This window comes from Stieleria sedimenti (genome assembly GCF_025060895.1).
GTDB classification, from domain to species: Bacteria; Planctomycetota; Planctomycetia; order Pirellulales; family Pirellulaceae; genus Stieleria; species Stieleria sedimenti.
Genome location: NZ_JANZKV010000208.1, coordinates 1 through 52,474, shown reverse-complemented (window position 1 = coordinate 52,474; position 52,474 = coordinate 1). Strand labels below are relative to the sequence as shown.

The following is a 52,474-nucleotide window of genomic DNA, read 5'->3' as shown; positions in this document are numbered from 1 at the left end:
CGTCACTTCCGATCACAGTAAGAACATCCACTACGTCGGCATGCGTAAACTCTTTAGACTATTGAACATGGCTATCCTACTTGACTTTCCCGGATTGAATGGCTGATGCACACCCCCGATCTCTCTGAATTCAATTTCACCATCACAGTCGACGATGTTGCCACGGCGATCAAAAAGGTGAATGCATATTCGACCGAACAAAGAATCCGTCGCTTTGATGATGTTGCGGCCAAGCAAGGCAATGTAATGGGCGCTGCGGTCCAGCTTGGCTCGCTGAAAGTACCAATGGAATTGGTCGAGGAGAGTCTATACGTCTTGTTGGTTCTCTTTGAACTATTTGAAGCTGTTGCCCCAACCATGCCACCGGTAAGCCAAGAGACGGTGCAGGATTCATTTGACAAATACGCTGCGATGATTCGATTCTACGACGAAGAGTCTCCCCGTGAGACCCAGCGACTGTCGCAGGCTCAGTGGAAGAAATTCCCGGAGCATGCAGTCCTCGCCTTTGTCGTTAACCACTTGAAGGAAAAACTGATCGGCATCAATCGCGAAACCGAATTGGTACGTCAGTGCTGCATGGTGATGACGCAGTCATTCGTTTCAACTTACGTTAAATCGCGAGGGACTTAGAAATTTCAGCACGGTCAAATGCGTTGTAATTCGCTTTTTTGAAGAGGATTGTAGGTGGGGACAACTGAGTGAATCGCGATGCAATCGTTGGATGCATCCTGGGGACTGCGGTCGGGGATGACCGCTCCGAAAGATTTTCGCTCGGCGGTCACGAGCATCATTGAGTGCGGTGGCGACGCGGACACGACGGCCGCGATCGTTGGTGGCATCGTGGGCGCTGGTGCCGGGCAAGCAGGTATCCCCAGTGGTCCGAGATGGGCTATAGTCATTCGCGGGAATGCTACGACGCCATGGGCGACGAGGCGACCAACCTGATCGTCGAGTGCCCAGGAACCAAGCGAGCTGATGAGATCGTTTTGCTCGGCGCCCATTACGACACTGTTTTTAATACACCCGGTGCCGATGACAACGCGTCCGCCGTTGCCGTGTTGATCGAAGTCAGCCGTTTGCTGCGCGAGCACAGTGGAAAACGAACCGCCCGATTCGTCGCATTCGCTTGCGAAGAGCCGCCGTACTTCAACATGGACTCGATGGGCAGCCAACACCACGCCCGCCTTTCGCGACAGCGCGGCGACAACATCATTGGCATGCTGTGCCTGGAGATGGTTGGTTACTACAGTCTGACGAAAGGCTCGCAGACGGTTCCGCCGGGCATTCCGAAATGGAGGCACCGATTCTTTCCCGGGCGGGGCAACTTTCTGGCAGCCGTCGGCAACATGTCATCCTGGAAGTTGTGCTGGAGATTCCGGCGAGGATTCAAACGCGGCACGCGCCGCATGCCCCTTTTCTCGATCTGCCTACCCGAAAAGATCCACGAGATCCGCCTGAGCGACAACAGCTCATTCTGGGACCAAGGCTATCCCGCACTGATGCTCACCGACACCAGCTTCTTACGCAACCCGAACTACCACCAGGCGACCGACACACCAGACACGCTCGACTATCCCAGGATGACCGAAGTCACTCTAGGCGTCGCATCCGCAATGCGCAAACTGCTCGGCTAGGCTTAATCGTGTGCCGAGGGGCATTCCCTTGCCTTCGTCGCGTTCAGTTCAATGAACCGATGCCATTGCTCCGGAACGTCGTCTTCATAGAAAATCGCCTCGGTTGGGCATTCGGGAACGCAGGCACCACAATCGATGCATTCATCCGCTACCTCGGATACGGCGAGTCACCGCATGGAGGTCCATACGTTCTGAGCGAATGGATTGATGGCAGCCCAATGCACGCGATCGACCGCCCCAGCGAGCAACGAACATCCCGTAGTTGCTGATTCCTTTCTCGTCGTGAAGATGCGGTCACGATCATCTCTGCGAGCCGGTCGGACTTGAATCGCGTTGGTATTCATCGCTGGTGTCAATCTTCAGGTGGTTCGCCCATAATGTGCTTCGAAAGATCCAAATTCTACGGAGATGCCGAAGACAGATGAGTGACCTCCGTCAATTGCAGTTCAACAATCTCGAAGCCGCCGTCGATGACGCTCGGCAATTGTTGGCTAGCGGCTATGTCCGGCACGGAAACTGGTCGCTCGGGCAGATCTGTCGGCACTTGGTTTTGGTCCAAGACCCCAGCGTCGATGGCTATCCCGTTTGGATGTCGCTCTTTGCGCCACTGCGACCTCTGGTGCGAAGACTGCTGTTGCCCAAGGTGCTTAGCGGCGATTCTCCTCGTGGGATACGAACGGCTCCGATGTTTGTTCCGTCAGATGATTTAGAAGATGCAACCGAAGTGGAGGCATTTGCAGCCAGTGTTAGACGTCTGCTGGATCACTCCGGCAGCTTCGCACCTCATCCGGGATTCGGCCGATTGCCACGCGAGAAGATTCTTGAAATCCACACCGCACATGCCGCTCACCATCTCCGACATCTTCGCGCGCAAGGTGAGTCTTCGTAATTGGCCAGTGAAAACGATCACTTAGCCAATACGTTCCAGCCCGATAGGCGTCCTGGCCGATCAAGCCCAACGATGTTCCCGGAGTCCAAAAGGACGCGGATGACATGCTCACGGCTTTGGCCGAAAAGTGGTATGGCCTGCATCATGAATTGATCAGGAAATGCGATCCGACCCGTTTCCTTACCTCCATCACGATGGATCAACAATGGGGAGCATTCCCCTATTTGCACGCGGCAATGATTTCTGAGTAAAATAATTGTCGTTGTCAACAACAGGAAGAAGACGGGGACCACAGTGCTCACCTTGCCGACGGCGAAAATCGCCAACGAAGATCGCTCAATTCGATCCAGTACCGGGTACTGGGTGACGCGTCTTGCCAGAACGATGGAAAGCGACTTTGAGAACCGACTGAGCGTCCATGGCGTGTCACGAGCCGCATGTGCAATCCTGAGTGCGATCGCGAATGACAAGAAAACCACGCCCGCTTCGCTCGCGTCATTCATCGGGATTGACGCGGCTGCAATGACCCGGCACTTGGATCGTCTTGAAGAACAAGGGCTGCTCGTTCGGGAGCGAAGCACGACAGACCGGCGCGTCGTGAAGCTCAAGTTGACTCGCAAGGGTTCCCGGCTCGTCCCCAAGCTCGTTGCCGATTCAAAAGCGACCAATGCGAAGTTTCTTGCCGGTCTGACTTCGGCTGAGAAGAAGGGTCTCCAGGAGATTGTTCAAAAGATGTTGGCCAACAGCGATCTTGTGCCGGAGGATATCTAGAGATGGGTACGTGGCGACGTGAGATGCAAATGGTCCCGACCTCAAATGGAGAAATGCAGTGATGAAACACATCTTAATGCCGCTGATCTTGGCGTGTCTTTCCGTTGTCAATGGGATAGCACAAGACGCGGGGGAGTTGCAAAAGACCAGCGCCGAACCGGACCAAGGTTCGATTTTGGCTGAGCCATTGGACGCGCTGGAATGGATGGTGGGCGAGTGGGTTGATAAAGGCGACGATACCACGATCGTCACCAAATGCTCATGGACGAAGAATCGGAAGTTTCTGAAGCGGTCGTTCGAGTTGAAGACGGACGGGAAAGTCACTCTTCACGGGGACCAAATTGTCGGGTTCGATCCTCGGTCCAATCAAATCCGGTCTTGGACATTCGATTCGGAGGGTGGAATTGGTGAAGGAGTCTGGATTCAGGACGGAAACCGCTGGCTGGTGAAGTCATCCTTCGTGCTCGCCGATGGTTCGCGGGCCTCATCGCTGAATGTTTACACCTATGTCGACGACGACACGTTCCGTTGGCAGTCAACCAACCGCGAAATTGCGGGCGAACTTCAGCCCAGCATTCCGGAAGTCAGCGTCGTTCGATTAGCAGAGGACGACAACGCAGCAGCAAATTCGCAGGAGGAATCGAAATGAAGATTCGCAATGTTTCAACGTGTCTTTCAGTGTCGTTCGTCGCGATCTTCCTGATTGGCGGAGACGCGATCGCACAGCGCGGCGGTCGCGGTGGTGGAGGTCGGGTTGGAGGTGGAAGTCGTCCTTCGATCAATCGATCGCCCTCGATGAGTCGCCCGAGTTTACCGGCGGCAGGTCGTCCGGCGATGCCGAGCGGTCCGGCCACGCGTCCCAGTCTTCCCGCCACTGGCCAACGTCCCTCCAATCCACGTCCCTCCAATCCACGTCCCGCCTCGCCCAATCGGCCTCCGACGGGAACACGACCTACGCCCGGCATTTCTCCCGGAACACGACCAGCAGTTCCGGGCACTCGGCCAGCAGTACCCGGTGCAGGGAATCGTCCGAGCATTGATCCCGGCAAGATTCAGGGTGGGATTCGACCGGGTGCCGGCACGCGTCCCTCGATGCCCGACTGGTTCAAACCGGGGGCATCGCCCAACCCTTCTACTCGCCCGGCTCCCTCGATCCCGAGTCAACTTCCAGCTCGGCCAGGCGGAGGCGGCAAGCCCGGGACACCTGGCTTCAAGCCTCCGGGCCTGACCAAGCCGGGTCCGGGCGATCGGCCCGGAACGCGACCACCAGCGACGACACTACCGGCTCGTCCCGATCGCCCTGGAACCCGACCACCGGCGACAACGCTACCGGCGCGACCCGATCGCCCCGGAACGAAGCCGCCCGTCTCGACGTTACCGGTTCGGCCGGAACGACCGGGGACACGACCGCCGGGGTTTCGACCGCCAACGATGCCTCCAGTCGCCCGACCGTTGCCTTGGTATCCATCGCATCCGAACTATCCCAATTACCGCCCCGGCTATTGGTGGCGGTGGGCATCCGCTGGGGCGATCACGGGATGGGTCACTTACCGCTGGTCACAGCCGGTCTACTACCAGTACGGGACGGGTGGCAACGTCTACTACCAAGACAACACCGTCTACGTGAACGGCGAGGAGTATGGATCCGCTGAACAGTACTACTCCGACACTTCACAGGTCGCCGAGTCGGTTCCCGAAATGACCGACGAGCAGGCTGAGGAGCTGGAATGGATGCCCTTGGGCGTCTTTGCCATCACCGAAGAAGGCGTCAACGCCAGCAGCATGTTCCTGCAGCTCGCCGTCAGCAAAGAAGGAATCATCGCGGGCACGTTTTACAACGAGTTGACCGATGTCATGCACCCGGTCGAAGGCATGGTCGACGAAAAGACGCAGCGCGCCGTCTGGAGAGCGGCCGACGGTTCCAATGATGACCTGATCATGGAAACTGGGATTTACAACCTCACGAAAGAATCGGCGGAAGTTCTGGTGCACTTTGGTCCGGAACAAACGCAAGAGGCATTGCTCGTCCGCATGGAAGAGCTAGAAGGAGCGTCCGATCAAGAAGCCTCAGCGCAGTGACTTCAACCTCCTTCCTCAAAGCGACAGTACCATGACAAAGAAGCAAACTTCTTTCTGCCTGACGCTTGTTTGCCTGGCACTGTCAGCGGGCGAGGCAGCTTCAGCCCAGGGGCTTCCCGGTGAGTTAATCGCGCCTGAGGAAGCCCGCGCCATCGCCAAGGAAGCCTACATCTACGCAAACCCCGTGGTGGATAGTTACCGCGTGATCCATGGGTACTTCTTGGACTCGGAAAATTCTGAATTCAAGGCACCCTTGAACGAGATCAAAAACATCCCCCGCGTCTACACGCACGAAGACAAGGCGGTTCAGACGCCCAATTCCGATACGCCTTACAGTTGGCTGGGATTGGATCTGCGCGCCGAGCCGATCGTGCTGACCGTTCCCCAGATCGAAAAGGATCGCTACTTCAGCATCCAGCTGATCGACCTCTACACCCACAACTTCGCCTACATCGGCAGCCGCACCACCGGAAACGAAGGTGGCAACTTCCTCATCGCCGGACCGGGGTGGGACGGCGACGTTCCCGAAGGCATCACGAAGGTTTACCACTCGGAAACGGAACTGATGCTGGCGGTCTACCGGACGCAGCTCTTTAACCCCGATGACCTGGAAAAGGTGAAAGCCATCCAGGCCCGCTACAAGGTGGAAAAACTTTCCGCCTTCCTCGGCAAGCCGGCCCCCGAGGCGGCACCGGCGATCGATTTCGTCGAACCGCTTTCTCAGGAGGAACTCCGCAAGTCCCCCAAGGTCTTCGAGCAACTCAACTTCGTGCTGCAGTTTTGCCCGACTCACCCTTCCGAAGTGGAGTTGATGGAGCGTTTCGCCAAGCTGAATATCGGTGCGGCTAAGAACTTCGAATGGGATGCGTTTTCCCCTGCGATCCAGGAAGCGATTGGTCAGGGAATCGCGGATGCCTGGGCTGACTTCGGAGAGCTGAAAAAGAAATCGGACGCCGGGGAGCTCGGTTCCGGCGATGCCTTTGGTACGCGGGAGCACCTCAACAATAACTATCTCTACCGCATGGCGGCCGCGGTGCTCGGGATCTGGGGCAACAGCGAGGAAGAAGCCATCTACCCGGCGTACTATGTCGATGCCGACGGGGAGAAACTCGACGGCTCCCAACGTTACACGCTGCGTTTCGCGCCGGATCAGTTGCCGCCCGTCGAGGCGTTCTGGTCGCTGACGATGTATGAACTGCCAGCCAGCCTGCTGACGAAGAACCCGCTCAACCGTTACCTACTCAATTCGCCCATGCTGGAGGATTTTGTGCGCGACGAAGACGGGGGAATCAAGCTCTATCTGCAGCACGAATCGCCGGGCAACGACAAGGAGGCCAACTGGCTTCCGGCTCCCTCGGGGCCTTTTTCCGCGATCCTGCGTCTCTACTGGCCGCAGGCGGAAGCCCTCGACGGCACCTGGACGATGCCGCCGCTGCAACGGGTCGAATAACCAAACAGGACTACTTCCCATGAAGGCCATAACATGAACACCAAGGTCATCTCCACCCTCATCCTGATTGCCTCCCTTTCGTTCCTCATGCCGATCATCGCCTCTGCGGAAGAGAATGCGAAGGCAGTCACCGTCGCCAACTTCGTGCGGGCCGAATCGGATCACATGATCCGCTCCAACAGGAAAATGGTGGGCGCCGGCATTGGCGAGTTCGCCCACTTGCGCGAGCCCACCACGCCGGACAACCAGCCGGTGATCCGGATGAACCAGGACACTCTCTATTCAGGGACCGTGCTGGATCTATCCAAGCCTGCCACGATCACGCTGCCGGAAGTCGGTGGACGCTATATGTCCATGCACGTGGTCAACCAGGACCACTACATGTTCGTGGAGTCGAAACCGGGCACCTACGACCTGACGGAAGAGAAGGTCGGCACACGCTTCGCGCTTGTGACGATCCGAACCTTTTACGACGCCGGCGATCCCGACGACCTTGCTAAAGCCCATGCGGCTCAGGACAAGCTGAAGTTCAGCGGCGGAGGCCCCGGACCGTTCGAGGCACCAAACTGGGACCTCGACGCCCTCGCTAAGGCACGCAAGTCGCTCAGCGATCTTGCCACCCTCGGCTTTGATTCCACTTACGCCTTCGGGAGCAAGGAGGAGGTCCTTCCGATCGACCACCTCGTCGGCGCCGCGGCCGGGTGGGGCGGTTTGCCGGTCAAGGCTGCCTACTACGAGATAGGCACCGTCGATGAGAACGACGGCAAGACCCCGCACGCAGTGACGGTCAAGGACGTGCCCGTTGATGCCTTCTGGTCCATCACCGTCTACAACGCCGACGGCTATCTCGAAAAGAACGACCTGGGCCGAAACAGCTTCAACAACTTCTCCGCGGAATCCAACGTGGATGGTTCCTACACGATCCACTTCGGCGGCGATCCGAAAAGCGAGAACTATCTGCCCATTACCGAGGGCTGGAACTACGTCGTTCGCATGTATCAGCCACGGAAGGAAATCCTGGAGGGCGAATGGACGTTCCCGAGCATTGAGCCAGTGAAGTAAACGCAACCGAGAATTCGAAACTCAATCGGTGATACCAACCATGACAATGAAAAGAACAATCACACGCACTGCGATGATCGCCGCGCTGGTGGTCGGTACTGCCAATCAACTCCACGCACAAGCACCGGAGCTTCCTCCGACACCTTACATGGGAGGAGAGGTGGAGCTGGTAGAAGCTCCCAACGGTGCCATCGCCAACAAACGCATCCTCGACGGCATCGAGAAGGTGGCCTGGCTCAAGCCCACCATCGAGAAGCCCGCCGAGGGCATCTGGGTTTTCGGCGGCTATGGGCTGGCGCCGATCTCCATCATCGATACCGACGAGGGCCTGATCGCCTTTGATACCGGCGACACCAAACACGATGGCGAGAGCGCTCAAGGCCGAGGCGCTCCGTCAGATGGCCTATGTCTCGACCGGTGCCAACAATCGGGCTCACCTGCTGTCCCAAGCTCTGGCCCTGGAAGGAAAGATCAAGCTGCCCCGGATCGTGCCACCCGCGCCCGAGACGATCACGGCCTTTCCCACTACCTTCGTCGACTACTTCCGGGTGCGCATCAATCCCGTCAAGAGCGGTGGAACCGACTGCGTGATGCGTTTTGACTTCCCGGATGACACCAGTGCCGGTCTTCACGTACGCCGCGCCGTGGCGGAGTTCATCCAGGATCCCAAAACCTATCCCCGCGACCCGGATATCGTCGTGAAGCTCTCGCCCGAGGCTTGGGCGAAGGTCTACCTCAGTTCGGAGACGGTGGGAAAGCTGATCGAGGACAAAGAGCTTGAAGTGACCCAGGGCGATGCCGCTGAGGCGGCCCGGGTGATCAATCTGTTCGACCGCTACGACCCGGCTGAGGCCATGGTCATCCCTTCATCCGTGGTCCATGACCATTAAGAGAACGAGAATCCCAATGAAACCAACCACGAAAATGAAACCAACCATCACCCGCATCGCAGTGCTCATCGGGCTGGCCGTGTTTGTGGCCGTGCCCGCATCGGCGCAGGACGTCCTGCCGTTTCCCGATCCGCCGATGGGCGGCAAGGTCGGGCTCATTTGTAGGGCATGCTGTGCATGCCCAAGAAGTCGTCAGGCACAGCCTGACCTACAGATTGCTGGGCCAATCGCTCAACAAAAGATATTACGTCCCCTGGGAATCGTAGCGGTTCTTCCTAGGACCGCAGCGAGCGTCGGAGCGGTCCTAGAAGAACTCCTGGAGGATCAGCGGTGAAGACCATTCAGGAAAGCGACTTACAGATGAGGGCGAACGCCCGCGGCGTTGTCATGGATGCACAAGGACGAAGGGTAATTAGAATGGAGCAAATGGAGACGACGCATGAGTTTTTCCTTCGACCACCAGATCCCGCTTTGGCTTGATTTCGCGATCTTTATCGCCGTCCTGCTGATCTCCCTTGAGTTGGGGTACCGCATTGGTTTGAGACGGAAGCCCCGCCAGCATTGAGGACGTCATCACGCAGATCGAAGAGGTCTTGGCTGGGGATCAAACAAGCTTCGCCAAGTGGCGTGGCCGAAGCTGGTCGGTAGCTCAACGTGCGTCGTCGTCCCGAATAACTCGGATAACCGGCATGATCGATAACTCGAAAGCCACAAAGTTTGCAGAGGCATTCGTTCCATTTGCGGTTTCGCAACTCCCCTGACCGATGTGAGCTCTGAAGCAATCAATGGTTTTGTGAGAGTTCTGATGTCAAATTGTCGAGTCGCGTTTCTCTTCATCTTGTTTTGGCCGCCAATTGCATTGGTCTGCAGCGACTCGCTCGTCGCTCAAGAATGTGACGCCGTTGCTGGCTGTGATGGCGCGTGCGCTAATGGTGACTCGGACTTCCGTCCCAGCGACGGCGGGTGGTGCTCATCGCCGTATCTGCTTGGAGACTGGTGCGGGACGCGATCCTCTCTGGCCGATAACGGCATCACTCTGGATGCTTCCGTCACGCAGTATTACCAAGGTGTGACGAGCGGCGGCAGACGGCGGGAATTCGATTACGCCGGCCATGGCGAATACATCCTGAATACGGATTTCGGAAAACTCGGAGTCCGGGATGGCCTCTTGATGAAAATTCGTGCCGAACATCGTTTCGGTACCCCGATTAATCAAGCTGCTGGTGTGTTGCTCTCACCCGCGATGCTGTCGACGTTCCCCACGCCGGAAACCGAAGATCTCGTGATCACGGAATTCCTCTTCACGCAGTTCCTTTCGGAAAATGTTGCGATCTATGCCGGTAAGATGATGACGGTTCCGTCCGGACTGACCCCATTCACGGCAGGACGTGGCGACGACACCTTCATGAATGCGAGCTTCATTTTTCCCGTCACTACTACATTTAGTGCCCCTTACTCGACGCTGGGAGCCGGTTTCACCATCCTTCAGGATCAATTCCCTGTCTTGTCTTTCAGTGTCTTGAACTCGAGCGACACCATTACACAAAGTGGTTTTGATGAACTGTTTGAGGACGGCGTCGCACTCACGGGTGCTTTGAGCTTACCTACACCCCTTGGCGGCAAACCAGGAGCTCAGACCATGGGATTCACTTGGAACAACCGCTCGCAAATCGCCTTGGGGCAGGACCCGCGAGTCATCCTTCCCGGTTTTTCCCCACAACAGGTCAGCGAAGCTTGGAGCCTTTTTTGGAGCGGATTTCAATACATTGACACCTATGACGATCCTTCAAAAGGCTGGGGAGTCTTCGCCGCCGCAGGAATCAGCGATGGCAATCCGACTCTGACTCGTTCCTGGATGAATGCGGGGATCGGCGGAAATGTCCCCTCGAAACGCCGGCCCGACGACCGATTCGGAGTCGGCTGGTTCTATAACGAACTCTCCGATGAAACGGGCCCCATCCTCAATCTGCTTGCAGCCCCACGCGATAGCTGGGGAGTTGAATTGTTCTACAACTGTGCAGTGACTCCTTCGGTCTACATCACTCCCGATCTGCAAGTCCTTCAACCCGGTAACAGACGTGATGATACGGCCGTCTTGTTTGGTGTCCGAGCACATATTGAACTCTAAACCACCGCTGGCTATCCAGTTTGGATGTCTTTGTTTGCGCGATCAGATTGTCCATGATCAGTCCCGCGTGACCATGAACGCTCCAACCGTACTCGTTTTCACCCCAGCCGTGCTGTAGGTAGGGGACCGGATTGGCATAGAGAGATTTTACATCTTGGCGATGGGCGAAGCGAACAGGAACCGTGTGTATACGCATAAACCGATTTCGCGACCATAAGTTCCGAGAATTTCATCGTTTCTCATGAGTCCAAGGATCACCACAGAGCCGCTCTCCGGCATCGGCAAGGACAAAGTCGATGGTGTGAAGCGGTCCAGCAAGTTCGCGACAGCGGGAAGATGGCTTTCATGGTGCGGGCGAAAGATGCCTCTAAGGCAAGACCTAGCCAAACAGCAAAATCAAGCGAATGTCAGGCTCGCTATGCTTTCGGGATGCTCTGTCGCAATCCATTCGTTGTCCCAAAACGCGGGGTACGCTTTTGCTTCAGGTCGAGATAGACTGTTGTGAGGTGGAGGGATTTCACGCGATGAGTGACGATGCGGTGGTGTGCCAACATGATCGATTTGCTCCGGCGTGATGGAGCCGGCCAGCATAGACCGGCCTGAACGGCAGTGATTCCGAATGAGACAAGTCGCTGAGTACATGACAGATTCGATCGGCCAAGAGCGGGGGCTGCCGCTAGCGCTTCGTGCGGCGTACATGGCTCTTCACCGCAGCACGGATGCAAAGTTTGCATCGCATGGAGTGACGGCGGATCAATTCGTGTTGCTGCTCGCCCTGAACGAAAGCCGCACACTCACCCAGCGAGGACTAGCGGACCGGATTTCGTCCGATCCAAGCACGGTCCGAGCCATGTTGGTGCTCTTGGAGAAGAATGGATTTGTCCGGAGAGCTTCCCACCCAAGCGATTCGAGGGCCAAGACGGTGGAGTTGACGCCGAACGGCAAGCGCAAGCTTCGAAAGCTATGGAAAGTTGGACAATCGATTCGTGATGAAATGTACCAATCGATGACTTCGAAAGAAGCCGAGATTCTGATTCGGTTACTGCGTCAGATACCTGACGTTCTCAGCCGCGAGAAGACGCTCGCTTAGGTTGCAACGAAGGCAAAAAGGCTCAGCTAGTGTGTCAAACTATATGAACGATTCGATGACTTGGGGGAAGTCGTCCCGACCTACTACCCCTTCGCTTTACTCTTACTTTTCTCGGCAACTACTCAAGAGGATAACCATGACCCTGTCATCTCGCCTAAACCGACGTCATTTCTTGCAGGCCACTTCTGCGGTGACGGCCGCCGGTGTGTTTGCGGGCAGCAGTGAATATTCGCTAGCCCAGAATTCACCGAATGAGCGTCCCGTCTTCGCGACAATCGGTCTACGTAATCAGGGGTGGACCATTACCAACAAGTCGACGAAGTTCGCCGACTTTGCTGCCTTCGCGGATGTGGACTCGAATGTGCTCGGAGCCGTGAATGAGAAGCTGAAGGAGAAGACTGGCAAGGCCGCCGACGGATACAGCGACTATCGAAAGGTCTTGGAGCGTGACGACATCGATGCGGTGATGATCGCGACACCGGACCACTGGCACACGAAGATTTCCGTCGAAGCGATGCTGGCTGGAAAGGACGTCTACTGCGAGAAGCCGCTGACGCTGACGATCGCCGAAGGCAAACTGATCGAAAGAATCGTGAAGCAAACCGGTCGCGTCTTCCAAGTTGGAACAATGCAGCGCACCGAGAATGACCAACGATTCCTGAAGGCGATCGCACTGATTCGGGCCGGCAGAATCGGCGACATTAAGAAGGTCACATGCGGCATCAATGGGGCCACAGGTTCCCCGGTGATCCCAGCCATCGATGTCCCCGAGGGGCTTGATTGGGATAGCTGGCTGGGTCCAGCTCCCAAGGTCCCCTACCGTGCCCTGCCAGAGATGCGTGAAGGGTACGGCGGCGGCGTTCCGCTCTACACCAACTGCCACTATGCGTGGCGGAATTGGTACGAATATTCGGGCGGGCAAATGAACGATTGGGGAGCCCACCACGTCGACATCGCGACGTGGGCTCTCGGTGCGGGCGACACCGGGCCAAATAAAATCACGCCCGTGAGTTACTCGCTGCCGGTCGAATATAAAGATGGCTATCCCACCGTCGACGATCGGTACAACTCGCCCACGAAGTTCGAGATACATGCCAACATGCCAGGTGGTATTCCGATGGTCATCACCAGCGAGGGCGACAACGGCATCCTATTCGAAGGCACGAAGGGCCGGTTCTTTGTCAATCGCGGTCGGTTGTCTGGCAAGCCCGTCGAAGACCTGGAGAACAATCCGCTACCCGAAGGGGCGGTGGAAGAGGTCTATGGCGGACCAGTCAGTGAAAACCACACTGCCAACTTTATCGCTGCGATGCAGTCTCGGCAGCAACCCATTTCCGATGTCTGGTCTCACAACCGAATGCTCGAGACCTGCCACTTGGCGAACATCGCCATCCGACTCGGCCGCGAGCTGAACTGGGACCCGGCCAAACGAGAGATCGTTGGTGATGACGAAGCCAACGCGTTTCTTTCTCGCCAAAGCCGCAAAGGCTTTGAGATCGAAGTGTAACGAAACGACTCAAGTTCGCCCGCTCCTCCCGTCCATTCGGAGGGAGTGGGCCGATGTTGGAAGTTGACGATTCGGAATCAGATTGAGCAAACAGAGAACTGCAGCCGCCAACCGTGAAAGTCAGCAGTGCAACTCGGCCAAAAAAATTTAAGTCTTCCGCAGAATCTGTGGGTGACTTCACTCGTTTTCCATCGGTTCCACACTTGCACCAGCGACGTCACCGATGTCCAAGATGGTGAATCCACCACACTGAACTAACTCACAAGCCATCTAAATTGACTGCGACTTTCGTGAAGGGCGTTTTCGTTGGAAGCGCAGTATCACACAGGTTCGGTCGCTCTTGAACAAAGGACTCTACCCACAGATTCAGCGGACGAGGCATTTGTTTCGCAGGTCTGTGTGAAGTTCATGTTCGTCGCGTCCCGTGATAAAGGAGGCTCGGCTCGGACCGCAAACGGCGTACGCGACATATCCGCTGGTGAACTTCACTCCGCCCGCCGCGATCGAGTCGATGTGGGGCGTGGGGAGCAATGCACCCGCCCAGGTGTTCGGTGAACTGACCGTAGATCTCCGGCGCGATGATGGTATCGGCAGTGGTCGCATTCACGCCGATCGTTTTCTGCGCGGAGCCGGTTGAAGCCTAACAGAATTGGCGGCCTTGCTGGCGGATGAGTTCTTTAGCAACTCGTAAACGGCATCGAATGCCGCTTTGGGTTTTCGCTGACGATCAAACAGCAGCGGGTGATTGACCCGTTTCCACGGGAAGTCATTCAGCCAGCTTTGGCCATCGTGAAGGTTCCAGAAAGAGACTCGCGAGATGATGTCGCGGTACTCGTGAAACAGCTTGAACAATTCGACGTACTGTTCGACCATCTGCTGTTCGATTTCCGGTGGCATACCATTCTTGTATGGATCGAACGTTTTCAGTTCGTCGCGATAAATGCCTCCGTCCGCCCACCAGCGGCCTCGTTTAACCACGTCGATGTCGAGTTCGGAAACCACGACCTGTATGTCGAGCTTGCGAAGTTCATCGAAGGTCGCGCGGAGTTCCGGCAGCGAGTTGTCGCCCAGTTCAAAGTGCCCCTGCATGCCGTACGCGTCGATGGGGGCTCCGGCGGCTTTCAGTTTCGTCAGCAGTTCGATCAGCTTCGTTCGCTTGCCGGGTTTGTGTCCGTTGTAGTCGTTGTAAATCAGGAGAGCGTCGGGATCGTGTGCGCGGGCGGTCTTGAACGCGGTGACGATGAAGTCCATCCCGGTCGTTCGCGAGTACACCGAATCACGCAGCAAATCATCGTTGCTGTCGCCAATGGCTTCGTTGACGACATCCCAGTGAGTGGCCACATCCGCGTAACGACTGACGACGGTCTTGACGTGCGTTTGAATTCGCTGCAGCAACTTCTCACGCGAGACTGGCTTTTCGCCCTCGTTCATCATCCACTGGTCGGTTCGGTCATCCTTGGCCCAAACAAGGCAATGCCCGACCATTTCCAGGTTGTGTTTTCGGGCGAAGTCGGCGAACGCATCGCTCGGCTCGAACTTCCATTCATTTTCTTGCGGATGAATGCCCTGCGGCTTCATGCAGTTTTCTGGGGTCAGGATTTGAAAGTGCCTGCGAATCAGTGCTGCGTCTTCCGCGTTCTGAACAACGCGATGTCCGACGCCGACACCGATCTTGAACCGCTTGCCGACTGCATCCTTTAAGGTTGGTTCTGCTTCGGCGGCGTCGAGGGCGTGTGCACCGAACGGGTAGGTTGTGATTCCGATGCGATCGAGCAAGGCTCCGTTTTCGCGGTACTTGATGGTCAGCGTGTGCTTGCCTGGAACAGGCTTCCGTGCGGTCAGTTTGACCCATTGCCAGCCTTGGGTTCCCAGACCGTTGGCGGCAACGAAGGCTTCGTCATCGATCTGAATCCAGAAGGAATCGTCGTCCGCCGATGGGCAATTCACGCGGGCGTGGACGTAGTACTTGGCGTCTTTGGTGGTCGTGAACGGGATCCTGACTGCTCCGCTGTCGCCTGCCGGAACGGCTTGTGGGCTGTCGAGGCCGGGCTTGATCGTGATGTACTTTCCGGCAGAAGCGTCCTCGGCGGATTTGATCTGCCAGTCGGAACCGGGCTGCATCGCTTCCGCTTCGAAAGTGAAGGTCTCGATGTTCTCGCCATCCAGCGTTGGGAACGTCGACTTTCCTTTCGTCCAACCGTCGTACCAGAACTCGTGCTCAACCAAATCAAACGGGTGCTTGGTCACATCTGTCTTGGCGTCCGACTTGCCCAGCAGGAATTTGTCGACGAACGCTTCGACTTCCGGTCGCTGGATGTCGGGAAGCTGGCAATGCGGGTGACCGGCCACGATCGAGAATCCAAACCGGTCGCCGATGCCGAATGTCTTCCAGACTTCGTGAGCTGCTCGGCACGAGACATATCCGGATTCATCGGCCAACCATTCGTAATCGGGATTTCCGAGAACCAACAATGCTCGCGGAGCAACCATCGCCATCAGTTCGTGATGGTCGTACGGCAGCTTGTCGACGGCCGCTGAGAATTGAAACATGTCCTCCCGAAACCACGCTCGACTGGTCTTGCCAAGAGTTTCCACATTGCCAAGTGTTTCGGAAACTCGCCACGCCGCCGCGCCACCGCCGCCAGATTCCTGAGCGATGGTCAGGGCGATCCGCTCATCGAAGGCACCGGCGAACAAGGCCATCTTTCCGGCGAACGAACAGCCTGTCACTGCAAGACGCTTTCGATCGATCGGAAGGTCTTTTTCGACCAATTCCAGGCCATCAATGATACGGCTAATGCCCCACGGCCAAGCCGCGTAGGCGCCGATGTGTGTGAGTTGTGGGTAGAGCCGATTGATCGGTTCGTTGCCGCGCTTCTGCTGGTGAGCCATCACTTGGTCGAAGTTGAATGTGATCGTGGCGACGTTGCGACTGGTAAAGATGTCGGCAGGCAAACTTCCAGTGCCACCACCGAAGCCGATTCCGATGACGGCGGGAAACGGGCCGTCGCCCTCCGGAATACGTACTCGTGCCGTAAGCGTCAGGGTCTCGCCATTTTCGGTCGCCTTTACGGTGAGCGTGTCGTTCTTGAAGCTGGCGTCGATCTCTTTGGGCCGAGACGGCTTCGTTCCGATCCCATACCGTTCGATTTCTGCTTTGATTTCTGAGCGGCGGCGAGCCCAGTCTTTAAATTCCGCGGAACGTCCGCTCCCGTCCGACCAGGCAAACGGATCGGGAAGGGGCCGAACAATCGGCAACTGATCGAAATCCGGCAACACGGTTTTCGGTAGATCTGAGCCCGTCTGCTCAACTTCGTAAACAAGCGGGATGTCCTGTGCGAGGCAATCCAGCCGGGCGAAGATAAAAAGTGTGATCATGGAGAGGATCACAGCCAGTGGCGAGGGTTTTGACATGCTGTTGAGGCTCCGGATAAGACGTCGTTGCGAATTCCTTCGTGGGTAACGTGAGATTCCTTCTCGCTTTTCGGAAAAAAACTCGGACCTATTTGGGCAGCTTTCTGGTCTCAATCCGAACCAGGGACTCTCGCACCCGACAATGTGGCCGAGGGGGCGAGCCGTTCTGCTCCTCTTCTTTCGGATCCGGACTCCCGACTCAATTCACTTACGAAAGGATATCCCGTATCACATTGCCTGCGACATCGGTTATCGGAGGCAGGAGCCGCACACCTGACGTCTGAGCCAATTGTAACCATTCCGGACTCAGAATTCATTCCGACTCAGGACTCCGTTTTGGCGGTCGCGTCATAGGATTGGTGAACGTCAATTCCCCGGCACGAGACTTGCTTGACAGGCCGCTACAGTCTGCTGCTGAAAACACGAGAGGTATGTGGGATGAAACGGAGAATGAACTATTTGGCTGCGATGGTGGGCCTCTTCGGGGTCGCCGTGGCGGCATGGACGATGACCGTCCGAGCCGGATACGAGTCGGCGGAATACACGGTGATCGATTCTGACGGAAACATCGAGATTCGCGAATATCCGGATCTGATGCTAGCGGCAACGGATTCGAAGTTGGACTCCCAGGGACGCGACGGCAGCTTCATGCGGCTGTTTCGTTACATCAGTGGCGGAAACGAAGACGACCAGAAAATCGCCATGACGACGCCCGTCTTCATGGAAGGTGAAGCCGGAAAGTCGGACGTCTCAATGGGGTTTGTATTGCCCAAGGAAGTTGCCGCGGAAGGCGTGCCGGAACCCAAGGGAGAAGGCGTGAAGATCCGCAAACGCCAAGGCGGTCGCTTCGCCGTGATTCGTTTCTCTGGCCGACTCGATTCACAAGTAGCCAAAAAGCAAGAAGCGAAACTCCGCGAGTGGATGAAGCTGCGTGGGCTCGAGGGTGAGTCGAAAGCGGAGACGGCCGGCTACGATCCGCCTTTCACGCCGGGACCTTTGCGTCGCAACGAAGTGTTGATTCGGCTCAACGATACGGCTAACACGGAACCTGGGTCATGAGCGAATCGTCTGGCACAAGCTGGAAGGTCGAAGTCTTCTACGACGGGGAATGTCCGCTTTGCCTACGTGAAATCAAGCTGCTTCACTGGATGGATCGTGGGAAGACCAACCATTCGATGTCATGCACTGCATGACCTACCACTTCTTCAACAACCCTCGATGGAGACACCCGCGATGTTTGGAAATAGCAAAGACAAACTGCAAGCCAAGTACAACAAGCTCATGCAGGAGTCGTACGACCTTTCGACCGTGAATCGGAAGAAAAGCGACCAGAAGCGTGCCGAGGCCGAAGAGATTGGCCGACAACTCGATGAGTTGGACAAGCAAGCTTAGGAAGACAGCGAGGGGAAAGCGGTAGCCTGCCATTTGCGATTGGGATTCAGCGATGACATACGCCCGTGCTCGTCTGTTACTTGGCATGTTCGGCGTTGGCTCTCTCGTCGTGTTGAGTACCGCTCTACTTCTGACGCAGTACCCACTTGCGGTTCTGCCCAACTCCGAGTCGTGGAGCGGCGGTGACTTGACGGCTCTCGTGTTGCTCTTCGGTTGCTTGGCTGCCGTGCTCTTTCCGATGGATCTACTCGGCGGATTCTTGCTTCCCAATCGCTGGCGACCGAATACGATCTCGCTTGGAACCTTCTTGGCCGGTTGGATCCGCGGTGTCTTTGTCCAGGGAACGCTGTTTCTTTTCGCCAGCCTGTTGATCCTTCTCATGGGACGCTGGCTGGGCGTACTCGGTGCAGCGTTGGCAATCGTCGGCACCGCGATCATTCTTATTGGGGCACAGCTTCAGATTGCCAAGTTTGTGGGAGCGTTGAAGAATCGCGTGGCAGATGACCCGGGAATCATCCCGGCAATTGAGCAGGCTCAATCCATCGTTTCAACGTGGGGGTGGAGGCAGCGTCCAGTCACGACGCTTGGGCATCACGACACCGGCTTCACTGGCGGCATTGTAGGTCTGCCCCGAATGGAGACCGTTGTGCTGCCAGCAGGCACGCTCGCGAAACTTACCCCTGAGCAGCTAGCGGTCGTGATCGCGCGACGACTGGAAGCGATTCAAAGCGGCAGTCGTACACGTGGCCTAATGTTGGCCCTCGTTTGGGTGATTGCGGGTTTCGCGTTGTCGACATTGTTGCCGGGAGCGGGTGTTACGAGCATCGCGGGGCTGACGATGACGTGCCTGGGCTTCACGCTTTGGACTTTCTTTGGTTTGCTTACGTTGCCAACACTCAGCCGCCAAGCGTCGTATGCGATCGATGGCAAGGTCCTGCAGTCTGGTGCATCACGGGACGTTTTCCAACAAACCGTGAAGACTCTCGATACTTTGCAAGACGATGAGCCGCGACGATCGGCATTGATTGAAACAATTTTCCATCCCGTTCCGAGCGTCGATAATCGCCACAGTGCAGCCTTGGGCACCGCCCCAATCGCGTGGCATGCCGCTCGAATCACGCTGTTCGTTTCCTGGGCGTGCATGGGAATGCTCGTTCGAGCGGTTCACTGCAATGTCGGCCGACCCGAGTTGTGGGTGATGTTGCCGACCGATTGAGCCCGGCGTCGGTCGATCAGAAGGCGTCACGATGGACACCAAGAACCTTGTCGCGATCTTGCCCCTTCGGCAGCCAGGCGAGTCGCGATCGATTGAGCAACACTCCGGACGGCTTGGGGTTGCGACGGCGCGTCAGGAGTTGCTCGATGGATTCACCGCCTTGGAATACGCTCCCGGCGCGACCCCGATGAATCGTTTGAAATGCCGCGTGAAGTGCGACTGGTCCGCGAAACCGGCAGCGTTGAGGGACTCAACGCGAAAGCAAAGCTTGCAATGAAAAAGGCAGACGGTTTCAAATCGCATCGAACGATCCAAATCGCCCTGTATCACCAGCTTGGAAAGCCTCCAGAGCCAGCATCCACCCACACATTTTGCTGACGAGGCTGAAATTGTTGCGTGCTTTCACATGGCCCGTCTGTCATTACGTTAAATTACACTGTCATGACAAGAGCATAGCATTTCTGGCTTTTCAATCAATTGAATGTACTGGCAGTTGTGGCTAGGTTCTAGGGTTTGCAGACTTCGCGAAGCCGAGAAATCGCATGACAAGCCGCCTACTGCTTTGGTCGATCACCGCATCGCTTGCCGGATTTCTGTTCGGCTTTGACACGATTGTCATTTCAGGTGCCGAAGAGGACTTCCAGCGACTATGGCAACTCGACGGCTTCTGGCACGGCCTGTGTATGAGCGCCGCGTTATGGGGGACGGTCGTCGGCTCCATCTTTGGTGGAATGCCAGCGGCCAGATTCGGTCGCCGCAAGTGCTTGATCGTGGTGGGAGTTCTTTACTTCGTCTCCGCAATTGCGTCTGCGATCGCTCCCGAGCCATGGACCTTCATGATTGCCCGGTTCATCGGCGGTCTGGGCGTGGGCGCTGCAACGATCGCGGCTCCGATGTTCATTTCCGAAATCTCGCCAGCGAATAATCGTGGCAAACTGGCTGGGATGTTTCAGTTCAATATCGTCTTTGGAATCCTGGTGGCCTTCGCGTCGAATTGGGTCATCGGAAATGCGATCTCAGAAACGATTGCCTGGCGTGTAATGCTCGGTCTCGAGGCCGTGCCTGCCCTGGTCTACACCATCCTGTCATTCACGCTGCCGGAAAGCCCGCGCTGGCTGATTACGCATGCGAATCGGCGGGACGATGGCAAGACGGTCTTTCGACAGATCAATCCGGACATGACAGACGCCGACCTCGAGAAACTGGTGGGCGAGGTCGAGGCCTCTGTGGCCGACAAGCAGAATACGGCTCACTTCTGGACCCGCCGCTTGCAGGTCCCGATCATGCTGGCGTTCTTGATCGCTTTCTTCAACCAGTTCTCCGGCATCAACATTATCCTTTATTTCGCTCCGCGGCTGTTGGGATTGGCGGGGCTGTCCGATCCCTTGATGGCTTCGATCTCACTGGGAATCACAAATTTGATTTTCACGTTTGCGGGGCTGGCGCTGATCGACAGGATCGGCCGACGGACGCTGCTTTACATTGGTTCGGTCGGCTACATCGCGTCGCTCGGTATTTGTGCATGGGCCTTCCTGAGTACACCGGCCTTCGAGGTCGTTTCGGCCGCCGGTGACTTGGCGGGCGCGGCCGACACAGTGATCGCGGTCGAAGCCGGTGAGCAGTTTGTGACCGAAAAGGATCGGCCGGGCGTCTACGCCGGCTACGACACTGCCAAGACGGCCCTGGTCGAGGCCAGTTCGCTCCGCGGCTACGAAGGCGAGTCAGTTGCGATCCCTGCGGACGCGTCCTTTGAAGAGACAAGAGACCTTGCAATCGAGGTGACGGCTGCGGCCAAAGAATTCCTGGGATTCAAGAGCATGATCGTGCTTTGCTGTCTGATCGGATTCATTGCGGCCCACGCCATCGGCCAAGGCACGGTGATCTGGGTGTTTATCGGTGAGATCTTCCCCAACGATCACCGCGCAGCCGGGCAGTCGCTCGGCAGTGCCACGCACTGGGTATGCGCGGCCGGCCTGAGCTTCCTGTTTCCGATCGCCATGGAGCACTTTGAGCCCGGCCAACTCTTCGGGTTCTTCACGTTCATGATGGTATTGCAACTCGCTTGGGTGAAATTCCTCGTACCGGAAACCAAAGGTGTTCCGCTGGAAGAGATGCAAGCGCGATTGGGCATCAAAGAAGAGAAGTGAGCATGGGGAATCCAAGAATCGTTTCCCTAGCTGAAGTGCTGTGGGCGAAGGTGTGTCCCTGCATGGCAATCCCTTGCTGAAGACATTGAACCTCAACCACCTGGCCAAGGAGAGTGTGAGATTCACGGACTTCCATGTCGCGCCGATGTGCTCGCCGACTCGCGGGCAGTTGATGACTGGTATCGACGCCATGAAGAACGGCTGCACGGCCGTCTGTCAGGGCCGGTCAATGATGCGCCGTGAATTGCCGACCATGGCAAACACGTTCGCGGGTTCAGGTTATGCGACCGGACGACGGACGCAGTGCCCGCATTTTCTCAGATCGAAACACCAACGAGGTCTACATCGATGGAGGGCTTGAGTACCGAACGTATCGCCGCGAGCCATCCCAGACGGGATCCAGTGAAACGAAGATTGGCAGTGTCACTGCGATCAAGTCTTTGAAGGTATTCCAACTCAAGTCGATTTGGAAAGCGGCAGCCGCCACGGAAGACACCGCCGAGGCTGCGTCTGACAGCAAGCCAATATCATTCTTACCGCCGCGGAATATCAGAAGAGATAAAGAAGAATCGAAAAACATCGCATCGGAGCATCCCGAGATTGTCAAGCGTCTGGCCACCGAATTCCAAGACGCAGTCGAGTCACTTAGAAGTGGGGAAAGCTATAACTAAAAAACCGCACATCTTCCATTTTAAACCCATTCTTTCGGCGTCGGACGCCGGAGCGCGCTGGCGATACTTTGTCGCTTGTATTGGCACGGAGGGACCGCGAGATTTGGTATTCTGCTGTCGTTTAGTTCCGTATCACAGGAGATCCAAAATGAGAATTGCAGCCTTAATCCTCTTGCTTCTGCACACAACTTCAGTGGTTGGTGAAGAGATGACGGGGGCCCAGAAAGAAGTTTGGTCCGTGCTAGTCGAGCAGGTGGGCCTCGATGTAAAGCAAGACTGGGACGCAATGAAGAAGTTCATCCATCCAAAGGGCTGTTTTTGGGGTGACATGGCACCGATGCCTGCCGACAGCTCGGAAGGCTTCTATGTTTACTACGGAAAGCTAAGGGCTACCGAAGATAAGATTCTAGCACATCACCTCGTTCCAGTGTCGGTGATCGTTGTGGATGACGTGGCGATCGTTAATGCGTACTCGCACGCACTGATGGTCGATGATGACGAGGAAACGCAAGAGCAGGTCTACCGATTACACAACACCTGGAAAAAGCACGAAGGCAAGTGGAAATTGCTGGCGACTTACAACACTTTGGTAAAGTCCCAAGACGATGATTGATCTTGGCGTTGGGCCTGGTGCGACAACTCAGCTGGTACATCGATCGGGTTGCTAGGCCCGTACGACGAATTCGCGTCGGTCAGAATCACCGCCGTGTCGCTTACCCGGCTGCCGAGTGACACCGTTTTCATCGACCGGTAGATCGAAAGCGAACGCTCCGGTGTCGGCCGCCGGTGCGCGATGGCGAAACGCTCCGGTCGATGAAACCGCGTGTAGTTTGCCGCCGGTGATTCGGCGCGTCGGTGAAAACGACTGAAGCGAGTTCGCGAAATCGCCAACTGCGAGAAGTCGATGCAACTTCTGCGCCGACGTGCTGTTTCTGAATTCGGGCGTCGGTTAGTCCGATGGAGTGAAAATCGCGAACAAGCAGGGGCAAAACGATGCGGGGCAAGACGATTACAGTCTGGAATTGTTTTGCCACTCATTCCCGAATCGGCCGCTGGAAAAAGGTAAGAAGATTCCGGAGGTAAGAAAATGAATTCCGGCTGCTGCATCTGAACCATCGCACTCGGATGCGCCGGCTGATCACAGTGCATCGAACGAATCAATGCAAGTTCGTCAGCATGGCGGGCGACGTACGGAAAGAGCTCGGAGATCCATAGTCCGCTATCTCCATGCTGAGAAAATTTGAACGGGCTAAGCGAACGCGTGGGCAAGGGCGATGCGGAGATATCGTGTTCAATCGCTTACGCTCTGGCATTCAGTTAATGCACGTAGCGAAATTCTGCAAAGGCAAGCAGAGACTGACAAAGCACTTCGAGACTTTTTCCACTGCCATTCAAATCTGCAAGAAGAACCTTGGCGGCCCGAAGCTCCTTGCTGCAAGCAAGAACTCGCAAGATAGCCACGCCCCTCAAAGTAGCCGCTACAGCGCTGCGCCGTGCGATCCAGTTTCATACATCCGCTTCTTAGGGAACTTCCAGGATTGATCGATTCAGATGAGCTGACCGGTAACTAGAGCTTATGGCGTGCCGTTCCAGTTCCGTTTTTGGAATTTTGAAAAAAGAGGCGGCAGAATCCGGGTTGGCGCAAACTATAGCAATATGGACGTTGAATCTGATCAATCTGAGTCCCTCAATCCCATTTCCGAGGCGGATTTTGTGCGGCTGTTCGCTCGCCATGAGCTGGCGTTGCGGAACTGGTGGTTGATTAATCCTGCGGGCAAGCCGTTCTTCTCGATGGGCTTGAACCATATCGATCCGGCAAGCCTGCGATACCCGGAGAACCTCGCCATCTGGCGCGAGAAGTATGGCGGAAGCACGCTGCGGTGGATCAAGGAATCGGTCGCACCCAATCTTCAGGCATGGGGATTCAACACGGTCGGATGGGTTCAGGAAGTGACCGTCAAGCAATGGCAGCATTCCCGGCCGTTTACGATCGATGAGTATCGATCGCTCGACATGCCCTATTGCCATTTGCTTCCCTTCACCGAGTCGCATCAGTGGGAGAAGCACACGGTCCACTACGATTTCCGCAGTGAAGATTGGAAAGAGTGGGTCGACTACGTGGCGCGGTCTCATTGCGCAGAACTGGCCGAGGAAAACAATCTCATTGGTTACTTCTACAGCGATTGCCCAACCTGGACTCATGACCGACCAGCCAACCAATGGCGAGGTCCCATTTTTGATCCGGATCGACTGAAGACGGAGGCCGGGCGCAAGGAACTAAGCGAACTTGCCGGAAGTTATTACAAGACCACACACGATGCGATTCGTCGTTACGACAAGCATCACCTGCTGCTTGGAGACCGTTATGAGGCAAACGCACCCATCGCGACGGAAGTGATCAACGCGGCTAAACCGTACGTCGACGTCATCTCCTTCCAGGATTTCCGGGATCCGGTCAAGCACCTCGACGAGTGGCATCGGAAATGCAAAGCCGACTTTACGCAATGATGGAAGAACTGGGAGGAATGGAGATCCCGATGAATCCGCCACGTGGACGCCAACAGAACAAGCGGCTTCGCAGTCGTGATGGAGTGAAGGCGGCGGACTTCCCCGAAGCTTTCATCGTTGATGAACCACTAAGAGAGATCAAGTAGCCAACGAGCGAGCACGGATGCTCAGTCGCCAGAGCTGAACCACGAAAGACACCAAACACACGAAATCAAATAGAATTTCTTCCGTTGTTCTTTTCGAGTCCAGTAATGAGAACGCCCGGCGCACCGGAGATGGCGATCTCGGCACTCTATGGTGACATCAGGTCGGCTCCCTGCCATTTGAGCAGCCCACGTGGCAGACGCGTTGGCGTGCAAAGCTATCGCCAGCTTCGTGAATCCACTGGCCGTAGTTGATCAGCGATGGCAAAGCGGCAGCGTCTTGATCTCCCGTGGCACATGGTGGATCGAAGGATGCATGACCGACGTGACATGCGAGGTGTGATCTAGCGGTTCTTTTTTTTAGCAAAAGACCGAATCCGTTGACCGCACTTCGCGCGATTGCTTGGGAGTCGAGCGGAAGCAGAACTCAGAGACATCCCGACGAGATCAAAACGCAGTCCTCACGGCCTGGATGGCCGGCGGCGGAATAAAACCCCGTCTAGCATACGGTGCCACCGATGAATTCGGATTCGGCGTCGTTGAAAACCCGGTGCATCTCCACGACTTCCATGCCACGTGCCTGCATCTTTTCGGCATTGATCACGAGCAATTAACCTATCGCCATCAGGGCCGTGATTTTCGATTAACCGACGTCCACGGACACGTCGTCCACGACATCCTCGCGTAGCAAACTGAAAATTATTGATGCAGGAACTCCCAGCGTGGCTTTACGATTCGCCGTCGTCCATGTAATCAGTGACGCAACGGGTAGTGGACGAGGTTACCGTCAGGAATCGAGCTTGGCAAAACGCGACGGTGGTCGTCTCCTGCAGTCGCAAAATCTAATTTCGACTATTTTTCAAGATTCTTGTTAGCGATTCCTGTTCGCATTCGGCATACGATGGAAAGACAGTTGTTTCGCGTCGGCCGTGCACATGAACGAAAACCAAAAACGGGCAATATTCACACAGTGCTGGCTTGATGCCGAGCCGGCCGTGTCGGCGTATGTGTTCGCCTCTATCTCGCGGTTTCACGATGCCGAAGACGTCGTTCAACGGATCGCTCAGGAGCTGGCTCGTCGGTTTGACGAGTATGACACGGGACGGCCGTTCGTCGGTTGGGCACTATGGATTGCCAAATCTCGGGTGATTGATTTTTACCGTACTCAAGGGCAATCAAGGGTTGTTTTTTCCGATGAGTTGCTCGGCCAACTTGCTGACACAATCGCCCAGCAGGCCGATGGACGTAGCCAACGTCGCGAAGCACTGGAGTCCTGTCTGGATGAACTCCCGCCAAGGTCGCGTCGGTTGCTCGACCTGCGGTACATCGAAGAACGATCGGCCGCCGAATTGGCACGTGAAACCGGATCCACCAGTGGCTCGGTGCGAGTTCTGCTGTCACGCGTCCGGACGGTTCTGGCCAGTTGCATCGAGCGACGCCTCACGATGGAGAATGCGTAATGTCCTTCGACGATGAGTTTATCGATCGCATGCTTGAGGGAGAAGTGTCCGACGAAGAGGCGACGGACTTTCAGAGTTGGCTGCAGGTTCCCGAGAACCTCCAGCGTTTCGCGCTTCGTGCCGAGCTTCATTCGGATTTGCGGCAGTCACTGCGACGCCGACAGATTCAGGCACAAGCGTTGGAAGCCAAAAACGGTGCTTCAAAGCTTGCTCCGGCTTTGGCGCCACCAAAACATCAGACGCCGATGTTTCGGTCACCGAAGGTTCTGCTGACGATTGCGACCGGGCTGGTGACAGCGGCTTGCCTGCTGATCGCTTTCTTGTGGTCCCACCGCGGCGACCAGCCAGCCAGTGTCGATCACGTCGCGGCATCCGTCGTTCGCAACGTGGGTGGATTGCTTACCAAAGGCGATCGACAATGGGACGATCCGCAACTGACCACCGGTGGTTATGAGTTGCGGAAAGGATTGCTGAATCTGCGGTTCGGCGGCGGAGTCATGGTGTATGTGGAGGCTCCAGCCCGCTTCGATGCGGTCAGTGACAGACGAGTCATGCTTTACAGCGGGCGTCTGTCCGCCACGGTTCCGCCCGAGGGTATCGGGTTTACGGTGGAAACCCCCGAGGCGGAAGTCATTGATTTTGGCACGGAGTTCTCCGTCGATGTTGAGGACGGCGCGAGCGAGGTTCATGTGTTTGATGGCCTGGTGCGTGTGAATCCGGGGGCATCGAATCAGCGTGACGTTTCAAGGTCTGTTGACCTTCAGGCGTCCGAAGCCGTCCGGATTTCTGACGCGTCGTCTGACCCCGTGGGTATCTCCGTCGAGACCAACCGATTCATTCGCAACTTCGATGAGCCGAGGCTGAACTACGCTCGCGCAATCAAACAGTTGTCGCCTGTGGCCTACTACCGAATGCCAATTCGCGACCGCGGACTGGTTTCGGAACCGCCCAAATACTCCGGCGTCGTTTTAACTGGGGAGGGCAGACGCCCGCCACATGCCAAGGGTGTATTCGCCGGCGGTTCTCTACGGGTCGGGGTCGATTCGACCGGTCGTGGCGGACGCGTCGATTCGCCGCCGATATTGAGTTCGGGGCAATTTTCATTGACCGTGTTCGTTTTTCTCGAAGATCGTGCGCAAAATGGAGTCGTCGCCACAAACTTCGATGGCGAGCGTGGTAACTTCGACTTATCGCTCGACGAGAACGCAATGCTGCAGGCCACCATCAGGAACAGCGATGGCGATGTCAACGTCGTCGCAGGCAAGTCGACTACTATGATAAAGACGTGGCGGCATATCGTCGTGACCGCCGATGGCGAGAACTTGCAGCTCTACGAAGACGGGAAGCTTGTTGCGTCCAAACCCAGTACCGCATTGGCAGCCACCGACACCGAGACTCTCTGGTTTGGAACGGATGCCCGTGCGATTCAGGTGTGGGGCGGCCGGATCGATGAGGTGGCGTTGTTTGACAAGGCACTTACCAAAGAAGAAATCGCGGCACTCTATCTCACCGCTCAAGAGGAGCTTGCCAGATCACAATGAGAATACCCAGGGAAACGAAATCCATCATGACGTATCTCCGAGTCATCGCTACCTGTCTGGTCGTGACCGCGAGTTGTGCGGGCACGCCACGCTTGCTGATCGCCGCCGACAAGCCGAACATCGTGTTTGTCCTTGTTGACGATCAGGGGTATTACGACCTGGGCTGCTATGGTGCAACCGAGGTAAAAACGCCTCGCATCGACCAAATGGCTGGGGAAGGAATTCGATTCACCGACTACTACGCGGCAGCTCCGATTTGCAGTCCGTCTCGGGCGGGATTGTTGACGGGATGCTACCCGCGCCGAGTCGGCAACCACATTTGGGTGCATCGGGCCGATTCCAAGACGGGCATTCACAGCGACGAATTGACCCTTGCGGAACTCTTCAAAGTCAACGGTTACAAGACGGCTTGCATCGGCAAATGGCATCTCGGTTTTCACGAGCCATTCCTGCCGCACAACCAGGGCTTCGATCACTACTTCGGACTGCTTCACAATCTTGACCCCGTCGAGACGGTCTATTTTGAGGACGAGGGTGGCGTTCCGCTGATGCGAGGCAGCGAAGTCGTCAAGCGTCCTGCGAATCCCGCTGAACTAACAGAGCTCTACACCGACGAGGCAATCGATTTCATCGAGGCGAATAAGGAGGGGCCGTTTTTTCTCTACCTTCCCCATACCATGCTGCACAACCCGCTTGGTGTCAGCGACGAATTCAAAGGTACATCGCAATGGGGCGAGTATGGGGATGCGATCGAGGAACTTGATCATCACGTCGGCCGCATTTTTGATGCTTTGAAAGGTCTGAACATCGATGAAAACACGATCGTTGTTTATGCGTCGGACAACGGTCGCGGTCCCGGACGCATTCCGCAGCAGAAGATTCGCGGCCGAAAGCTGTCTACATACGAAGGCGGCATTCGTGTGCCTGCAATCGCCTGGGGGCCAGGCCTGGGTTTGCAGGCGGCGGTCAGTTCTCCAGCCGTGGTGCGGGCAATGGATTGGTATCCGACATTGGCGACGTTGGCCGACATCGAGATTCCAGCAGATCGTGTGATCGACGGGCGTGATATCAGCCCGCTGCTTCGAGGGGAAACCGACATCGTGCCGCCACCCGGATTGAAAAAGTCGCTTAACGCGGGCGTACCGCTCCGCCGTCGCTGGGAACCTGACGGCGAATGGGCTTCGATTATCACCCGCAACCAGTACAACGATGCGTTCTTCTATCACGGAAGCCAGGGAGCTTTGGCCGCCGTGCGGTGGCAGAACTGGAAGCTCTACCTGAATCCGAGTCTCACCTTGTATGACCTTGCCAAAGATCCTGGCGAATCCGAACTCGTTCACAATCCGGAGATCCTCCGTAAGCTTCGTGGGATGGCGATCCTGTTTCAAGAAGAAATGCGGCGTGATGCCCGTCCCGCCGGCGAGGTCTATCTACCGCGTGAAGACGGCAATACCGAGATCCCTCAAACGTTGCTCGACCAGCTCGATGCACGTCTTGGTGTGACCTACGCTCGCTACGGAGACCGGACTTTGGAAATGGACCTCTATCGACCGCAAGGCTCGTGGGGAACACTGCCGGCAGTTGTTTGCATCCACGGCGGCGGCTGGGCCAATGGTACTCGTGCCAACCACGGCCGAGTCGCTCAAGCGTTGGCGGCGCGTGGGTATGTCGCTGCAACCATCTCGTATCGGTTGAGCGGCGAGGCTCCTTTTCCGGCGCAAATCCATGACTGCAAAGCGGCTGTACGGTTCCTGCGAGCCAACGCCAAGGAGTTCGGCATTGACTCGGATCACATTGGTGCAATCGGACTCTCCGCTGGCGGACACCTGACGGCCCTGCTTGCAACTTCCGCCGGCGTCGAAGAACTGGAAGGCGAAGGGGGTAACGCCAATTTCAGCAGCGCCATTCAAGCCGCCGTGCCGATGGGGGCTCAAACCGACTTCCTGTCGGACCGCACTCGGGAGATTTCCGCAATCGAAGAACGTGGAAGAATCTGGAGGCAGTTTCTCGGGGGAACGCAAGCCGAAAAGATGGAAACGTATCGGCTGGCGTCACCGCTGCATCACCTCGACAAGTCCGATCCAGCCTGTTGGTTCATTACCGGCGAAACGGACGATCCGAGCACCCACGCGGCTGCCTTTCGCGAGCGAATGCAGCAACTCGAAATCGACACCGGCCTGACTGTCATCGAGGGCGCACCGCATCCGTTTCTGGGCAAACAATTCTGGTTTGACAAGATGATTGAAACCTCGAACACCTTCTTCAAGCGAAACTTCAAGCACTGACATTTTTTGACCTCCACAAATTCAATCGAAAGAAACCCTTGATGACCGGACGCGCCATGCAATTGATGCTCTTGCCAGTAACCTTTTTCGTATTGCTCACTACTTCGCTGCATGCAGCCGACAGAACACCCAATGTGCTGTTCCTGGCGGTCGATGATATGAACGATTTTGTCGGCTGTCTCGAGTCACGCCCGAGTGCGATCACGCCCAACATCGATCGGCTTGCCGCTCGTGGCGTGTGCTTGACGAATGGTCACACCGCCGGCGTGTTTTGTGCGCCCAGTCGGGCGGCCATCTTTTCCGGCCAGTACGCTTCGACAACCGGATGCTACGAGACTCCGAATTTCTTCGTGCACCATCCGGAGACTGAATCGCTGCAAATGAGCTTTGCCAAAGCGGGTTACTCGACGCTGGGCGCTGGAAAGCTGTTTCATCATCCGGCCGGTGCGATTGACCAACGGGGCTGGACGAAGTTCTTCCTACGCAATCAGTTCCAGCGCGAAGGTGGTTGGGCTCTGGAATCATGGAGCAGCGACACGCCCGTGCCCCAGCCCTTCCCGGCTAGCATTTACAACCAAGGCAAAGAGATCACTGGCGGGCTATTCCTGGAATGGGGAGCCATTCCAAACGACCAAGAAGAGGAAATGGCCGACACGATACGAGCCAACTGGGCCGTCGAGCAACTGGGGCGAAAACACGACAAGCCGTTCTTCCTGGCCTGCGGTTTCTATGCTCCTCATTACCCCAACTACTGTCCACAGAAGTATTTTGACTTGTACGACCGAGACGCCATCGAGACTCCGGCGTTCAAAGAAGATGACCTGGACGACCTGCCGGACAAGATTCGTAAGCAACGCCAAAATCGCAAAGCCTTTCACTACGACAAACTCGTGGCGATGGGTGCCTGGAAAGACGCTCTGCACGGATACCTTGCCTGCACCAGCTACGCCGATGCCATGGTTGGACGGATTTTGGATGCACTCGAAGCAGGCCCCTATGCCGACAATACCATCGTCGTATTGTGGAGCGATCACGGTTATCACCTCGGCGAAAAAGGCCAGTGGGGCAAGCACACCTTGTGGGAACGAACTTCCAACGTGCCGTTTGTGTGGGCCGGCCCCGGTGTGGCCAAAGGTGCTCGAACGGACGTGACGGTCAGCCTGATCGACATCTATCCGACGCTCGTTGAAAAATGCAACTTGCCGGCACCGCGTCAAGAGCTGGAAGGCGTGTCGCTGGCAGCGACACTCAAGCTGCCCGCCGAAGCAGAAGACCGAACGGTGTATCTGCCCTACATGAACCCAGGTGAATACGCGGTCATGAATCGCGACTGGCGTTACATCCATTACGACGACAAGAACCAGGAACTGTACAACGTCAAAGAGGATCCGCATGAATGGAACAACCTCGCGTCCGACCCTCAGTACGCGGACGTCATCGTCACGCTGCGGGCTTCAGCACCAACTGAATTCGCCAATCCGGAACCGAAGCTGAACGCGAGGCGTGATCTGGTCGTCGAAGGCGAAACGTTCCGCTGGGAGAAAGACGCAGGTAACTACGTTCCACATCCGAAATATTTGCCCTACTCCGACCCCGCAATGAAGCAACCGCAAACAAAGAAGGGGCGCTAAACCATGCACTACAAACGAAGCCTAACATTTACATGCAGGGCTACCACGCTTGTATCTCTTTCATCGACGCGCAGATCGGGAGGGTTTTCAACGCGTTAAAGCAGAGCGGCCAATGGCGCAACACGATTATCGTACTGACCTCTGACCACGGCTATTTACTTGGGGAAAAGTTTATGTGGGGTAAAGTCATGTTGTTCGAGCAATGCGACCGCGTGCCCCTGATTATTCGCGTCCCAGACGGGATTGGATCTGTTACCACAACACCAGGCACCTCAAGCAACGGACTCGTGGAGTTGATCGATCTGTTCCCAACGCTGACAGAGTTGTGTGAAATCACGCCACCAACAAAACTCCAAGGACGAAGCCTGGTGGGAATGTTGAAGAACCCTCAATCCACCGGAAAAGAAGTTGCCTACACCGTGGTCACGCGAGGCCAACATCTCGGTAAAGCGATCCGCACACAGCGTTACCACTACACACAGTGACCTACTGGAGAAGAGCTTTACGACCTCGCAAGGGATCCACACGAAGAAACGAATCTTGCCAGTTCCTCGGATCACGATGCGACGCTTGAAAAGATGCGAAAGCAACTCGCCAAATCAGAAGCGAGTGTCATCGCCGGGCAACAACCAGAGTCGAAGAATATCGACAGCAAAAACTGAAACTGAGAAACAGGACCTAGTGGACAACATGCAATATCCGAATTCGATGCGGCGGTATGCAATCGCAGCCATTGCCTTGCTGCTGTTATCTGTCAATGTCGTTGCCGGTCAAGGCGCATCCGAGCGGCCGCCTAACATCGTCCTGCTGTTCATCGACGACTGGGCTTGGAACGGGTCTCCGGTTGCAATGGACGATTCGTTGGTCAACTCGCGAATGCCCGTTGTGCAGATGCCCAACATTCAACGCCTGGCACGCGAAGGCATGAAGTTTCGCAACGCCTATGCATCGCCACAGTGTTCACCATCGCGAGTCTGCGTGCAGACCGGGCAGTCTTCGCCTCGCAATGGCTTTACGGTCTTCATGAACGATCGAGGACAGGATTACTACGATGAAAGCAAGCAGTACGCCGGCTTTCCCGTCGTGCCTTGCGTTTCAGACATGGCCATCGACGCCGATGCGGTGACGATCCCTGAAGCGCTGGGGCCACTCGGTTATGTCAGTGCGCACATTGGAAAATGGCACATGCGCGGCGATCCCGGCGACGAAGGATACGCGGAGCACGACGGCGACACTGACAACAAGCCGGGCAATACCCTGAGAGGCTTTTCGAAAGATGGCCAGCAGAAGCCCCATCGACTTCCGGCGGAACTGACCGATCCAAAGCTGATGTTCAGTGTCACCGAAAAGGCTATCGGTTTCATGGAGCAGCAGGTCAAGGCAGACAAGCCGTTCTATCTGCAGATCTCACATTACGCCATGCACGCAGGTCAAGAGTGCTTGCCTGCCACACGAGAGAAATACGCCAATCACGAACTCGTGCAGGCCTGGTATGAAGCCAACAACAAACACAAGGACACGATTCGACTGGGCGACGACCCTGCGGTTTGGCTCGGCATGGCCGAGGACCTCGATGGGCGTATCGGTGCCGTACTGGAACGCGTCGATGCGCTCGGAATCGCGGAAAATACTTACGTGGTGATGGTCTCTGACAACGGCTATCGCCATGAGGAATTGCGCCTTCAGCCCGGTTTGACCCAGCCGCATCACGGGTCCAAGTGGTGGGTTTGGCAAGGCGGGATTCGAGTGCCGATGATTGTCAGAGGACCCGGAATCGCCGCTGGCAGCACGTTCACTGGCAATGTCGTCAACTATGATTTCCTGCCAACGTTTGTTGACTGGGCCGGAGGCGATTCACGCCAACTGGAAGGCATCGACGGCGTCAGTCTGGCGAAATACATGGCGGGTGAGAAACCTGACGATGCCTTTCTGAACCGCAACCTCTACTTCCACTACCCGCACTATCGCACCAGCATGCCGCACTCGGCGGTCGTCTCTGGCCAGCGAAAACTATTGCACTTCTATGATCAGCCCGATGTTCCAATGTTATTCGATTTGTCAGGCGACATGGGGGAAGTCCACAACATCGCCGAGCATGAAACGGAAACGCACCAGCGACTATTCAAAGACATGATGACCTATTTTGAAAAGGTCGGTGCAAGAATCCCCAAGCTCAACTCGGACTTCGACGCATCTGTTTACCAGCAGGACAAGGATTACCCAAAACGCAAACTCTGGGGAGCGTTCACTGGCAGCAGAACGCTGGAAGATGATGAGTCGTAATCAATCGACCCAGCCAATTCTCGCCACGGAGATTCATAACTGACTTTGCGCCGTCAAGCCATGCTTATGTACCGAATTCTATTGGCAGTTGCCGTCCTTTTCCTGGTTACCACGCATTCGTTTGCTCAATCAGATCCGCGGAATCCCAATGTTGTACTGATCCTGGCCGATGGCCTCGGCAGGGGGCACACGATTCTGGTCAAGAATTATTCAGGGTCGCAATCGCCAACGGGGCTCGAACAACAAGCCATTCCCGAAGGCATGGATTGGAATCGATTCTGCGACCAGGCACCGCTTGTCGACTATCACGAACGACTTCACCGCCGGTGGCGAGGTTACAACATTTTCACCGGCGGTCCCATCTGCGATCGCGGGTCGCACGCCCTGGACATGGTTCACCTGGCGATGGGCTGGGAAAACGTTGCGCCCAGGCGAATCGAACCAACCACGGAAGCGAAAAACGAACGAGAACGTGGGGTTCAGCTTCACTACCCCGGCGGAACGGTTGTTCGACTGGAAAGCGACGGCGGCCCGGCGTTCGGCGGGATCTTTGTGGGCGAAAAAGGCAAGATGGAGATCAATCGAGGCCGCTTTGCGTGCAATCCGACGACACTGCTTGCACCCTTTGAAGGCGAAGAATCCGAAAATCATGTCGCCAACTGGCTCGACTGCATTGAATCACGACAGGAACCCGATGACAGCGAATCGTTGGTGCGGCTGATGGTTCATTCCGACTTGCTGGAGATCGAAAGCCTTACCGCTCGACTCAGCGGGCAAGGCATTCCATGTGATCTGCGAAGTCACCGATGACGGTACACACCGTCTATCCAGCTATCGTAGAATCGTGTTTGAACCTGTCGAGTGAGCTTCGTGGGTGAAGCATCTTGCTGCCAGCCCCGGTCGAATTCGGAATCTTACGCCGGGTCGCGAGGATTCTATTCGCCGCCGTCTCAGCATCGTTTCGACACGCATTTCGCAACAACCAGCGCGGTTCTATTCTGCGATAAGTTCTGGGCCGTATGACTACATCCGCGTCCTTGCTCGTTTGATCAGATCGGTAACGGCGGCGTTCGAGCGGCTATAGGAGACGATTCGCACGTCGAGACCTCGTGTGGCGTGGATCTTGAAAGCTCGTTCAATCGCGGCCGTGATCCATGCATCATCATTTCCGAAGCCCCCCCCACCGAGCAACGTGAGGAAAACAGTTTTGACACCCGTGTTGGCCGCGTTGATCACAGTCGCGGCAAATGTCGCTTCGCACGTGGCACTCAACGGTTTGTTCACGCACGATGCTAAATCCTATCCACTCAAAGAATGGTGTCATCCTTGTGAAGAGTGCGTGGCGCCCGGTTTGGATTGCAGTTTTGCGACGTGACCGGCCGAATGAGAAAAACACCTGGTTTCGCGACGGAAGTCTGCCCGCTACCATCGGTTGACGTCATTCAACCGAGGGCGAGGGAAAAGATTTGTCGGCGGATGGCAAATCTTTTTCCACGTTTGCGAAATGGAAACGCGCTCTCAAGCCCCGCATTTGATTCAGGACCTGCACCCTGCCATGAAACAATTTCGAAAGATCCTGGTCGCCACCGACACACGTTTGGACAGCCACCCGATTGTGGACGAAGCAGCTGACATCGCTGTCCATAACGGTGCCACATTGAGGGTAGTGGACGTCGTTCCAGATTTCCCGTGGATGGTGCGGTTGACGATGAAGGATCACGAGCACGTGCGCGAGCTGATGCGGGACGAGAAACAAGAGAAGCTCGATGAATTGGCTGCTCGCATCCGAGAGCAAGGCGTCACGGTGGACACGCAAGTGCTGATGGGGAAGACGTCCGTGGAAATCATTCGCGAAGTCTTGCGCGGCAACTATGACTTGGTGCTTCGCGTGCACAAGGGCAAGGACAGCCGCCGCCAAGGATTCTTCGGCAACACCGGGATGCGATTGCTGCGACAATGCCCGTGCGCCGTGTGGCTGGTAACGGCGGAGAAAACGCAATTCCAACACGTGCTCGGCTGTGTTGACACTTCATCGGAAGACGAGACGGATTCAGAACTCAATGACGAAGTGTTCGATTTGGCGGAGTCAATCAGTCAATATCATGGCGGTGCTTTTTCGATCCTCCACACTTGGTCCGTTTGGAACGCACAGTTTCTTCGTCGTCGGATGAGCGAAGAAGAATTTGATGCGATCGTGCAGCAGAGTCACGATCAAGTGAAGTCACGCTTCGATCGATTCCTCGGGCAGCATGGGAGCAGTTGGCACGCCGAGAACGTACATTTGATCGAAGGCGAGCCCCCGCTGGCCATCCCGTCGTATGCTCGCGACACAAACGTGGATCTGGTTGTCATGGGGACCATTGCTCGGAGCGGGATCTCAGGTATGGTCATTGGTAACACAGCCGAGCAAATCCTCAGCAGCATTGAATGTTCGGTGCTGGCACTCAAACCGTCGAACTTCATTAGCCCGATTCAACTGGAGCAGTGAGTTGCCTTCGCATTCTCACTTTCGATCGCGGGTGCCCGGCACTTCCGCCGGGAGTGTGTTTGTTTAACGCAGAGCGAAAACCTGCCGCTCCACGGGCGTCGGAAGGTGAAAGCGTGGTGGGATTCACACGTTGACGCCTCCGCGGGCGATTTGCGGTGAACTGGGTCGTGGTGAAAGAACGCCCGCTGTCCGGCGTGGCCTTGGTCTTGCTGCTCGCTGGGAAAGCGGCTGGGGCATGACCTGTCCTATAGGTGGATTCAAGTGAGCGATACGGGGCCGGCCTGTTGGAGCAACCGACGAATTTCCCACTACCACGGAAGTCGGCGACGTCGGAGTCGGGAATCGAGGAAGTGGTTGATGATGGCGACCGCTAGCGATAGTCGAACTGAACGGTTGCGGAGGTTTCTGTATTGCAGACAGCCCGTATCCAGCACGCTGAAAAGCCCTTTGGAAACTCATGCCGCAGAGGCTCGCCGACGGGAACGTCGAAGCGATGGTGGTTCACCCAGCGGCCGTTTCCGTCGAGGTCAATCTGAAGGGTAATGCGGACTGGTTTCGAGCCACCGTGAGAGATCGTGACGGTCTTTTGGTCGTAGCCTTTCATCAGGTACGGATCCGATGGGATCCCTGGTCGGACCTGCGTCTGCAGCCATGGGCCGCCGTGTCCGGCAGGCTTGCCGAGTTTCCAGAGGTCATCGATTCCGCCGAACCAGAGACCGGCTTTCTGTTTCTCGTCGCGGAAAACATGACCGTCGGCAGCGGCGTCCGGTCGGACGCCGCAAAGCACCAGCAAGCCGTTCCAGGAGCAGAAGTCCGTGATCTGTTTCGAGTGACTCGACACGGGACGCATCAGATTCCATGCGGGCGGTGCACCGTTGGTGACCAGCGGAACTTCGTAGAACGTGCCGTGGATGTTGGCAAGGTGGCGTTCGGATTCGACTTCTCGCGACGCTCGCGGCCAACCCGAGGCGAATGGCGTGTCGTAGGCGGCGTCGCCCTTGGGCAATCGCAGGCGTTTGCCGCCGTGGTTCAAGATGACAGATGCGTCGTCGACCAAAAACTCCGGTTCGACGTGCAGAAGCCTCGCGAGTTTTGGATCGGGCTTGTCTGGTTCGAATGCGAAGTCCGCCTTGGTGAAATCGAAGTTGCGGCCGTCACCGGTAATGACTCGAAGATTTCGATTGCGTTTCGCCGGGTAGGCGATGCCGGCCAGGGCGTCCTCACCGACATCGGCGAGGCCGGCGAATAGCGTCCTGTTCTCGGCAGCGTCGCCGTCGACGAATTGGCTGGCTGTCTGGTGCAGGATGGCGGTTGCCAGGCAGTCGCGATCGACGACCAATCGCAACCACTCCGCATCCAAGTCTTTGGGCAGCACTTTGGCATTGGAGCCACCGACAGCCAACGGAATCGTTTCCAAGTCGGTCCAAGCATTGTTGCCATCTTTGTCAACCTGCAGCGTCACGTGGACCGGAGTTCCGGTTGTTGACGGTGCGGTGTCGCGTTGAGTCGGCATCTTGATCGAAGCTCTGCCGACGCACGAAACGGTGTCGGCGGAACCGCCGTCGGCTTTGATGAATGCGAGATGTGGCGTTCCAAACGCACCCTCGGAATGCTCACATGAATTGCCCGGTATCGAGACCTTTCCGGCTGGGAAGTCACGAACATAAATGTGGTCGTGCACCGCTTTTCCCCAAGTTAATGTCAGGTCGGTTTGAGTCCAATCGGGCGGCAACATCGATTCGCCGCGACCATCGACAGCCAAGTAAACCGTCGCGGGCTTGGTGACAACAAACTCAAAGCCGTCTGCGGGCTTTCGCCAATCGCCACGAGAAATGGTGACGCGCGGGAGGCTCGCGAGCGACTCGGGCAACTCGGTGATCGGCAGTTGATCGGCGGTGCGCAACGTCTGTTCGGCGGCTGGTTTGATTCGTCCGATCGCAAGGTGCAGGATGCGATGATCGAAACCGGCAATGAGGAACGGATCCGATGGCGTGTCGGCTTTCACTTCGTCTTCGATCCACGGTCCGCCATATCCGCTGGCCGGGCCCCACGTTTTGAGATCGTCGTAGGTCCCAAACCAAAGATTGCTTTGCGGTTGTCCGGCGAGTGGATTGCCCTGGATGCTGGTTTCGTCGGTCGCCAACACCAGCTTGCCGTTCCACTGACAAAAGTCGGGTACGTATCGCAAATGGCTGCCGATCGGTCGGATGCCTGCCGAGTTTGAGCTGCAGAATGTCTTGGGGAAATCGAAGAACATCCCGTGCATGTCCATCATCCAGCGACCATCGGTGATCTCGCGAATGCGCGGCCATTCGGTATACCATCCGTGCTCGGCATCATTGCAGTAGGCGGCCTTGGGCAGCAGGTAGGTGTGCCATGTCCCGTTATCCAGGACTTTCAAGCGAACGCTGCGGCGGTCCCAGCCCATGGTCCAAATCGGATCGTTGCCATCACTGCCGCCGGTGATTCCCTTGGGACCGGTCACTTCGGTGTACTGTCTTCGTTCAACGATGTTCCAGTTCGTGCCGTCGAATTCTGCCAACACGCCTCGTTCTTCCGGCGTTTTCGCTTCGCCGCCCACCAAAACGTCCTTGTAGTCGCCGACATGCAACTCTCCATTGTTGGAAATGACAAGTCGTCCCTGCGATGTGTAGCCGCCTTTGCCGTGCCAACCGGGGACGGGCTTTTTGAACAATCGCTTCACCGCGAGCGTGTGGACGTTGGCTTCCCAAATGGATCCTTCCATGTCGACGTAATAGACCATGTTCTCCGGATCGACCAGGTGACGCGCGATTGCCGTGACGCGGATGGGCATGTCCTTCGGTTGAATCGTACGCACGTTTCCATTTTCGTCGATCAAGTGATGGGCAATCAAGAGTTGATTCGATTCGGTATGGATCATCCGTCCTGCCGGCGTTCCGCCCACGCTTTCGGGATGAATCGTCATGGGCTCGGATAAGTCCGGGTCAACCGAGAACAACTTGTGTTCGCTGCCGCGAGGCATGTGTGGTGCGTAATTCACCATCCACAATTTTCCGGCCCACGGCACGACGGCACCGATACCGCATTCGTTGTGGCCCTGTTTATCGTGAGCACCGTTTTGACTGTAGACGCCGTACGTCGTCAGATGGGGATAAACGCCGCTGATGAGAAGATCTGTGCGAGCGGGTTTGGGCAGAGCGATGGGGATTTGTGGGTTGCTGTTCTCCGTCGGTTCTTGTTCTGTAGGGCCGGCCGCGTCCAGGTCCGACTTGTCATCCGTGATCGCGGTCAGCTGTTGAACGAGCATCCCTTTCAACTCGTCAAGCGTCTCACGATATTTGGTGTTGTCAGCGAGATTGCGTTTCTCGACCGCGTCCGACTGCAGGTCATACAATTCCGTGAACACCTTGCCCGAAATTCCATCCGCGTGCGTCCCGGCGTACTTCCACCGCGCATTGCGGATCGTCCATCGCGGCTGGCTGCCTAATTGGGGCGTTGGTGCTTCGTAGAGAAAACGGTTGCCCCAGACATCCACCGATTGCCCTGCGACGATCGGCAAGAGGCCACGTCGATCGATTGCGCTCATCAGTCGGCCGACCGTCGCATCCATTTGCTCGACGCTCACATCGTAGTCACGGGCGTGCTTGCGAATCGCGTCAGGATCTTCGTTCCCAGTCGCGCCGTAGCTGTCCCAGCGGTGATCGTCGGTCAGAATAAAGAAGAGATCGGATCGGGCTGTCTCTTGACGACGGTCGGGGGCCGTGCCAGCCGATGCCGCCGATTCGGATGAGTTCGCTTCTGCTACACCCGACAACGTTGCGAAAACAAGGTAGCCGGCGAGCGAGACTGTCCACAGCACGCCGCGTCTGTGGTTGCCAAATCCAAGGATGTTTTGCGTCATTTGATTGAACTTCAAGAGAATTGTCTGTTGGGGTGGCCTTACAGTGCCCGCCCAAGCGTCCTTGGACAGTCGATGCACTCTTTTTTACAAAAGAATGTCGGCGGTGTCCAAAGTGTCGGCTGCCGGCACTGTCGCTACGTCTGGATCTGCCTGGCGAACGGAAGGGACCCATGAGCGACGATGATCGAGCCGAACAATTCATCCAGTTACTCGCTCAACTGACCTGATTCAAGTTCGTTTGCGTAGCTGAGGTAGTCGTTGCGATTTGAGTTTCGGCTCGAGCGGATTCAGTGTCGTTGGATTGCCGTCGTACCAACCCAGCAATCCGGAATAGATGACCGTCAGTCGATCACGCTGTGACGTTTCTGGAGCAGCGACGCTCGGGGCAACTAACGTGCCGAAATAAAGTGCGGCAATCGCCATTCCATGCCTGGTCGCCGCGATGGCTGCCGCGGTCTGGTGTAAACTACGCACCGCAAGATCGCCGTTTGGCCGTGTTTCGGCTGGCCAAACGTCATCGAGTTCGCACCGTAGCGAACTTGCTCGGAAAGATGGATCCACCACGCCTGTTCACCAGCCATCACCATGCACCACCTGAAACTCGTCTTCCTGCTGGCTGCGACGTTTGCCCTTCCCGCGTCTCGGGGTGGGGTGATTTCGGCGGCTGAGGAATCGTCGTCGCGTCCCAACATCGTGTTCCTGTTCGCCGACGACCAGAACACGTACTCCGTCGGGTGCTACGGCAACGGCGACGTCCAAACGCCTCAGATGGACCAATTGGCCCGCGACGGCATGGTCTTTGACAACCACTACAACACCACGGCGATCTGCATGGCAAGTCGCTCCAACGTGTTCACCGGCATGTACGAATACAAGACGGGCTGTAATTTCAGCCACGGCAACATGCGTCCGGAGGTGTGGGCAAAGTCTTATCCGGTCCTGCTGCGCGAGGCCGGATACCTGACGGCTTTCGCCGGCAAGTTCGGGATCGAGGTGGACGGCAAGGGGTTGTGCGAAGACGACTTCGATGTTTGGGGTGGCGGCCCCGGCCAGACGCATTACGAAACGGCCAAGAACAAGTCGATGGCGGAGTACGCAAGGCGGTACCCTCACTCGACGCTCTCCTACGGGGCTTTCGGCAAAGACTTCATCCGCACGGCCGCCAAACAGGACAAACCGTTCTGTCTCTCAATCAGTTTCAAGGCCCCACACAAACCAGCGACGCCCGATCCTCAGTTCAATGCCGTATACGAAGGCAAGACGTTCACCAAGCCGGCGAACTTTGGCCGCGAATTCGCCGAACATCTCTCGCCGCAAAGCAAGGCCGGCCGACAATACCCTCGCTTTACCCAGTGGAATTACGACACCGACTACGATGGCGAGATGCGGAAGTATCACCAGCAGGTCCACGGCATCGACGTGGCGGTCGGCATGATTCGTGATGAACTGAAGGCCCAAGGCGTCGCGGACAACACGGTGGTCATCTACACCAGCGACAACGGCTACATTTGTGGCGCACACGGCTACGGTTCCAAGGTGCTGCCGATGGAAGAATCCTCGCGCGTGCCACTGATGATCTATGACCCCCGCAGCCCACTCAACGGCAAGCAGATTCGATGCGACCGGTTGACCGGCAATATCGATTTCGCACCCACGATGCTCGAACTCGCCGGCCTTTCCATTCCCGACAACATGGATGGGAAGAGTTTACTGGGGCTGTTGAAGAATCCCAACGAGGGCGGCCATGAACAGATGGCGTTCATCAACGTCTACGGGCCTCTCGCCACCCACAGCCTGACCTGCCTGACGCGACAGCACAAATACACGTACTGGTGGTTCGGCAACGATCGAATGGACCCGGTCGAGGAACTGTTCGATACCGAAAACGATCCGCTGGAACTTGTCAATCAGGCCAACAGCCCCGAGTACGCCGCGACGTTGGAACAGATGCGAATGCGGTACGATCAGGAATTGGCGAAGTGGAAGCAGCAGGCGGTGGATTACAACGATTACCAGCGCTACGGCACTCTGTTTGATCGGCACGTTCCGTTGGATGCAAAGGCGATCCGAAAGAAGGACGCCGAGCCTTCTCGCTAGCCACGAGCGGTCAGGACATTATTCTGCCCCGTATCATTTTGCCAATTCCATTGAATCTGCTATTGCGCACCTCAAGAACGCTTGCGCAACGATCGGACATCGGGTGCGAACTTGCGGCCTGGATGGCGTGTCGTGATGGTTTAAGGAATGTTGAGTGGAGAACCTCGATTTGGTGGAATGGTTTTGACAGACAACGAACACGAAGTGACCGACGAGGATCGTGAGCCCGGACCTGAGGTGACGTCGAAACTCTTTCGTCGTTGGCAGAAGGCTGTTCGTGGCCGTTCACCGGCTGAAGACATGACCAATCCTGTCTGGCGCTGGCTTTTTCGCGGTCGTGTCGACCCCTATCACGCAAACGAGCGTTTTCGAAGCCGTCTACAAAAGATGCTCCGCCGCGTGGATTTTCCCATTGAACCACGCTGGGCTGGGTGTCGCATGGGGCAGTCAAGAACCGAGTTGGCCGACGGGCGCGTGTTTTGGATCGCCGGCGAGCACGAAGATTTTTACGATCCCGATTTCTTTATCTACAACGATGTCATCATCGAGTCACTCGATAGTGAACTGCGAATCTTTGGGTACCCCGAATCCGTCTTTCGGCCGACTGATTTTCATTCCGCGACGGCCGTCAATGACGACCAAAGCATCCTGATCCTCGGCAACGTCGGCTACCCCGATCAGCGAGATGTCGGTCGCACGCAGATCTATCGGCTCGACACCCGAACGCTTGCAATCAGTGAAGTTCATTCAACCGGCGAACAGCCGGGGTGGATCAGCGATCACCAGGCGTCGCTCAGCGATGACGGATCGTCGATCCTTGTCCGCGGTGGCAAGGTGTTATCCGGCGATGGATTCCTGGAGAACATTGATGACTGGTCGTTGTCTGTTGCCGAATTCCGTTGGGATCGATTGACAAAACGGCAATGGATTCGATTCCAGGTGGCTCGCAATGACGGGAGCGGCTTACACCTTTGGAACTACGATATGCGAAAATTCGCGTTGGAGTACCCGAGGGCCGGTTTGGACTCTGAGGACGATCTGGCTGACGAGATCGGTGGGGAGCCAAACATGGAGGCCTACGACTCGCTTTACAAACCGCAGGTGCACTACACGCCGGTCGATCCAGATCCTGAAGACGATGCTGACTGGCGGACCAAGCAGATCACCATCGACGGAGTGCGAGTTCGCTATACCGACGACATGGATCATTTGACGGTCACCGTCGAAGGCGATCTGCCCCGGGCCGTCGTCGATTCGATTGCAAACGACGTGCGAGATAAACTTTCACTCGTTGAGAATACCGACTGTCGCGTGAAATGGATCGAAGGCAGGTAGGCGGTCGGAGGGTGCTGCGGTCGGAGGGTGCTGCGCAAAATCTTTTCAATATTGGTACGCCCGTTGCAGATTTATCTCGGCGGACAGCCAAGGCTGTCAAAAAGGCACTTGGGTGAATCAAACCCCTTCACCCGTGATGAAAACACCATTCTTTTGAACCCGTTTGAAAGGAGGGTACAAACATGTTAGCGACGCGATGGGAACCTTGGGCTGAGCTGAATCGGCTCAGCCGCGAGATGGACCGACTGTTCAGCCGTGGCACCAACGACAGCGTGATGGGTGTCGGAAGTTACCCTGCGTTGAACGTCTGGGAAGACGACGACAACCTGTTTGCCGAAGCCGAATTGCCCGGATTCTGCTTGGATGATTTGGAAATCTATGTCACCGGAAACCAGTTGACTCTCAAGGGCGAACGCAAGCCGCCGGAGCATGGGGGCGGAACTTGGCATCGTCAAGAACGCGGCTATGGAAAGTTTAGCCGTACGGTCGAATTGCCCGGCGATATTGATTCCGAAAATGTATCGGCCGAGTTCAAGAACGGCGTGCTGAATATCACGCTGCCCAAGAGTGAAGCCGTCAAGCCGCGTCGCATCGAAGTGAAAGCCAGCTAATTCGTTGGCGTGATGTCGTCCCGCCGCGACCTCGCGGCGGGATTTGTTGAACACCGTTATTGGCTTTGCGAGAATATCGGCAAGTTCACGCCAGCATCCGGTCTCTGCCGAGCCAATCAGAGCCAATCGGGGCCGATCAGCGCGCTGTCCATCCGCCGTCGACGACCAGCATGCTGCCGGTCGTGTAGCTCGATGCCGCACTGGCCAGATAGATCGCGGCACCTTGAATCTCTTCCATCCTTCCCCAGCGATTCAATGCGACCGCCCCGACGATAAATTTTTTTGCCTCCTCCGACTCCGCGATCGGCTCATTCATCGGCGTCAAAAAGGGTCCCGGACAAATCGCATTGACCGTGATGCCGTCTTCGGCCAGTTCCAACGCAAGGGCGCGCGTCATCTGCACGATCGCGCCTTTGCTGGTCGCATAGGGGGTGCGGTTGGCCAGACCGACCAGCCCTAAGGTGCTGGCCAAGTTAATGATTCGTCCACGACCGCGCCGTTTCATGATGGGAATCACGGCCTTGCAGACCGACCAAACTCCGTCGACATTGATTTGCTGGACTTTGCGAAAGTCCTCGTAGGTCAAGTCGCCGATCGCGCCACGAATGTTGACGCCCGCGTTGTTGAACAGGATGTCGACCGCGCCGAACGCCTGTTCGACGTTGGTGACAAAAGTCTCGATCTGGTCCGGGTCGGTCACATCGGCCTGCACGCCGATCGCGCGCACCCCGTAATCGTCGCCGATCTGAACCGCAGCTTGTTCGGCCTCGGCAGCGTCTCGGCTGCACAAGGCGATATTGGCACCGGCCGATGCCAGTCCCGCCGCCATCGCATACCCCAATCCCTTCGATCCCCCCGTCACCATGGCCACTTGGTTGGTCAGATCAAACAGTTTGATTCCCGGCAAGACGGCTGGTTCGGGCATACGGAACTCCTTCATGAAGTTTTCGGCGGCAATTGAATCAATCAGGCATCGGCCAAAATATCGCGACCGATCTTACCCGGCAGGATCACCTTGATGGGGATCTCCATCGGATAGCGTTCTCGGTTTTGAGCGACAGCCTGCAAAATCTGTCGCCCATCATAACGTGTCGAGAAGTGCCCCAGCACGAGTGTCTCGACGCGACTCTGGGAGACCATCCGCATCACCTGATCGAGCGAACTGTGCCGATTCAGACTCGGATCGGCGGGGTTCATTTCTTCTTCGGATAAAAAGGTCGCTTCGTGAATCAACACGTCTGCATCGTCGTACCGCCCGTCGGTTTCGATCGGCGTATCGCCGGAATAGACCAGTTTGGTTCGGCGGGACGGTTCAACCATCGCAGCTTTCCCTTTCTCCAGCTTGATCGCCACGATTTCCTTGCCCGACATTCCGACGTACTCGGGCTTTAGCTTGTTGCTGATCGCTTCGACGAAGTAACTGAGGCTTTTCGATCGACCCGGGAGGATCGGCACATGGCGATTGGCGACGGCTCGCACCACCAAGTCACTTCGCAGCGGCACTTCGTCTCCCGGATCAAGCGGGATCCACTTCGTCCCCGAGACCTGTGGATCAAATTTTCCCATGAACCCGGCGAAGGCTGGAAACGATCCCGAATGGCGTGGGTAATAGATCGATAATTCCGGTCGCGCATTGAGCTGATTGAATTGCAGCAATCCGGCCAAGTGGTCGCGGTCGGCGTGCGAGATAAAGACGTGTTTGACTTTCCTGGACTTTTGGAGCAGGCCCGCCGACACCCCGTCGCCACAATCAAACAGACAGCCCAGTTCGTCGACGAAATACCACGTGGAAAACAGCGCGGTGGAATATCCCGTAATCGTGAGGCGATGGTCTGAACTCATGGGACGGTTTCTCGAGTGGCGTAAGCATCCTGCTTGCGTTTATACCCGAGTGGCAAGCAGGATGCTTACCCCACTTTTCTGGCAAGCAGGATGCTTACCCCACGAGGCGATTATTCGAGACCGTTGATCTCCTCGATCGCGCGTTCGTATGCCCGCTTCATGCCTCGGCTGTCGGTTTCCTCCAGCAAACGTTTCAAAATCGGGATCGCTTCGGTGGCGCGGGGACGGACTTTGCCGAGCATGTACAACGAATAGTACTGTTGCCGTCGGTCGTTGGATTCGATGCCTTCCAACAGAACGGGCACGGCTTCGGGACCAGCGGTATTGATCGAACGCAGGGCGTCTTTGGCAAAATTCGTGTCGTCGGGAACCGGCAACAATTTGAACAGCGCCGGCACGGCGGACTTGGCATCGGCACCCAAACCACCCAAAGCCACCGCGGCATCGCGACGGACCTCCCAGTCGGCATCGTCGAGCCCCTGGATCAACAACGGCACAGACTTTTCCCGGTCCGATTCGATTTTTGCCAGGCAAGCCAACGCGGCGGCCCGCAGATCGGACCGCGAGTGATTCGTCAGGGCGATCACGTTGTCGGCCAACGAACCGGCCTGGCCACCCAATGTCGTGACCGAACGCAGCGACGCGAGCACGACCGGATCCTCCGCATCGGACAAACCGTTGCCCAACGCCGCGACCAGTTCCTTCGAGGGTTCGGCCGTCGTGGCCAACGCCGCCGCCGCCGCGGCACGCACCGAGCCGTCCTGATCGCCGAGTAATTGCATCAACCGCGGGGAGCATCGTCGCGCAGACTCCCCGACCGCTTCGATCGCGATCGCCGCATCACGGCGCACGCTGGCGTCGGAATCGTCCAGGCCGACGATCAACGCGTCGATCGCTGCGGTGGATTTCGATTCCATTCGGGTCAAACCGCCGATCGCGCTGCGGCGCACTTCGGGATCGTCATCATCGAGCGCGCCGAGCAACAACTTGGTGACACGTGGTTGGTCCTGATCCACGTGGGCCACGGCAAACACCGCCGCCGCTCGCACCCCGTGATTGGGATCTTGACACAGCGTTCGAAGCCGCGACACCACGGCCTCGTCCAATTGCGGATAACGCCCCAGCGACGCCGCAGCCACTTCACGCAGATTCGGATCGGCATCATCCAGGCAGGCCGCCAACGGTTCGATCGCCGCCGCTGGAACCGAACGCATTTTTCCGATCGCCTGTGCCGCGATCGTTCTTGCCAGACCCGTTTCGCTCCGCAAGGCGTTGAGCAGGGGCGGGGTCGCGAGCGGGCCGATTTGCGCGAGCGCCTTGGCCAGTCGGACGCGAGAATGGTCGGCATCCGACGCAGCGTTCAAGAGTGCCGGAACCGATGCGGCCCCGATTCGTCGCAGCGCTTCATCGATCGGCATCGGCTGGTCGGAATCGGTTACTGCATCGGTGCCTGAGTCTCGTTTAAGTGCTTCGACGAGCGGGCCGACCGCGCTTTCGCTACGGGGGCCCAACGTGCCGAGCGCGAATGCGGCGGCGTCACGTTGTTGCGTGTCGTCTTGCTCCAAAAGGTCGATCAATCGGTCGACCGCTCGATCCGAGGCATCATCCAAATTGCGAAGCGCGATCACGCCGCCGCTGCGCACTTGGACGTCGGGGTCCAGCACGGCATCGATGATCCATTGAATCATCTGATCATCCGGCTCCGCCGCGACGGAAACGGCGACGATTGCCGCGGCGCGGACGGCCGAAGCGGGGTCGTCCAGTAATTCGATCAAGCGATCCCGGTAGGGGGCCGCGCGGTGTTTCGTTTTTGCCAGTCCCTCGGCCGCGATGGCGCGAACCGATTCGTCATCACTGTTCAACGCCGCTCCGAGCGAATCGGCGGCTACCGGCCCCAACCGGGACAGTGACACAGTTGCTTGACGTCGCACGTCGGGATTCTGGTCACGAACCGCATCGTCCAGACTCTCAAGCAGGCGATCGGCATCACCCGCCATCCAGCCCATCGCGTCGAGCGCCGCGATTCGACGCCGTGTCGAATCATCTTTGGCGGCGGCGACCAGTGCCTCAATCGCTGCGGTGCCGATGCGTGACAGCGCCCAGGAGGAACGATAGCGTCGTTGTTCGTCATCATCACCTAAGCTGCGCACCAGGGCGTCGATTGCGGGTTCTGCTTGGGGGCCGATGCGTGCGACCGCCATCGCCGATTGCATCCAGACTTGATCGTCGCGATCACCCAATCCCTTGATCAGCGCATCGATCGCGGGCAGAGCGTCGGGGCCGAGTTTTGCGAGCGCATAGGCTGCGTCCCGCCGCTCATCGATTTCGACACTGGACAACGCCGACGCCAGCTGAGCGATTTCTGATGTTTGATTACCATCGGACGGTGAATCAGCCGTGGCGGACGCGACGCAAACGGCCAGCACCAACAAGCCTGACAGCAATCGTTGCGCGGTCGCGTTCAAATCTGCAGCTCCGAAATGCGTCCGGTGCTGTCGCCGATGAAATCGACGGGGGTTCCGAATCGGTCCAACATCGACATGAATAGGTTGCACATCGGGGTTTCGGGAGCGACACGCACATGCCGTCCCAAATCGATCTGGTTGCCGCCGGCCAGCAAAATGGGAAGATTTTCGTTGTTGTGTCGATCGCCGTCGCTGATCGCACTACCGTAACAAACCGACGTGTGATCCAGTAGTGAGCCTTGCTCACCGTCGGGTGTCGATTTCAGCTTTTGCAACAAGTACGACAGTTGCGCCACGTGGAATTGATTGATCTTACGAAGCTTGTCGTGCTTGTTGGCATCCCCACCATGATGCGACAAGTTGTGGTGCCCTTCACCGACACCGATGTGACGATAGCTTCGATTGCTGCCCGCGTCGGCGAACATGAACGTCGCGATGCGGGTCCGATCGGTCTGGAAGGCCAACACCATCATGTCGCACATCAATCGAATGTGCTCGCCGTAATCTTTCGGAGTCCCCTCGGGGACCGGATAGTCGACGTCTTCGGAGACATCAAAATCATCGTCTTTACGCTGCATGCGTTTTTCGACGTCGCGAACACCATCAAGGTATTCGTCGAGTTTGCGCTGGTCGTTGCGTCCGAGTTTGGACTGCAACCGCTTGGCGTCTTCGGCGACGTAGTCGAGAATGCTTTGACGTAGCGCCTCACGACGAAGCGCGTTTTGATCTGCATTGACGGGGGTGCCGTCGCCGAACAACCGCTGGAAGACCAACCGCGGGTTGATTTCTTTGCTGACCGGTGTCGATTCGGACGACCAGGCGATGTTGGACGAGTAGGCACAGCTGTAACCGCTGTCGCAGTTTCCGGCACTGCGTCCCGGTTCGATCCCCAGTTCGATCGACGGAAACCGGGTCGCCTGACCGGCCGCCTGGGCAGCGACCTGGTCGACGGAAATCCCCGAACGCAAATCGCCTTCTTTTCGCGGCTGTGCTCCGGTCAAAAAGACCGATGCACTTCGCGCATGGTCACCGGGCCCGTCGCCGTTGGCACGCCCCTTGTCATGGGTCAGCCCGCTGATCACCAACACGTCATCCTGGACCGGTGCCAGGGGAGAGAGGATGTAGGGCAAGTCGTAACCGTAGCCTTCCAACTGGGGCGTCCAATCGGGAAGGTGGACGCCGTTGGGCACAAAAATAAACGCCATGCGGTTTGGGGTGGTCGCGGTCCCGGCGACGGCTTTCGGCGCCGTCGATTCCATCCATGGCAAGGCCAGTGAAACGCCCAGCCCACGCAGAACGGTTCGTCGTGACAGTCGGCTCGTTTGGATACTCATTGGTCTCGCTTCTTCTCACGCATCGTAAAGGGATCGCTCGTGACAATGGCTTGGACGAGTGAACTGAATCGATAGCCATCGTTTTCCATTGCCGCCAACGCTGAATTGACGGTGCACCGGTCGTAGGAGGTTAAACCCCGCCCCAACGCATAAGTTAGCAATTTACTGGCCAGACACTTGCAGAATTGCTGTCTTTTTTCCTGCACCAGGATCTGCATCAGCTCATCGGCCCCGTCAAACTCGACTCCGCCGGGCAACTCGCCCGAGGCGTCAATTTCATAGGCACCGTCGCGTTCGCGATAAGCGCCCACGGCGTCGAAGTTTTCCATCCCGAAGCCCAGGGCGTCCATCTTGCGGTGGCAGACCGCACAGGACTCGTTGGCGCGATGCTGTTCCATTTGTTCCCGCAGCGAACCCAAGACTTCTCCGCCCTCTTCCAGGTCCGGTACATCGGCCGGTGGTGGCGGCGGCGGTTCGGCTAGAAAATTCTCCAAAATCCACTTGCCGCGTTTGACCGGTGACGTTCGCGTCGGGTTGGAGGTCAGCATCAAAATGCTCGAATGGGTCAACACACCGCGACGCCCCGCCGGCAGGGAAACCTGTTGAAAGGTCTCGCCTTGAACCGAATCGATGCCGTAGTGCCGCGCCAGGCGTTCGTTCACGTATGTGTAATCCGCATCCAAGAATTCTAAAACGCTGCGGTCTTGACGGATTAGTTGCTCAAAAAACGTTTCAGTTTCGCGACGCATCGCCTGACGCAGTGGTTCGTCAAAGTCGGGGAACCGGACCGGATCGGGCATCAACAGTGACACGTCGCGAAGCTGCAGCCACTGTCCGGCAAAGTTGTCGACCAAGGCCCGCGACTTGGGATCGGCGAGCATCCGCTTGACCTCCGCAGACAGCACGTCTTTGTTGGTCAGTTCGCCGGAGGCGGCCAAGTTGAACAACCGTTCATCCGGCATGCTGCTCCACAGAAAGTACGACAACCGCGTTGCCAGTTCATAGCCGTCGAGCGTGCGGATCCCGTCTTCATCGTCGGGGTCTGGGTCCCGTTCGACGCGGAACAAGAAGTTCGGGTGGATCAGGATCGCGGCGACCACGGTCTGAAAGATTTCGTCTCGTGGTGCACCGCGTTCGAAGGCGTTCCGCATGATCCCGAACAAGCGTTCGGATTCGTCTTCGGTGATCGGTCGCCGAAAGGCCCGTGAGGCGAATTGGCGAACGTTCTCACGTGCGACAGCGACCTGTTCATCGTCACTGGCCGCTTCCCGCGGCAGCACTCGTTTTTTCGCTTGTTCGTCGGCCAACGCTTTTTCGGCGATCGTCGCGGCGGCTTCCAAATACTTTTCGAACAGGATCGGGGGGATCGTCAGCACGTCGCCGACGTTGTCGAATCCATGGGCGACGTCGTCGGAAGGAAAGTTGTCGGCCAGGCGTAAATCCAAACCCAGCAGATCGCGGATCGTGTTGTTGTATTCGGATTTGTTCAAGCGACGAATCGTGACACGGCCGGGACGCTTGACCGACGTGCAATCGAAGGCATCGAACTCGAATTCGATCGCTCGGCCGAGCGAGGCGATTTCGTCATCGGTCGGTTGCGTTTGGTCGGCCGGTGGCATCTGGTGCTCAACGACCAACCGCAACACCTTCTCCCAGAAATCGTAATTGTCTTGGATGTTCGCCGAATCATCGAAGCGATCAAAGCTGACTTCGCCCTCGAAATCATCGCCGCTGTGACAGACGACGCAGTGGTTCTCCAAGAACGGAGCAATGTTCGTCTGAAAATTTTCCGCCGCCAACGCGTTCCCGGCCGTCAGCCCGATCAAGAGGGCGAACGAAATCCATCGAGTCGTGCTTTGCAATACAGTCATGGGCGGGGAAATGTCTATTCGGCGGGTGACCCTCGGCTTTGCTTCGGCATCTTGACCGAATCAAACGCCTGGGGACGTTTCGCCGGGAGAGCGGCGGGGCGGGAATCGCCGGGCCCGGGACGTGAAATCAATGCAGGTCGCCTGTCATTGACTTCACGTCCCCAGCCAGACGCAGTTCATTATCACCTCTCGGACAGTGGAACGCAAATCATGCGGAAATCTCGTGTGCATCGCCTATTCCAGCAGGCTGAGAAATTTTTTAATCGTTGATCGTACAAGGATTTTGCCCACATCTTTGCATCCCGGATGGGAGGGCAGACAGCGGATTCCGGTGGTGCGCTAAGTTCCAGTTTTGCA

The 52,474-nt window shown here is 56.9% G+C and carries 43 protein-coding genes and 5 pseudogenes; 37 read left to right on the top strand and 11 right to left on the bottom strand.

Going from position 1 to position 52,474, the window contains the following annotated elements:
• Nucleotides 1–105 precede the first annotated feature (105 nt).
• From NZK35_RS25540 to NZK35_RS25530, 3 genes and pseudogenes are all read left to right on the top strand, one after another.
• Nucleotides 106–630 carry a hypothetical protein gene (locus tag NZK35_RS25540; protein ID WP_259635353.1) on the top strand — a complete coding sequence of 175 codons (525 nt, stop codon included), beginning with the start codon at nt 106–108 and terminating at the stop codon, nt 628–630.
• Nucleotides 631–756: 126 nt separating this feature from the next.
• Nucleotides 757–876 (top strand): annotated as a pseudogene (locus tag NZK35_RS25535) (ADP-ribosylglycohydrolase family protein); the annotation flags it as partial.
• Nucleotides 873–1,634: pseudogene (locus NZK35_RS25530) on the top strand (M28 family peptidase); the annotation flags it as partial. The pseudogenes NZK35_RS25535 and NZK35_RS25530, both read left to right, overlap by 4 nt.
• 2 nt (nt 1,635–1,636) lie before the next feature.
• Here the strand turns inward: NZK35_RS25530 and NZK35_RS25525 are convergent.
• Nucleotides 1,637–1,780 (bottom strand): annotated as a pseudogene (locus tag NZK35_RS25525) (4Fe-4S dicluster domain-containing protein); the annotation flags it as partial.
• Nucleotides 1,781–2,055: 275 nt separating this feature from the next.
• On the opposite strand from NZK35_RS25525, the gene NZK35_RS25520 reads away from it, so the two are divergent.
• From NZK35_RS25520 to NZK35_RS25470, 11 genes are all read left to right on the top strand, one after another.
• Nucleotides 2,056–2,523 (top strand): DUF1569 domain-containing protein, encoded by a 468-nt coding sequence (locus NZK35_RS25520; RefSeq protein WP_259635351.1) that lies wholly within the window; start codon nt 2,056–2,058, stop codon nt 2,521–2,523.
• Between the two features lie 303 nt (nt 2,524–2,826).
• Nucleotides 2,827–3,294 carry a MarR family winged helix-turn-helix transcriptional regulator gene (locus NZK35_RS25515; RefSeq protein WP_259635350.1) on the top strand — a complete coding sequence of 156 codons (468 nt, stop codon included), beginning with the start codon at nt 2,827–2,829 and terminating at the stop codon, nt 3,292–3,294.
• A gap of 61 nt (nt 3,295–3,355) precedes the next feature.
• Complete coding sequence (locus NZK35_RS25510) at nt 3,356–3,943, top strand: hypothetical protein (RefSeq protein WP_259635349.1); 588 nt, start codon at nt 3,356–3,358, stop codon at nt 3,941–3,943.
• Between the two features lie 782 nt (nt 3,944–4,725).
• Entirely contained in the window at nt 4,726–5,373 is a 648-nt protein-coding gene (locus NZK35_RS25505; protein WP_259635348.1) for a hypothetical protein, read from the top strand.
• A 31-nt stretch (nt 5,374–5,404) separates the two neighbouring features.
• Entirely contained in the window at nt 5,405–6,823 is a 1,419-nt protein-coding gene (locus NZK35_RS25500; RefSeq protein WP_259635347.1) for a DUF1254 domain-containing protein, read from the top strand.
• Nucleotides 6,824–6,856: 33 nt separating this feature from the next.
• Complete coding sequence (locus NZK35_RS25495; protein WP_259635346.1) at nt 6,857–7,885, top strand: DUF1214 domain-containing protein; 1,029 nt, start codon at nt 6,857–6,859, stop codon at nt 7,883–7,885.
• A 362-nt stretch (nt 7,886–8,247) separates the two neighbouring features.
• Entirely contained in the window at nt 8,248–8,775 is a 528-nt protein-coding gene (locus NZK35_RS25490; protein ID WP_259635345.1) for an alkyl sulfatase C-terminal domain-containing protein, read from the top strand.
• 439 nt (nt 8,776–9,214) lie between these two features.
• The gene (locus NZK35_RS25485) at nt 9,215–9,340 is read left to right on the top strand and encodes a resistance to Congo red protein (RefSeq protein WP_259635344.1); all 126 of its coding nucleotides are present in this window, start codon (nt 9,215–9,217) and stop codon (nt 9,338–9,340) included.
• A 201-nt stretch (nt 9,341–9,541) separates the two neighbouring features.
• A complete protein-coding gene (locus NZK35_RS25480; RefSeq protein WP_259635343.1) occupies nt 9,542–10,903 on the top strand; it encodes a carbohydrate porin in 1,362 nt (453 codons plus the stop codon).
• A 619-nt stretch (nt 10,904–11,522) separates the two neighbouring features.
• Nucleotides 11,523–11,993, top strand: coding sequence for a MarR family winged helix-turn-helix transcriptional regulator (locus tag NZK35_RS25475; protein WP_259635342.1), 471 nt, complete (start codon nt 11,523–11,525; stop codon nt 11,991–11,993).
• Between the two features lie 136 nt (nt 11,994–12,129).
• Entirely contained in the window at nt 12,130–13,500 is a 1,371-nt protein-coding gene (locus tag NZK35_RS25470) for a Gfo/Idh/MocA family oxidoreductase (protein WP_259635341.1), read from the top strand.
• 366 nt (nt 13,501–13,866) lie between these two features.
• Here NZK35_RS25470 and NZK35_RS25465 read toward each other — a convergent pair whose 3' ends face one another.
• Both NZK35_RS25465 and NZK35_RS25460 read right to left on the bottom strand, forming a co-directional pair.
• Complete coding sequence (locus tag NZK35_RS25465) at nt 13,867–14,103, bottom strand: sulfatase-like hydrolase/transferase (protein WP_259635340.1); 237 nt, start codon at nt 14,101–14,103, stop codon at nt 13,867–13,869.
• Nucleotides 14,104–16,914, bottom strand: coding sequence for an endo-1,4-beta-xylanase (locus NZK35_RS25460; RefSeq protein WP_259635339.1), 2,811 nt, complete (start codon nt 16,912–16,914; stop codon nt 14,104–14,106).
• Between the two features lie 450 nt (nt 16,915–17,364).
• Here NZK35_RS25460 and NZK35_RS25455 point away from each other — a divergent pair, with 450 nt between their 5' ends.
• The 9 genes from NZK35_RS25455 (at nt 17,365) to NZK35_RS25425 (ending at nt 22,953) form a co-directional block, all read left to right on the top strand.
• Nucleotides 17,365–17,973 carry an SOUL family heme-binding protein gene (locus NZK35_RS25455; RefSeq protein WP_259635338.1) on the top strand — a complete coding sequence of 203 codons (609 nt, stop codon included), beginning with the start codon at nt 17,365–17,367 and terminating at the stop codon, nt 17,971–17,973.
• Entirely contained in the window at nt 17,970–18,107 is a 138-nt protein-coding gene (locus NZK35_RS34760) for a DCC1-like thiol-disulfide oxidoreductase family protein (protein ID WP_323379672.1), read from the top strand. The genes NZK35_RS25455 and NZK35_RS34760 overlap by 4 nt, the downstream gene beginning before the upstream one ends.
• A gap of 40 nt (nt 18,108–18,147) precedes the next feature.
• A complete protein-coding gene (locus NZK35_RS25450; RefSeq protein ID WP_259635337.1) occupies nt 18,148–18,306 on the top strand; it encodes a Lacal_2735 family protein in 159 nt (52 codons plus the stop codon).
• A 52-nt stretch (nt 18,307–18,358) separates the two neighbouring features.
• Entirely contained in the window at nt 18,359–19,522 is a 1,164-nt protein-coding gene (locus tag NZK35_RS25445; protein WP_259635336.1) for a hypothetical protein, read from the top strand.
• A 31-nt stretch (nt 19,523–19,553) separates the two neighbouring features.
• Nucleotides 19,554–19,799: a hypothetical protein gene (locus tag NZK35_RS25440; protein WP_259635335.1), complete on the top strand. Its 246-nt coding sequence runs from the start codon at nt 19,554–19,556 to the stop codon at nt 19,797–19,799.
• A 265-nt stretch (nt 19,800–20,064) separates the two neighbouring features.
• Nucleotides 20,065–21,669 (top strand): sugar porter family MFS transporter, encoded by a 1,605-nt coding sequence (locus NZK35_RS25435; RefSeq protein ID WP_259635334.1) that lies wholly within the window; start codon nt 20,065–20,067, stop codon nt 21,667–21,669.
• 40 nt (nt 21,670–21,709) lie between these two features.
• Complete coding sequence (locus NZK35_RS34990; protein WP_407699832.1) at nt 21,710–22,030, top strand: sulfatase-like hydrolase/transferase; 321 nt, start codon at nt 21,710–21,712, stop codon at nt 22,028–22,030.
• Nucleotides 21,951–22,340, top strand: coding sequence for a hypothetical protein (locus NZK35_RS25430; protein ID WP_259635333.1), 390 nt, complete (start codon nt 21,951–21,953; stop codon nt 22,338–22,340). Before NZK35_RS34990 ends, NZK35_RS25430 begins: the two co-directional genes overlap by 80 nt.
• Before the next feature lie 148 nt (nt 22,341–22,488).
• Nucleotides 22,489–22,953 carry a DUF4440 domain-containing protein gene (locus NZK35_RS25425; protein ID WP_259635332.1) on the top strand — a complete coding sequence of 155 codons (465 nt, stop codon included), beginning with the start codon at nt 22,489–22,491 and terminating at the stop codon, nt 22,951–22,953.
• Here the strand turns inward: NZK35_RS25425 and NZK35_RS34985 are convergent.
• The gene (locus NZK35_RS34985) at nt 22,917–23,609 is read right to left on the bottom strand and encodes a DUF1501 domain-containing protein (protein WP_407699831.1); all 693 of its coding nucleotides are present in this window, start codon (nt 23,607–23,609) and stop codon (nt 22,917–22,919) included. The two genes, NZK35_RS25425 and NZK35_RS34985, sit on opposite strands and share 37 nt — an antisense overlap.
• A gap of 312 nt (nt 23,610–23,921) precedes the next feature.
• Here NZK35_RS34985 and NZK35_RS25415 point away from each other — a divergent pair, with 312 nt between their 5' ends.
• The 11 genes and pseudogenes from NZK35_RS25415 to NZK35_RS25370 all read left to right on the top strand — a co-directional run bounded on the left by NZK35_RS25415 (nt 23,922) and on the right by NZK35_RS25370 (nt 36,679).
• The gene (locus NZK35_RS25415; protein WP_259635331.1) at nt 23,922–24,848 is read left to right on the top strand and encodes a hypothetical protein; all 927 of its coding nucleotides are present in this window, start codon (nt 23,922–23,924) and stop codon (nt 24,846–24,848) included.
• A 594-nt stretch (nt 24,849–25,442) separates the two neighbouring features.
• A pseudogene (locus NZK35_RS25410) lies at nt 25,443–25,679 on the top strand (DUF1501 domain-containing protein); the annotation flags it as partial.
• A 247-nt stretch (nt 25,680–25,926) separates the two neighbouring features.
• The gene (locus NZK35_RS25405) at nt 25,927–26,451 is read left to right on the top strand and encodes a sigma-70 family RNA polymerase sigma factor (protein ID WP_259635330.1); all 525 of its coding nucleotides are present in this window, start codon (nt 25,927–25,929) and stop codon (nt 26,449–26,451) included.
• Nucleotides 26,451–27,992 carry a LamG-like jellyroll fold domain-containing protein gene (locus NZK35_RS25400; protein WP_259635329.1) on the top strand — a complete coding sequence of 514 codons (1,542 nt, stop codon included), beginning with the start codon at nt 26,451–26,453 and terminating at the stop codon, nt 27,990–27,992. Before NZK35_RS25405 ends, NZK35_RS25400 begins: the two co-directional genes overlap by 1 nt.
• 26 nt (nt 27,993–28,018) lie before the next feature.
• Complete coding sequence (locus NZK35_RS25395; protein ID WP_259635328.1) at nt 28,019–30,277, top strand: alpha/beta fold hydrolase; 2,259 nt, start codon at nt 28,019–28,021, stop codon at nt 30,275–30,277.
• A gap of 65 nt (nt 30,278–30,342) precedes the next feature.
• Complete coding sequence (locus NZK35_RS25390) at nt 30,343–31,908, top strand: sulfatase (protein WP_407699834.1); 1,566 nt, start codon at nt 30,343–30,345, stop codon at nt 31,906–31,908.
• Between the two features lie 32 nt (nt 31,909–31,940).
• Nucleotides 31,941–32,393, top strand: coding sequence for a sulfatase-like hydrolase/transferase (locus tag NZK35_RS25385; protein ID WP_259635326.1), 453 nt, complete (start codon nt 31,941–31,943; stop codon nt 32,391–32,393).
• 205 nt (nt 32,394–32,598) lie between these two features.
• Nucleotides 32,599–34,191: a sulfatase-like hydrolase/transferase gene (locus NZK35_RS25380; protein ID WP_261364871.1), complete on the top strand. Its 1,593-nt coding sequence runs from the start codon at nt 32,599–32,601 to the stop codon at nt 34,189–34,191.
• Between the two features lie 60 nt (nt 34,192–34,251).
• Nucleotides 34,252–35,001: a Gfo/Idh/MocA family oxidoreductase gene (locus NZK35_RS25375; RefSeq protein ID WP_259635324.1), complete on the top strand. Its 750-nt coding sequence runs from the start codon at nt 34,252–34,254 to the stop codon at nt 34,999–35,001.
• Nucleotides 34,979–35,056, top strand: coding sequence for a hypothetical protein (locus tag NZK35_RS34980; protein ID WP_407699833.1), 78 nt, complete (start codon nt 34,979–34,981; stop codon nt 35,054–35,056). The genes NZK35_RS25375 and NZK35_RS34980 overlap by 23 nt, the downstream gene beginning before the upstream one ends.
• Nucleotides 35,057–35,746: 690 nt before the next feature.
• Nucleotides 35,747–36,679 carry a universal stress protein gene (locus tag NZK35_RS25370; protein WP_259635323.1) on the top strand — a complete coding sequence of 311 codons (933 nt, stop codon included), beginning with the start codon at nt 35,747–35,749 and terminating at the stop codon, nt 36,677–36,679.
• A 370-nt stretch (nt 36,680–37,049) separates the two neighbouring features.
• Here the strand turns inward: NZK35_RS25370 and NZK35_RS25365 are convergent, their stop codons facing one another.
• Together NZK35_RS25365 and NZK35_RS25360 are read right to left on the bottom strand one after the other, a co-directional pair.
• Complete coding sequence (locus NZK35_RS25365; protein ID WP_323379671.1) at nt 37,050–40,562, bottom strand: hypothetical protein; 3,513 nt, start codon at nt 40,560–40,562, stop codon at nt 37,050–37,052.
• A gap of 243 nt (nt 40,563–40,805) precedes the next feature.
• Nucleotides 40,806–40,898 (bottom strand): annotated as a pseudogene (locus NZK35_RS25360) (alkyl sulfatase dimerization domain-containing protein); the annotation flags it as partial.
• Nucleotides 40,899–41,147: 249 nt separating this feature from the next.
• Here NZK35_RS25360 and NZK35_RS25355 point away from each other — a divergent pair.
• The 3 genes from NZK35_RS25355 to NZK35_RS25345 all read left to right on the top strand — a co-directional run bounded on the left by NZK35_RS25355 (nt 41,148) and on the right by NZK35_RS25345 (nt 44,605).
• Nucleotides 41,148–42,659 (top strand): sulfatase family protein, encoded by a 1,512-nt coding sequence (locus tag NZK35_RS25355; RefSeq protein WP_259635322.1) that lies wholly within the window; start codon nt 41,148–41,150, stop codon nt 42,657–42,659.
• Nucleotides 42,660–43,097: 438 nt separating this feature from the next.
• Nucleotides 43,098–43,994 (top strand): hypothetical protein, encoded by an 897-nt coding sequence (locus NZK35_RS25350; protein WP_259635321.1) that lies wholly within the window; start codon nt 43,098–43,100, stop codon nt 43,992–43,994.
• A gap of 182 nt (nt 43,995–44,176) precedes the next feature.
• Nucleotides 44,177–44,605, top strand: a complete 429-nt coding sequence (locus tag NZK35_RS25345; RefSeq protein WP_259635320.1) for an Hsp20/alpha crystallin family protein — start codon at nt 44,177–44,179, stop codon at nt 44,603–44,605.
• Nucleotides 44,606–44,741: 136 nt separating this feature from the next.
• Here the strand turns inward: NZK35_RS25345 and NZK35_RS25340 are convergent, their stop codons facing one another.
• From NZK35_RS25340 to NZK35_RS25320, 5 genes are all read right to left on the bottom strand, one after another.
• Entirely contained in the window at nt 44,742–45,530 is a 789-nt protein-coding gene (locus NZK35_RS25340; protein WP_259635319.1) for an SDR family NAD(P)-dependent oxidoreductase, read from the bottom strand.
• A gap of 41 nt (nt 45,531–45,571) precedes the next feature.
• Entirely contained in the window at nt 45,572–46,447 is an 876-nt protein-coding gene (locus NZK35_RS25335; RefSeq protein WP_259635318.1) for an MBL fold metallo-hydrolase, read from the bottom strand.
• Between the two features lie 110 nt (nt 46,448–46,557).
• Nucleotides 46,558–48,912 (bottom strand): HEAT repeat domain-containing protein, encoded by a 2,355-nt coding sequence (locus NZK35_RS25330; protein ID WP_259635317.1) that lies wholly within the window; start codon nt 48,910–48,912, stop codon nt 46,558–46,560.
• Nucleotides 48,909–50,246 (bottom strand): DUF1552 domain-containing protein, encoded by a 1,338-nt coding sequence (locus NZK35_RS25325; RefSeq protein ID WP_259635316.1) that lies wholly within the window; start codon nt 50,244–50,246, stop codon nt 48,909–48,911. The genes NZK35_RS25330 and NZK35_RS25325 overlap by 4 nt, the downstream gene beginning before the upstream one ends.
• Nucleotides 50,243–52,117, bottom strand: a complete 1,875-nt coding sequence (locus tag NZK35_RS25320; protein WP_259635315.1) for a DUF1592 domain-containing protein — start codon at nt 52,115–52,117, stop codon at nt 50,243–50,245. Before NZK35_RS25320 ends, NZK35_RS25325 begins: the two co-directional genes overlap by 4 nt.
• Between the last annotated feature and the right edge of the window lie 357 nt (nt 52,118–52,474).

Coding starts and splice junctions, on each gene's coding strand:
- NZK35_RS25540 (WP_259635353.1), top strand. CDS start 106: ATGCACACCCCCGATCTCTCTGAATTCAATTTCACCATCACAGTCGAC.
- NZK35_RS25520 (WP_259635351.1), top strand. CDS start 2,056: ATGAGTGACCTCCGTCAATTGCAGTTCAACAATCTCGAAGCCGCCGTC.
- NZK35_RS25510 (WP_259635349.1), top strand. CDS start 3,356: ATGAAACACATCTTAATGCCGCTGATCTTGGCGTGTCTTTCCGTTGTC.
- NZK35_RS25505 (WP_259635348.1), top strand. CDS start 4,726: ATGCCTCCAGTCGCCCGACCGTTGCCTTGGTATCCATCGCATCCGAAC.
- NZK35_RS25500 (WP_259635347.1), top strand. CDS start 5,405: ATGACAAAGAAGCAAACTTCTTTCTGCCTGACGCTTGTTTGCCTGGCA.
- NZK35_RS25495 (WP_259635346.1), top strand. CDS start 6,857: ATGAACACCAAGGTCATCTCCACCCTCATCCTGATTGCCTCCCTTTCG.
- NZK35_RS25490 (WP_259635345.1), top strand. CDS start 8,248: ATGGCGAGAGCGCTCAAGGCCGAGGCGCTCCGTCAGATGGCCTATGTC.
- NZK35_RS25485 (WP_259635344.1), top strand. CDS start 9,215: ATGAGTTTTTCCTTCGACCACCAGATCCCGCTTTGGCTTGATTTCGCG.
- NZK35_RS25475 (WP_259635342.1), top strand. CDS start 11,523: ATGAGACAAGTCGCTGAGTACATGACAGATTCGATCGGCCAAGAGCGG.
- NZK35_RS25470 (WP_259635341.1), top strand. CDS start 12,130: ATGACCCTGTCATCTCGCCTAAACCGACGTCATTTCTTGCAGGCCACT.
- NZK35_RS25465 (WP_259635340.1), bottom strand. CDS start 14,103: ATGCGACCACTGCCGATACCATCATCGCGCCGGAGATCTACGGTCAGT.
- NZK35_RS25460 (WP_259635339.1), bottom strand. CDS start 16,914: ATGTCAAAACCCTCGCCACTGGCTGTGATCCTCTCCATGATCACACTT.
- NZK35_RS25455 (WP_259635338.1), top strand. CDS start 17,365: ATGAACTATTTGGCTGCGATGGTGGGCCTCTTCGGGGTCGCCGTGGCG.
- NZK35_RS34760 (WP_323379672.1), top strand. CDS start 17,970: ATGAGCGAATCGTCTGGCACAAGCTGGAAGGTCGAAGTCTTCTACGAC.
- NZK35_RS25450 (WP_259635337.1), top strand. CDS start 18,148: ATGTTTGGAAATAGCAAAGACAAACTGCAAGCCAAGTACAACAAGCTC.
- NZK35_RS25445 (WP_259635336.1), top strand. CDS start 18,359: ATGACATACGCCCGTGCTCGTCTGTTACTTGGCATGTTCGGCGTTGGC.
- NZK35_RS25440 (WP_259635335.1), top strand. CDS start 19,554: ATGGACACCAAGAACCTTGTCGCGATCTTGCCCCTTCGGCAGCCAGGC.
- NZK35_RS25435 (WP_259635334.1), top strand. CDS start 20,065: ATGACAAGCCGCCTACTGCTTTGGTCGATCACCGCATCGCTTGCCGGA.
- NZK35_RS25430 (WP_259635333.1), top strand. CDS start 21,951: ATGCGACCGGACGACGGACGCAGTGCCCGCATTTTCTCAGATCGAAAC.
- NZK35_RS25425 (WP_259635332.1), top strand. CDS start 22,489: ATGAGAATTGCAGCCTTAATCCTCTTGCTTCTGCACACAACTTCAGTG.
- NZK35_RS25405 (WP_259635330.1), top strand. CDS start 25,927: ATGAACGAAAACCAAAAACGGGCAATATTCACACAGTGCTGGCTTGAT.
- NZK35_RS25400 (WP_259635329.1), top strand. CDS start 26,451: ATGTCCTTCGACGATGAGTTTATCGATCGCATGCTTGAGGGAGAAGTG.
- NZK35_RS25395 (WP_259635328.1), top strand. CDS start 28,019: ATGACGTATCTCCGAGTCATCGCTACCTGTCTGGTCGTGACCGCGAGT.
- NZK35_RS25390 (WP_407699834.1), top strand. CDS start 30,343: ATGCTCTTGCCAGTAACCTTTTTCGTATTGCTCACTACTTCGCTGCAT.
- NZK35_RS25385 (WP_259635326.1), top strand. CDS start 31,941: ATGCAGGGCTACCACGCTTGTATCTCTTTCATCGACGCGCAGATCGGG.
- NZK35_RS25380 (WP_261364871.1), top strand. CDS start 32,599: ATGCAATATCCGAATTCGATGCGGCGGTATGCAATCGCAGCCATTGCC.
- NZK35_RS25375 (WP_259635324.1), top strand. CDS start 34,252: ATGCTTATGTACCGAATTCTATTGGCAGTTGCCGTCCTTTTCCTGGTT.
- NZK35_RS25370 (WP_259635323.1), top strand. CDS start 35,747: ATGAAACAATTTCGAAAGATCCTGGTCGCCACCGACACACGTTTGGAC.
- NZK35_RS25365 (WP_323379671.1), bottom strand. CDS start 40,562: ATGACGCAAAACATCCTTGGATTTGGCAACCACAGACGCGGCGTGCTG.
- NZK35_RS25355 (WP_259635322.1), top strand. CDS start 41,148: ATGCACCACCTGAAACTCGTCTTCCTGCTGGCTGCGACGTTTGCCCTT.
- NZK35_RS25350 (WP_259635321.1), top strand. CDS start 43,098: ATGGGGCAGTCAAGAACCGAGTTGGCCGACGGGCGCGTGTTTTGGATC.
- NZK35_RS25345 (WP_259635320.1), top strand. CDS start 44,177: ATGTTAGCGACGCGATGGGAACCTTGGGCTGAGCTGAATCGGCTCAGC.
- NZK35_RS25340 (WP_259635319.1), bottom strand. CDS start 45,530: ATGCCCGAACCAGCCGTCTTGCCGGGAATCAAACTGTTTGATCTGACC.
- NZK35_RS25335 (WP_259635318.1), bottom strand. CDS start 46,447: ATGAGTTCAGACCATCGCCTCACGATTACGGGATATTCCACCGCGCTG.
- NZK35_RS25325 (WP_259635316.1), bottom strand. CDS start 50,246: ATGAGTATCCAAACGAGCCGACTGTCACGACGAACCGTTCTGCGTGGG.
- NZK35_RS25320 (WP_259635315.1), bottom strand. CDS start 52,117: ATGACTGTATTGCAAAGCACGACTCGATGGATTTCGTTCGCCCTCTTG.